Source organism: Shewanella abyssi (assembly GCF_023284025.1).
GTDB classification, from domain to species: Bacteria; Pseudomonadota; Gammaproteobacteria; order Enterobacterales; family Shewanellaceae; genus Shewanella; species Shewanella abyssi.
Genome location: NZ_JAKIKR010000033.1, coordinates 1 through 55,757, shown reverse-complemented (window position 1 = coordinate 55,757; position 55,757 = coordinate 1). Strand labels below are relative to the sequence as shown.

General features: G+C 43.6%; 45 protein-coding genes and 1 pseudogene. 15 read left to right on the top strand and 31 right to left on the bottom strand.

Going from position 1 to position 55,757, the window contains the following annotated elements; all coding sequences use genetic code 11:
• Positions 1-215: 215 nt before the first annotated feature.
• Positions 216-584 (top strand): hypothetical protein, encoded by a 369-nt coding sequence (locus L2755_RS14425; RefSeq protein WP_248981386.1) that lies wholly within the window; start codon positions 216-218, stop codon positions 582-584.
• A 279-nt stretch (positions 585-863) separates the two neighbouring features.
• Here the strand turns inward: L2755_RS14425 and L2755_RS14420 are convergent, their stop codons facing one another.
• A complete protein-coding gene (locus tag L2755_RS14420; protein WP_248981385.1) occupies positions 864-1,841 on the bottom strand; it encodes a transposase in 978 nt (325 codons plus the stop codon).
• A 328-nt stretch (positions 1,842-2,169) separates the two neighbouring features.
• Between L2755_RS14420 and L2755_RS14415 the strand changes: the two genes are divergently transcribed.
• Complete coding sequence (locus tag L2755_RS14415) at positions 2,170-2,676, top strand: GNAT family N-acetyltransferase (RefSeq protein WP_248981384.1); 507 nt, start codon at positions 2,170-2,172, stop codon at positions 2,674-2,676.
• Positions 2,677-2,852: 176 nt separating this feature from the next.
• On the opposite strand, the pseudogene L2755_RS14410 reads toward L2755_RS14415, so the two are convergent.
• Positions 2,853-3,140 (bottom strand): annotated as a pseudogene (locus L2755_RS14410) (IS110 family transposase); the annotation flags it as partial.
• Between the two features lie 139 nt (positions 3,141-3,279).
• On the opposite strand from L2755_RS14410, the gene L2755_RS14405 reads away from it, so the two are divergent.
• From L2755_RS14405 to xthA, 5 genes are all read left to right on the top strand, one after another.
• Positions 3,280-3,792, top strand: coding sequence for a thioredoxin family protein (locus L2755_RS14405; protein ID WP_248981383.1), 513 nt, complete (start codon positions 3,280-3,282; stop codon positions 3,790-3,792).
• Positions 3,793-3,897: 105 nt separating this feature from the next.
• Positions 3,898-4,278 carry a hypothetical protein gene (locus L2755_RS14400; protein ID WP_248981382.1) on the top strand — a complete coding sequence of 127 codons (381 nt, stop codon included), beginning with the start codon at positions 3,898-3,900 and terminating at the stop codon, positions 4,276-4,278.
• A gap of 347 nt (positions 4,279-4,625) precedes the next feature.
• On the top strand, positions 4,626-5,171 hold the full coding sequence (locus L2755_RS14395; protein ID WP_248981381.1) for a septation protein A: 546 nt from the start codon (positions 4,626-4,628) through the stop codon (positions 5,169-5,171).
• The gene (locus L2755_RS14390; RefSeq protein WP_020912037.1) at positions 5,171-5,470 is read left to right on the top strand and encodes a YciI family protein; all 300 of its coding nucleotides are present in this window, start codon (positions 5,171-5,173) and stop codon (positions 5,468-5,470) included. The genes L2755_RS14395 and L2755_RS14390 overlap by 1 nt, the downstream gene beginning before the upstream one ends.
• 17 nt (positions 5,471-5,487) lie before the next feature.
• A complete protein-coding gene (gene xthA, locus L2755_RS14385) occupies positions 5,488-6,294 on the top strand; it encodes an exodeoxyribonuclease III (RefSeq protein ID WP_248981380.1) in 807 nt (268 codons plus the stop codon).
• Between the two features lie 142 nt (positions 6,295-6,436).
• Here xthA and L2755_RS14380 read toward each other — a convergent pair whose 3' ends face one another.
• From L2755_RS14380 to L2755_RS14365, 4 genes are all read right to left on the bottom strand, one after another.
• Positions 6,437-7,897: a methyl-accepting chemotaxis protein gene (locus tag L2755_RS14380; RefSeq protein WP_248981379.1), complete on the bottom strand. Its 1,461-nt coding sequence runs from the start codon at positions 7,895-7,897 to the stop codon at positions 6,437-6,439.
• A 130-nt stretch (positions 7,898-8,027) separates the two neighbouring features.
• Entirely contained in the window at positions 8,028-8,519 is a 492-nt protein-coding gene (locus tag L2755_RS14375; protein ID WP_248981378.1) for a DUF1097 domain-containing protein, read from the bottom strand.
• A gap of 359 nt (positions 8,520-8,878) precedes the next feature.
• Positions 8,879-9,925, bottom strand: a complete 1,047-nt coding sequence (gene rsgA, locus L2755_RS14370) for a ribosome small subunit-dependent GTPase A (protein ID WP_248981377.1) — start codon at positions 9,923-9,925, stop codon at positions 8,879-8,881.
• 354 nt (positions 9,926-10,279) lie between these two features.
• Positions 10,280-10,924, bottom strand: a complete 645-nt coding sequence (locus L2755_RS14365; protein WP_248981376.1) for an MBL fold metallo-hydrolase — start codon at positions 10,922-10,924, stop codon at positions 10,280-10,282.
• Positions 10,925-11,236: 312 nt separating this feature from the next.
• On the opposite strand from L2755_RS14365, the gene L2755_RS14360 reads away from it, so the two are divergent.
• The gene (locus L2755_RS14360) at positions 11,237-12,526 is read left to right on the top strand and encodes an alpha/beta fold hydrolase (protein ID WP_248981375.1); all 1,290 of its coding nucleotides are present in this window, start codon (positions 11,237-11,239) and stop codon (positions 12,524-12,526) included.
• A gap of 140 nt (positions 12,527-12,666) precedes the next feature.
• Entirely contained in the window at positions 12,667-12,864 is a 198-nt protein-coding gene (locus L2755_RS14355; RefSeq protein WP_248981374.1) for a DUF4250 domain-containing protein, read from the top strand.
• A gap of 117 nt (positions 12,865-12,981) precedes the next feature.
• Here L2755_RS14355 and L2755_RS14350 read toward each other — a convergent pair whose 3' ends face one another.
• From L2755_RS14350 to L2755_RS14330, 5 genes are all read right to left on the bottom strand, one after another.
• Complete coding sequence (locus L2755_RS14350; protein ID WP_248981373.1) at positions 12,982-16,122, bottom strand: efflux RND transporter permease subunit; 3,141 nt, start codon at positions 16,120-16,122, stop codon at positions 12,982-12,984.
• Positions 16,123-16,134: 12 nt separating this feature from the next.
• The gene (locus L2755_RS14345; RefSeq protein WP_248981372.1) at positions 16,135-17,427 is read right to left on the bottom strand and encodes an efflux RND transporter periplasmic adaptor subunit; all 1,293 of its coding nucleotides are present in this window, start codon (positions 17,425-17,427) and stop codon (positions 16,135-16,137) included.
• Positions 17,427-18,782, bottom strand: coding sequence for a TolC family protein (locus L2755_RS14340; protein ID WP_248981371.1), 1,356 nt, complete (start codon positions 18,780-18,782; stop codon positions 17,427-17,429). The genes L2755_RS14345 and L2755_RS14340 overlap by 1 nt, the downstream gene beginning before the upstream one ends.
• A gap of 191 nt (positions 18,783-18,973) precedes the next feature.
• Complete coding sequence (locus L2755_RS14335; protein ID WP_248981370.1) at positions 18,974-19,306, bottom strand: hypothetical protein; 333 nt, start codon at positions 19,304-19,306, stop codon at positions 18,974-18,976.
• A gap of 238 nt (positions 19,307-19,544) precedes the next feature.
• Positions 19,545-21,572 (bottom strand): DNA topoisomerase III, encoded by a 2,028-nt coding sequence (locus L2755_RS14330; RefSeq protein WP_248981369.1) that lies wholly within the window; start codon positions 21,570-21,572, stop codon positions 19,545-19,547.
• Positions 21,573-21,815: 243 nt separating this feature from the next.
• Between L2755_RS14330 and L2755_RS14325 the strand changes: the two genes are divergently transcribed.
• Positions 21,816-21,995, top strand: a complete 180-nt coding sequence (locus tag L2755_RS14325) for a hypothetical protein (RefSeq protein WP_248981368.1) — start codon at positions 21,816-21,818, stop codon at positions 21,993-21,995.
• A 106-nt stretch (positions 21,996-22,101) separates the two neighbouring features.
• Here L2755_RS14325 and purF read toward each other — a convergent pair whose 3' ends face one another.
• The 9 genes from purF to fabB all read right to left on the bottom strand — a co-directional run bounded on the left by purF (position 22,102) and on the right by fabB (position 33,501).
• Positions 22,102-23,616, bottom strand: coding sequence for an amidophosphoribosyltransferase (purF, locus tag L2755_RS14320; protein WP_248981367.1), 1,515 nt, complete (start codon positions 23,614-23,616; stop codon positions 22,102-22,104).
• Between the two features lie 98 nt (positions 23,617-23,714).
• On the bottom strand, positions 23,715-24,203 hold the full coding sequence (locus L2755_RS14315) for a CvpA family protein (protein WP_248981366.1): 489 nt from the start codon (positions 24,201-24,203) through the stop codon (positions 23,715-23,717).
• Positions 24,204-24,318: 115 nt separating this feature from the next.
• On the bottom strand, positions 24,319-24,924 hold the full coding sequence (locus L2755_RS14310; protein WP_248981365.1) for an SPOR domain-containing protein: 606 nt from the start codon (positions 24,922-24,924) through the stop codon (positions 24,319-24,321).
• A 29-nt stretch (positions 24,925-24,953) separates the two neighbouring features.
• The gene (gene folC / locus L2755_RS14305; RefSeq protein WP_248981388.1) at positions 24,954-26,219 is read right to left on the bottom strand and encodes a bifunctional tetrahydrofolate synthase/dihydrofolate synthase; all 1,266 of its coding nucleotides are present in this window, start codon (positions 26,217-26,219) and stop codon (positions 24,954-24,956) included.
• Positions 26,220-26,235: 16 nt separating this feature from the next.
• Positions 26,236-27,021, bottom strand: coding sequence for a tRNA pseudouridine(38-40) synthase TruA (gene truA, locus L2755_RS14300; protein WP_248981364.1), 786 nt, complete (start codon positions 27,019-27,021; stop codon positions 26,236-26,238).
• 164 nt (positions 27,022-27,185) lie between these two features.
• The gene (locus L2755_RS14295; RefSeq protein ID WP_248981363.1) at positions 27,186-29,834 is read right to left on the bottom strand and encodes a FimV/HubP family polar landmark protein; all 2,649 of its coding nucleotides are present in this window, start codon (positions 29,832-29,834) and stop codon (positions 27,186-27,188) included.
• A 177-nt stretch (positions 29,835-30,011) separates the two neighbouring features.
• On the bottom strand, positions 30,012-31,028 hold the full coding sequence (locus L2755_RS14290; RefSeq protein WP_248981362.1) for an aspartate-semialdehyde dehydrogenase: 1,017 nt from the start codon (positions 31,026-31,028) through the stop codon (positions 30,012-30,014).
• A gap of 2 nt (positions 31,029-31,030) precedes the next feature.
• Positions 31,031-32,161: a 4-phosphoerythronate dehydrogenase gene (locus L2755_RS14285; protein WP_248981361.1), complete on the bottom strand. Its 1,131-nt coding sequence runs from the start codon at positions 32,159-32,161 to the stop codon at positions 31,031-31,033.
• 128 nt (positions 32,162-32,289) lie between these two features.
• Complete coding sequence (gene fabB / locus L2755_RS14280; RefSeq protein WP_248981360.1) at positions 32,290-33,501, bottom strand: beta-ketoacyl-ACP synthase I; 1,212 nt, start codon at positions 33,499-33,501, stop codon at positions 32,290-32,292.
• A gap of 231 nt (positions 33,502-33,732) precedes the next feature.
• On the opposite strand from fabB, the gene mnmC1 reads away from it, so the two are divergent.
• Positions 33,733-35,613, top strand: coding sequence for an FAD-dependent 5-carboxymethylaminomethyl-2-thiouridine(34) oxidoreductase MnmC1 (gene mnmC1 / locus L2755_RS14275; RefSeq protein ID WP_248981359.1), 1,881 nt, complete (start codon positions 33,733-33,735; stop codon positions 35,611-35,613).
• Between the two features lie 649 nt (positions 35,614-36,262).
• Here the strand turns inward: mnmC1 and L2755_RS14270 are convergent.
• The 10 genes from L2755_RS14270 to prmB form a co-directional block, all read right to left on the bottom strand.
• Entirely contained in the window at positions 36,263-36,862 is a 600-nt protein-coding gene (locus L2755_RS14270; RefSeq protein WP_248981358.1) for a hypothetical protein, read from the bottom strand.
• Positions 36,863-37,221: 359 nt separating this feature from the next.
• Positions 37,222-38,199 (bottom strand): transposase, encoded by a 978-nt coding sequence (locus L2755_RS14265; RefSeq protein ID WP_248981357.1) that lies wholly within the window; start codon positions 38,197-38,199, stop codon positions 37,222-37,224.
• A 509-nt stretch (positions 38,200-38,708) separates the two neighbouring features.
• Complete coding sequence (locus L2755_RS14260; protein ID WP_248981356.1) at positions 38,709-39,884, bottom strand: hypothetical protein; 1,176 nt, start codon at positions 39,882-39,884, stop codon at positions 38,709-38,711.
• A 259-nt stretch (positions 39,885-40,143) separates the two neighbouring features.
• Positions 40,144-40,842 carry a DUF3313 family protein gene (locus L2755_RS14255; RefSeq protein ID WP_248981355.1) on the bottom strand — a complete coding sequence of 233 codons (699 nt, stop codon included), beginning with the start codon at positions 40,840-40,842 and terminating at the stop codon, positions 40,144-40,146.
• 166 nt (positions 40,843-41,008) lie between these two features.
• Positions 41,009-41,536 (bottom strand): RNA methyltransferase, encoded by a 528-nt coding sequence (locus L2755_RS14250; RefSeq protein WP_248981354.1) that lies wholly within the window; start codon positions 41,534-41,536, stop codon positions 41,009-41,011.
• Positions 41,537-41,600: 64 nt separating this feature from the next.
• The gene (locus L2755_RS14245) at positions 41,601-41,870 is read right to left on the bottom strand and encodes a YfcL family protein (protein WP_248981353.1); all 270 of its coding nucleotides are present in this window, start codon (positions 41,868-41,870) and stop codon (positions 41,601-41,603) included.
• Positions 41,871-41,954: 84 nt separating this feature from the next.
• Positions 41,955-43,079, bottom strand: a complete 1,125-nt coding sequence (locus L2755_RS14240) for an ATP-NAD kinase family protein (RefSeq protein ID WP_248981352.1) — start codon at positions 43,077-43,079, stop codon at positions 41,955-41,957.
• 47 nt (positions 43,080-43,126) lie between these two features.
• Entirely contained in the window at positions 43,127-44,308 is a 1,182-nt protein-coding gene (locus tag L2755_RS14235; protein ID WP_248981351.1) for an MFS transporter, read from the bottom strand.
• Entirely contained in the window at positions 44,308-45,402 is a 1,095-nt protein-coding gene (gene aroC, locus L2755_RS14230) for a chorismate synthase (protein ID WP_248981350.1), read from the bottom strand. The genes L2755_RS14235 and aroC overlap by 1 nt, the downstream gene beginning before the upstream one ends.
• 110 nt (positions 45,403-45,512) lie before the next feature.
• The gene (gene prmB, locus L2755_RS14225) at positions 45,513-46,457 is read right to left on the bottom strand and encodes a 50S ribosomal protein L3 N(5)-glutamine methyltransferase (protein WP_248981349.1); all 945 of its coding nucleotides are present in this window, start codon (positions 46,455-46,457) and stop codon (positions 45,513-45,515) included.
• Positions 46,458-46,536: 79 nt separating this feature from the next.
• On the opposite strand from prmB, the gene smrB reads away from it, so the two are divergent.
• On the top strand, positions 46,537-47,067 hold the full coding sequence (gene smrB / locus L2755_RS14220; RefSeq protein ID WP_248981348.1) for an endonuclease SmrB: 531 nt from the start codon (positions 46,537-46,539) through the stop codon (positions 47,065-47,067).
• A 96-nt stretch (positions 47,068-47,163) separates the two neighbouring features.
• On the opposite strand, the gene sixA is transcribed toward smrB, so the two are convergent.
• Positions 47,164-47,634: a phosphohistidine phosphatase SixA gene (gene sixA / locus L2755_RS14215; protein ID WP_248981347.1), complete on the bottom strand. Its 471-nt coding sequence runs from the start codon at positions 47,632-47,634 to the stop codon at positions 47,164-47,166.
• A gap of 394 nt (positions 47,635-48,028) precedes the next feature.
• On the opposite strand from sixA, the gene L2755_RS14210 reads away from it, so the two are divergent.
• The 3 genes from L2755_RS14210 to L2755_RS14200 form a co-directional block, all read left to right on the top strand.
• Complete coding sequence (locus tag L2755_RS14210) at positions 48,029-50,818, top strand: insulinase family protein (protein WP_248981346.1); 2,790 nt, start codon at positions 48,029-48,031, stop codon at positions 50,816-50,818.
• 245 nt (positions 50,819-51,063) lie between these two features.
• A complete protein-coding gene (locus L2755_RS14205) occupies positions 51,064-55,341 on the top strand; it encodes an EAL domain-containing protein (protein ID WP_248981387.1) in 4,278 nt (1,425 codons plus the stop codon).
• Positions 55,342-55,439: 98 nt separating this feature from the next.
• Positions 55,440-55,757 (top strand): hypothetical protein (locus tag L2755_RS14200; RefSeq protein WP_248981345.1); only part of this gene is annotated, 318 nt, incomplete at its 3' end.

Here is a 55,757-nt window from a genome sequence, read left to right as displayed (position 1 = left end):
ATAATACTCCTAGTAATAAAGACCTAACTGGGTCGGTACTAGTAAGTATTTAGGATGGGAGATAGAGATGGCTTTTATCTTTTCTGCCGCAGAGCGGCTTCGTTCAACAAGTCATTTAAAAGGACAAAAAACAGTTGGTTTTTGCTCCTTCGTCGCTTATTTTAACCAACTATTTTTAGCCTCTTAATGAGGCGTTATAAGGCAATGGATATTTCGTGAAAGCATCACTTATAGACTTTCCTTGCTATACAGGGAATCAAACATATATAGAGTCGTTATCTTATAATCTCGATGAACTGAAAATTATTGTAGTTGCAGATTCTGCGATACGCATTGAAGTTATATTTTATCAGCCTATTGGTTTCCGCTGTCTCGACGAAGGGGATATGCTTGAATACTGGGAGAACCCAGAAGTAACCAAAAACTGGATTCTTCAAATACATGATTCTGGTTGGCTGTCGCAAGAAAGTATGCGAAATGGTTTTCTTTCTAAAAGCTCAGAAGTAAAAGAATATCTTATAAAAGGTTTAAACGATTGCGTGAGTGTTCTAGACTCTGATTGTCCAAGTGTAAAGTTGTTGTAAAGCCTTATAATCGGGTAGCCAAGGGTATCTAACCCTCAGCCCCCATAAATAACCGTGCCATCCATAATATAACTATCAACAAATCCTTATTCAAAGTCGCAGCCGCACAATTTCTCCTGGTTGACCATTTTTTTAATGGCTATTGCAGCTTTGAGTCAAAACTATTGAATTTTAGAAGGTATATTGTGGATAAAACAACATTTCAAGCACAACGAATAGCTCAGAGTTGAGCACGAAACGTTAGCTGTATGATAGGGGCTTGTCGGCTATCCCTACGCTCTAGCAATCATCAAAGTGTCGGCACGACTGACTGTAGTGTCGTCGCCTTTTGTCTAAATGTTCACTATAAATAGTCACCTCTTGCAAGGTCCCTACTGGCCCCTTAAAGAGTTTACCAAATTCATTGGTGATTTTAAGCCAGTTTTCCACTGAGATATTTAGCCTAGTCAGAATCTGTTGGCTTTGCGCGCTGATGGCACCTCGCTTATCGTGCCTAATGATTCGTCCCGTTTCATCGACTAAGGTAAGGTAGTCTTTAACGTTGAACATCAAGCCTTTAGGCATATTGTTACGTTCATTACCCACAAACGGCAGCAAGCTATTAGGCTGCTCACCTTTTATCGCAGATTTTACACGCCTTTTAATACTGGTGTGTGCTGAACCTTCTGGCGTTTCTGCCATTTTTGCGCGAATGGGGTTTAAATCAACATAAGCCATACACGCTAGAATGGCCGCCTCATCAAGCAAGGCCTGTGATTTGAACCTGCCCTCCCAGAAACGGCCAGTACACTTATCTTCTTTGTTTGCCATGCGGGCGATAGGCTCATTGAGACAACGCATAAACCAAGATATATCACTCAGTCGACTTCGATACTCTGCAATTGAGTTTTTCAGCTGGCTGACCTCATGGCCTAAAATAACTTCACCACTAGCAAACTTCTGTGTGATGTCAGTACCTTTAAACAGTTGATGCCAGCGGATCACCACATCCATATCAGTCCAGCTATTTGCTTGATAGATATCGACCAGAAGTACGACATGTAAGTGATTAGACATCACAGCATAAGCTGCGATGTCTATTGCAAAAATACCACCAAGCTTAAGTAACTGTGACTCTACCCAACCTCGCCTGTGGTCATAGTTTTTGCCAGTGTACTTATCATCTCCAAAGAGGAAAGCACGTCTGGAAACTCTGCTGCAGCAATGGTATGCGGGCGTGTCTTCGATACTAACTTGAGTTCTTCTCGGACGCGGCATAACAACTCACCTATTACAAAATTCAACTGATAAAGTAAGCTTAGTCACCCTTGGCAATACCACAAATTATTATGGATGGCACCGTTAATTGTAGCACCGTTAATTTGTAGCACCGTTAATTTGTAGTAAACACCCAGGCATTGTTTCTCCGACTAAAAAAGACCCTATTTTTAACTGCAACGTGAGAAATAAACGATTTACAACAATAGTTTAGTAGTGCTACGTTTAACAAAATCAACACAGTTGCTAAGAACGTTATCGAGCGACTAATCAATAAGCTGTTAGCAGCTAGGGTACAGTGTCCTTAAAATATGTAGGAGTTATAATATTGGAAATATGTCAAACAGAAAGACTTAAAATTAGACGGGTCGAAGAAAGTGATTCAGCTTTTATTTTGAAACTTCTAAATGAAGAAGCATTTATTAAAAACATTACTGATAAGAATGTAAGAAGTCATCAAGATGCCATTCATTATTTGCGTGATGGCCCTATTTCTGATTATACAGAATTTGGATTCGGTCAATATATTGTGTCATTAAAAGACTCTGATATTCCCATTGGTATGTGTGGTTTTCTGAAAAGAGATGTATTGGAATATCATGACTTAGGCTATGCCTTTTTACATGAATTTTGGTCTAAAGGTTACGCGAGGGAGGCATCGGTAGCGGTGCTTAATGACGGGCATAAAAATCATGGCTTAAATATTGTGGTCGCGTTAACCTCGCTCGATAATAGAGGTTCTAACAATCTACTTAAAAAATTGGGGTTTTCATTAAAAGGCCGTAATGAAATGAATGGGAAGACATGTAATTTATACGAATATAGCTTTATGTGATAAGTATCTGCTAATCAGGTAGCCAGAGGTGTCTAGCCTCCAGCCCCATGCGGCTCCGCACAGGGCGGTTCAGCCGAATTCAAGATCTAAGTGCACCACATCAAATCATCTAAATACTTCTGCTGGTGTTTGGTAATTTAGTATCTTTCTTGGCCTGTTATTTATTAAGTTTACAATGGTTTCTTAGGAATGAGGGATGGTGCTACGACATAACAACAGTGGCCTAAGCTGGTTAAAAATCGATACACCTAGTAGCCACAAGGTCCCGCTTCATAAACAAAATGTAGTGTTGCTTGAGGATATTTAGACTCGAACTTTCTGGCAAGTTTCCGCAGTTGAACCTTGGTACTGGGCACTCGGCCAAGGTGTACAGGACTATTTTCTCGACCGTCTTCAGCATAGGCGACTTCAATAAATTCTTTATGAGTGTCTAAACCTATGAAAATTATGCTATGTTTTCTCATGCTAGCCTCCGGTGCAGTATTGTATGGTTACAGATACAGTATGGCTCTGGTGCACAATTTAACTATTTTGGACTAACCCTCGAACTTGGAGGCTAGCACCTCGTGGGAGTCATTATGTCTAGCACTATTGGAGCATCAATTGAGTTTAGGAAATCACATAACAGGCAAATTAAATAGCATAGAGGATTTTATCGAGAAATCTTCTATTTACTTATTTCCAGTGAAAGCTTTAGGTTGGATAGTATTACTTGTAGCTTTGATTGTTACTAATATTATCGCGATAGGTAAATGGCCTATATCCGCTATTTCCAAAAGACTCAATAAAAAAGACTCTGTTTTAGGGGAGCCAATGGATGTAACTTCCGATATTGAACTTAAAAAAATAGTTACAGAGCAAAGTATCGTTTTAGTCGACTTTTGGGCCGAGTGGTGTGGACCTTGCCTGTTAATGGATAAAACAATCAGTAACATTGCAAAAGAATACTGTGAAAATGTGGCAGTTGTTAAGATAGATGTATCATTAAACTCAACGCTAAGTAAATTATACGGTGTAAGAGGTTTACCAACAGTTATAGTGTTTAAAAATGGCGACGAAGTCATTAGAAAGAGTGGTTCACTAACAAAAAGTCAGTTGGTTAAACTAATAGAATAAAATAGTACAACGAATAAGGATAAAAACAGTTGGCTGTACTTACTCTGTTCAAAAAACTTAATCTGTTAACTAAGCGTTATATTTTTTCAGTGCTGGAGTAACCGAATGGCTCAAGGAAACAATAAGAAATTACTGACCAAAAAGATTCGAAAAGGTGACAAAGGTTACCCAATAGCAACGATAGCTTTCTATGGTCCCAACAATAATATTGCAACAAAAGTTGTTTGCGCAATCATAAGTGATGACGGCGCACAAGCTGAACCGATGAAAAAATGGTTTTCTTCATCTGACCTAAGAAAATCAGAAGAGATTTTGAGTGAGGTACTATGCTTCATTGATGAAAACGGGGCGAAGTCTGTGAGTATGGTCGAAGAGATCATAGGCTGTCCTCACGAAGAAGGAATTGATTACCCCGAAGGCGATTTTTGTCCGCAATGTCATTATTGGAAAGGCCGAGATAGATTCAGCGCCAAAATGGCGGATTAAAAATATAGCATGGCGTAATGAAGCAAAGCATGGATCGAGCTGATGCCTTAAAGCAAATTGTCACATATGGCTCAGAAAAAAAGGAAAGCGTACTCTGAACAGGTAAAGTTTGGATATGCTCCAAACGTTGAGTCCTTCGAAGTTACTAATAACACTCACTCCGTCAACATATTGCAACAACTAGCGGCAGCAAAATGTACAAGATTACGGCAATTTAGTCACCCTAATGTAGCCATGCTGAACCTAGGTTTACCGAACTGCTCAAGTAAGCCTGTTACTCTTTTTCCTTCATGGCTTGCATGCTAAACTCAAGCACACATTTATGCATTTTGAACTGACACTATCCTATGAAACAGTTGCTCGACTTTCTGCCTCTGGTTATCTTTTTTGCCGTCTACAAATTTTTTGATATTTACGTCGCCAGTGGCGCCTTGATTGCCGCTACCGCATTGCAGCTGATCATTAGCTACATGCTGTATAAAAAACTGGAGAAGATGCACCTCATTACCTTTGCAATGGTCACCGTATTTGGCTCGCTAACCTTAATTTTCCATGATGACTCATTCATTAAGTGGAAGGTCACCATAGTATACGCACTGTTTGCAATCGCGTTAGTGGTTAGCCAGTTTATGAATAAACCCATTTTGAAAAGCATGCTGGGCAAAGAGCTCGTTGTTGCAGATAAGATATGGGCTCATGTGACTTGGTATTGGGTACTGTTTTTTGTGGCATGTGCCATCGTCAACATCTACGTTGCTTTTAGCCTATCCCAAGAGACCTGGGTCAACTTTAAAGTGTTTGGCCTAACCGCTTTAACCTTGATTAATACCGTTCTCACTGTACTTTATCTATTTAAAAACATGTCTGAAGAAGATCGTAAGGAACTCAAATAATGTGGTACATGATTTCATCACAAGATATTGAAAATAGCTTAGAAAAACGTTTATCGGTTCGCGCAGACCATTTAGCTCGGCTGCAGCTTTTAGCTGATGAAGGTAAGCTACTCATCGCTGGCCCTCACCCTGCTATCGATAGTGAAAATCCAGGCGAAGCGGGTTTTACGGGCTCATTAGTGGTTGCTGACTTTCCATCACTTGAAGATGCACAGCGCTGGGCCGATGCCGACCCTTATATTGCCGCTGGCGTATATGAAAGTGTTATTGTAAAACCTTATAAGCTAGTATTGCCGTAAATAAAAGGAACTCAAAATTGAAGATAGTTTCATTTAATATCAATGGATTGCGAGCAAGACTGCATCAACTGCAAGCCTTAATCGATAGCCACCAGCCAGACGTCATCGGTTTACAAGAAACCAAGGTACATGACGAAGCCTTCCCACTTGCTGATGTTGAAGCTATGGGATACAAGGTGCATTTCCATGGTGGTAAAGCCCATTATGGTGTGGCTATGCTGTCAAAGGCTGAGCCAATAAAGCTTCAAAAAGGCTTCCCAACCGATGAAGACGACGCTCAGCGCCGTATGATTATGGGGACTTTTATGCAGGAAAATGGCCGTCCGCTTACCGTGCTAAATGGCTATTTCCCTCAAGGCGACAATGTTAGCCATGAGACTAAGTATCCCGCTAAGCGTAAGTTTTATAAAGACTTAATGGTATATTTAAATAAGTATCACACTGCAGATGAAGATATCGCTATCATTGGTGATATCAATATCTCTCCGGTCGATTTAGATATCGGTATTGGCGAGCCTAATGCTAAGCGCTGGTTACGAACAGGCAAGTGTAGTTTTCAACTTGAAGAGCGTGAGTGGCTTAAGACCCTGATGGACTGGGGCTTAGTTGATACTTTCCGTGAACTGCATCCAACGCGCACTGAGCGATACTCTTGGTTTGACTATCGCAGCAAGGGGTTTGTCGATAACCGCGGTCTGCGCATTGATGTCGTCTTAGCGAGCAAATCACTTGCTGAGCGTCTGCTTGAATCTGATATTGATTATGAGCTACGCGGTATTGAAAAGCCTTCAGATCACGCGCCGATTTGGAGCACTTTTAGTTAATCTAAACGGTGGTTTCATAAAATCAAAAATGCCAGCAATAGATGCTGGCATTTTTATGGGTTTATTTTGTGACTCAAAGCTACATGATTAGCGGCCTTGGTCTAACCGCAGTCTAGCGCCTCAATTCAATTAAGCTTAGTTATTAGTGAGTATCCTTTGCCAAAGTATATTGCTCTAATAGCTGATCTAATCCCTTTGAGGCGCTATTTAAGTCGGTTGCCAGACTAATTGAGTGTTCAGTGGTTTGCTTAATCGTTTCGGCTTGGCCTCGAATATCATGCAACTGCGATGCGATCTCGCGAGAGGCAACACTCTGCTCTTCAGATGATGCGGCTATTTGCGCGCTCATATCGAATACGGTACTGATAGATAACGCCATCTTATCAACGTCATTATTCACTGACACGATAGCTTCTCGACCCTTACTTGCTTGGGATACTATATCGCCAGTAATATTACTCAGATTATGGGTGCCCGATTGCAGGCCTTCAATCATGGATTGAATTTCAACCGTCGCCTGCTGTGTTCGGCTCGCTAAGGTTCTGACTTCATCAGCAACCACAGCAAAGCCTCTGCCCTGCTCGCCCGCCCTCGCAGCTTCAATCGCCGCGTTAAGTGCTAACAAATTAGTCTGCTCTGAAATACCATTAATGGTAGTCACCACATCACCGATTTGTGTCGCTGCGTGGGAGAGATCTTCAACCGAAGCGGACGCTTCTGCAATTTTCTCTGTTAATATGCCAATACTTGCCACTGCTGCAGTCAGTTGTACTTTGCTATTCGCTGCCTGCGATGAGTTAATTTCAGTTTGCTCTGATGTACTAGAGGCATTTTGCGCAACCTCTTCAACAGCTGCGGTCATCTGTGACATCGCTACCGCGACGGTATCCAGGAACTGATGCTGTGCTTGGGTTAACTGCTCATTTTGGCTTGCTTGTTGATGAAACTCTCCAGCAGCCTCTGCAAGCGTTTGAGCATTTCGTGCAATCGCTGACACCATTTCACTCATGTTATCCGCGCTACGGTCAATTTCACGGGCAATCAAACTGAAATCATCTTTACCAAAAAAGTTGAGTCTCAAACTAAGATCGCCATCAGCGAGTCTTTTTATCGCTTGATACATATCCCATAAGCCGCCACCAAGAGATGTTGACGTCCAATAACTGACTAGATATAGCGGCAATAACGATAAAAGAGCCAACCAAAACATGTTACTCGAATCAGATAACGCGACCTGTTCCCAGCGGCTGACATTTACGGTGTAATTAATGTACTCACCATCAATTGGAGTACTCACGCTAAGGCTATCGTTGCTGCGTGTCGACTCGCGAACAAAACCGATATTCAGTCCATTTTCGTTAGCAAAATCAGCTAAAGATGGCCCAGTCAGAGATAGGTTGGTGGCCACATTGGCATAAGCATCCACTGTCGCTTGAGCGCGCGCCATTGAAGCGGCTTCAATCTGCTGCTTACTAGTGATATAGCTGCCACCAGCTGCTGCTATGGTGAGCAACGTGACCATAGTACAGATGGCCCAGAACTTGCCATTGAGGCTAAGCTTGATGAGTACCGCATCGACGGTTCGAAAATTAATTTGTTTCATCGTGAAACTCCCTTGGCCTAGAGCCTTGACCATTTATAAACTTTTATCGACTCAACGGCAGTACAAACTAGGTTGAGTAGCGTTAACTTTTTGCATTTAAATTGCTGGTGACATTAGGCCCTAATTCTAATTAGGATTCTTTAGCGGTATTTGCTGCAATGATCGTTTGTAATTTTTGAGTCAAGCTGATGAGTTGAGTCGTCAATAGACTCATACTGTAACCAAGCACCGCGCCCAGCAGTAAAGGAGGTAATATTGCCGCGACATCGCCACCCATGGCAAAAGTGATACAGCAACCGATAAAAGCGCCTGGTATAAAGGCAAGTTTTTGATAGCTTGCTTGTAAACACATGGCAGCGGTTGCTATTCCGGTGAAGATATAGCCCATTATTGGAGAGACAAAAAAACTGCTTGCAGAAATAATTAGCCACCCCCAGAAGACACCAGAGACATTTGTTGTCATCGCCATCAGCATGCCCTTCACACCGGATTCGGTTTGTGCAAAAAAGGTGCTACAACCAAGAAAACCTATCCAGGTAACAAGTTGAAATACATCAGCAAAGCCAGCCCATACGGCTGCCAATAATCCTGCTGATATAGCGATTTGCCAACGATGCTCCATAAAGCCCTCTCTATTACGCGATATACACTTTTACAATGTCGATACACAACATTTAATATCAAGGTCGCTAAATTACCATCTTTTGTAGCCTAAAAAACACGATCTATGACAAAAAAGCGCTAATAAAGTGGACGATAGCGCACAAAACAAACGAAAACGTAACAAATATACAATATTCTAACTCTAGAATAACTAAATTGGAGTATTCAATAAGTGGTAATAATCGCCTCTGTCATGAAAATGACCTCAAACTGAGACGGCTCTGGCTAATTGAGCTAACCCCCTGACACAAAAAAAGCACCTCAAAACGAGATGCTCTTGTTAAACAGGGCTCACTCACAGACAAGCTCGCTAAGAAATCAATAACTCTTCTTGTTTCTGCGGGATGCGGTTTGCACCCCTTGGATCATTTTACCTAAGGCTTTATCTTTAGCTCTTCTCTCGGCCAGTGTCGCACCGTTCAGTGCCTGTTCACGCATCAATTTTCGATAACTGCTTAATCGACGCTCTGTCACGATGCCAGCATTTAGCGCTGCTTTAACCGCGCAACCGGGTTCGCTTTCATGACTACAATCTCCAAATCGGCACTGCTGGGCTAGTTCGGTGATTTCACTAAACGTGTCGCTGACACCCTGTTCGCAGTGGCTAAGCTGCAGCTCCCGCATTCCGGGAGTGTCCATCAGTAATCCGCCATGGGGTAACCACTTCAGCGCTCTTGAGGTGGTGGTGTGACGTCCTTTGCTATCATCTTCACGCACAGCGCTAGTGACTTGCGCCTCAACGCCCATTAAACCATTCACCAGTGTCGACTTGCCCACACCTGATGAGCCTAAGAACGCAATCGTTTTACCTGTTTGGCAATAGCCAGATAACGCTTTAAGCTGCTCACTATCGAGTGCATTAACCGAATGAACCATCATCATTGGATCGAGTTGTTGTACTTGTTGGCGCTTATCATCCACATCACTGCACTGATCGGCCTTAGTCAATACCACCACAGGCTCTACCTGCGCTTCTTTCGCTAGCGCGAGGTAACGCTCTATTCGGCTAAGGTTAAAATCGTGATTAAGCGAGCTGATAATCATGACGCTATCAATATTGGCAGCAATTAACTGCGTCGCCACTTTCGAGCCTGGCGCTTTTCGTTGGAACAAAGACTGACGTTCTAAATGACGATGCACCCTTTGTGACCCATCAAATAAAGCCCAATCACCAACGCATAAACGCTCAGCTTGCGCGGAGAAGGTTAATCTCACAGATCCTTGCTCACTCATCACCACCACGTGGCTTCTGTGCTGCTCGACTACACGGCCAATACTGAACAGGGTTAACTCTTCTAGGCTAAGTTGTTGCTGAAAAAAAGGGCGCCAGCCTAGTTGTGTTAACGTCGTCGTTGGGTTTTCCATGGTCTTTCTCCGTGCACGATGTGATGGCATCGTCCAGTCATTGATATTTTTAGTAGGCGAGTGTATTCAACTTCTTAGCTAGGGGAGCAATAGTAGCGACTTACTCAACGGGTTAATTGAATAAAAACGACAGATTGCTATGATTTTATACCTACGACATTAAATAGTGGTTTATTCAGGCGTGTTTCGCGCTACCTTCTACATCCTCCCTATATAGAGGGAGGAGATATCATATTTTGTATAGAATAAATTTGGCGTATATCGAAAGCCGCATGCGCTGCATTTCCATAGCCGAATTGAGGCTAGAGGTTATTACACCCTCAGTTGAATGGGGATTCTAATTCGATATAACCACTATTCAAACAGTTGATCGGCGACAAATGGGTTTTGTACTCGCTCTTCCCCAAATGTTGAGAGCGGACCGTGGCCTGGAATAAATTGCACCTCATTGCCCAAAGGCCAGAGCTTTTTAGTAATAGATTCAATTAAGTCTTGATGATTAGACTGGGGGAAATCAGTTCGGCCAATCGAGCCTCTAAACAACACATCACCAACCCATGCAATGTCTGCCGCCTTGGCAAAAAACACCACATGCCCCGGAGTGTGTCCAGGACAATGCAGTACCGACAAAAGCTGATCACCGACCTTAACTTCATCACCCTCTTGCAAGTAACGGCTTGGGGTAAATGGATCGCAATGGAGAAAACCAAAGTGCTGGCTCTGTTTTGGTAAACTTTCTAGCCAAAAACTATCGGCCACATGTGGACCAACAATGGGGATATTTAACTGTTCAGCAAGTGCTTTGGCAGCGCCCACATGATCGATATGACCATGGGTCAGCAATACCTGCTCAACCACTACATTGTTTTTATTTGCTTCTTCTACAATCCGTTCAAGATTCCCGCCCGGATCGACCACCGCTCCCTTTAAGGTTTGCTCACACCAAATTAAACTGCAATTTTGCTGAAATGGCGTGACTGGTATTAACTGATACTTCATCAAAACTCACCTAAGGATTCTTTAGCTGTGGAATGGTTAAAGATTACGCCAACTTGGGCGTTTCCTCTATTAATAATTGGTAGAACATGAACTAACGCTCACAAAAACGTCACATTTATCGTTTGCAAGATCCAAGTCACTAACGATAAGTTAATTAGCGATAAGCTGATAACGTTCACCTGCTCACTATTTGGTCTATACCCATCCTACTTGAATATGCCACTGAATCCTGCACCTTCAGGTAAGATGGGTATATAATCTCCAGCTCTGTTGCCCATAAAAATACTCAAAAAATCAGATAAGGTTTATCACATGACAACACAACTCACCTTTGCAGGCATGGTTGCTCGTAAACACACTTTCACATTACCGCTTGATTACCAGCAACCGAACGGTGAAACAATAGAGGTTTTTGCCCGCGAACTTGTCAGCCCTGATAACCAACATAAAGAACTGCCCTTTATTGTATTCTTTCAAGGTGGCCCCGGATTTGGTGCGGTAAGGCCTGCTGCTAATGGCGGTTGGATAAAACGTGCTTTACAGGAGTTTAGAGTGCTGTTACTTGACCAGCGAGGAACTGGACTGTCGACCCCTGTCAGTTCCGCTAGCCTGACACACCTAAATGCGACCCAGCAAAGTGAGTATCTGAGCCATTTTCGCGCTGACAACATCATTCGCGACGCTGAAGCCATTCGCAAACAACTTGTGGGTGAACAGACATGGTCTATTCTGGGGCAGAGCTTTGGCGGGTTTTGTGTTTTAAAATATCTTAATGATGCACCTGAGGGGCTTAAAGAAGCTTATATCACTGGTGGGATCCCCTCTCTGACTCGCAGCGCAGATGAAGTGTATCAAGCCACTTACCAGCGCGTTATCGCTAAGAACAATGACTTTTTCAAGCGCTTTAGTGATGCTCAAGAGTTGGTGCAAGCCTTAGCCCTGCACATCAGCGAACATGATGTAAAGCTGGCGACAGGCGAGCGACTCACCGTTGAGATGTTACAGCTGCTTGGGATCAACATCGGCATGGAACAAGGTCCTGAAAGCGTTTATTATTTACTCGAGCAAGCATTGATTAAAACCGACGGTAACACCATAGTTAACCCGCTATTTTTGGCCCATTTTTGTCAGATGTTAGATTACAATAGCAACCCTATTTTTGCGCTACTGCATGAGTCTATCTATTGTCAAAACAATGCGTCCAATTGGTCAGCTCATCGCGTTAGAGCGCAATACCCTCAGTTCAACTACACGTCTGACAAGCCCTTCCTCTTTACCGGAGAGATGGTCTACCCGTGGATGTTTGATCAGTTCAGCAATCTAAAACCGTTGCAAGAAGCAGCGACCGCTCTGGCGCAAAAAGATGATTGGCCTGCATTGTATCAAGAAGCTGTATTAGCACAGAACAGAGTACCCGTCGCTGCTGCTATCTACAGTGAAGACATGTTTGTAGAGATGCGTTACAGCCTAGAAACTGCTGCCAAAGTGGGTAACTTAAAGTACTGGCTAACGTCGGAATATGAGCACAATGGTATTCGGATGGATGGCGAGCATATTTTAGATAGATTAATTACAATTAATCGGGGGGAAAACTTGCGTTAATTAAGAAACAGTTAAGATTACCACGACATAATGTAATCTGTTCCTCACCCAATATCACCTTTTGCAAGCCTTTTAAGGCTTGCTTTTTTTTGCCTGCAAAACCATATTTAATAGCTACTCCCACTACTCGGTCATCGCTGATGGACATCACTCATCTTGAACAACTTAGTGCAGAGACATTGCTTGGGATCGTCAACGAAAAGTTGCGCTTAACCTGCGCAGATCAAGCCGCACTCTTTTATGAGCTGGATATCGATAAACAGTTGCTTGAATCTAAGCTTGCCAATATCGGCTTTCATTATAGTGCGCTAAGTAATCAGTATCGAAACCTAAAATAGACGATAGGGCGCGAGTCCCTATCGTCATATCATCTGCTATTGAATCGCACTGTGTTAGCAGTGCGACTTCATCTTTTATAAGCAGACTGTTTAAGCAGTCTATTTAAAAAGACTGTTTTAAGCAGAATCGGCACTGTCCTTTCGAGTATAGCGATACACCAATGCGTAAAGCACAGGTAAAATCACTAAGGTCAGCAGCGTCGACGAGATAATACCGCCAATCACTACGGTGGCTAAAGGTCGTTGCACCTCAGCGCCAGTACCAACATTCAATGCCATCGGCACAAAACCGAGACTTGCCACCAAGGCCGTCATCATCACCGGACGTAGACGTTGACTTGCACCTTGCTTAATCGCCTCAATCAGTTCAAGGCCTTGTTGTTTAAGCTCCTTAATAAAGCTCAACATCACCACCCCATTGAGAACCGCAATCCCCGATAGTGCAATAAAGCCAACGGCTGCCGATATTGATAATGGCATATCGCGCACCACCAATGCCAACACGCCGCCCGTCAGTGCTAAGGGTACGCCACTGAAGATAATCATCGAATCACGAACAGAACCAAAGGCACTGTATAATAAGCCGAAAATTAGCAGCAATGTCAGTGGTACCAAGATCATCAAGCGGTTTGATGCTGATTCTAACTGCTCAAAGGTGCCACCGTATTCACTCCAATAACCACTTGGCAGTGCGAGTTGCTTGGACATCACTTGCTTAGTGTCTTCAATAAACGAGCCTAAATCGCGGCCATCCACGTTAGCCGTCACCACCACATGACGTTTGCCGCTTTGGCGATTGATTTGGTTGGGGCCTATTTTGAAATTAAGTTCGGCCACCTCTCCCAGCGGCACATAACTTAAATCGGGATTGAGCTCCGCCGGCAGCGCTATCGGGATATTGGCGAGCTTGTCGAGATCTTGGCTGATGTTGTCAGCCATTCTAACGACCAGTTTAAAGCGCCTATCACCTTCATAGATAAGACCCACGGGCACACCAGCCACGGCGACTTGCAATGCCTGCTGCACATCCACAATCGTCAAACCTAGCAGCGCTAAATGGTCGCGGTTGGGCTCGACCGATAATGTGGGCAAACCAGACATCTGCTCAACGCGCACATCAGTTGCACCATCAATACCTTGGAATAATCCCACGGCGCGATCGCCGGCATCTTTTAAGGTATCGAGATCATCACCATAGATCCTCAATGCCACATCCGCTCGCACACCGGCGATGAGCTCATTGAAACGCATCTCAATGGGCTGGGTAAACTCATAATTATTACCCGGCACTTGCTCAACTTGCAAACGGAGCTCTTCAATAAACTGCGCCTTGGTTTTGCTTGGGTCGAGCCATTCAGATCTCGGTTTGATGATCAAGATAGTATCAGCAACACTCGGCGGCATAGGATCGGTCGCCACCTCGGGAGTACCGACTTTAGAGAACACTCGCTGCACTTCATCTAACTCGCCGATGATAATTTCCAGCTTTTTCTGCATCTCAATCGATTGCTCAAGCCCAGTGCCAGTGATCCGCATTGCATGCATTGCGATATCACCTTCATCGAGTTTAGGTAAGAACTCTGTACCTAAGCGACTAAGCTGAACTATGGTCACTATGATAAGGACAATAGCGCCTGCAAGAATAATGAAAGGACGTTTGAGTGAGAAAAACAGTACCGGCTCGTAGGCTTTACGCGCACCCGCCATCAACCAGTTTTCTTTCTCGTTCACTTTACCTTTAACGAATATTGCAATTGCTGCGGGGACAAAAGTCACTGAAAACAGTAATGCACCTATTAACGCCGCAACCACAGTAAAGGCCATTGGGTGGAACATCTTACCCTCTACGCCATTGAGCGCGAAAATAGGTAAGTACACCAACATAATGATCAATACACCGAATACCGCGGGGCGAAATACCTCTTTAGTGGCTTCAAAAACCACTTTAACACGCTCTTCGAGGACTAATAATCGACCGTGCTGATGCTGTGCCATACCGAGCCTGCGCAGCGCATTTTCAACAATGATCACTGCACCATCGACAATAATACCGAAATCGATCGCGCCCAGACTCATCAAGTTGCCTGAGACTCGGTTGGCAGTCATGCCGGTAATGGCAAACAACATACTGAGAGGAATAACCAGTGCCGCAATCAAGGCCGCGCGGAAATTACCTAACAGTGCAAACAGCACGACTATGACTAATACAGCGCCTTCAAATAGGTTTTTCTGCACTGTTTTTATCGCTTTATCCACTAAGGTGGTGCGATCGTAAACCGCTTCAGCAACAATACCTGGTGGCAGACTCGCATTAACCAGTTTAAGCTTCTCACCGACCTCTTTAGCGACGACGCGGCTGTTCTCGCCAAGTAACATAAACGCCGTACCGAGCACGGTCTCTTCACCGTCTTGACTGGCGGCTCCCGTTCGCAGCTGCTTACCGTAAAACACCTCTGCCACATCACCGATGCGCACCGGGGCATCATCACGCTTAGTCACCACCACTTGGCGAATTTCTTCCAAGTCTTTAAGTTGACCAGGGGATCTCACTAACCATTGCTCGCCGCTGCGCTCAATATAACCTGCGCCAGCATTGCGATTATTAAGATCTAACGCCTTGATGACATCATTAACAGTGACCTTAAAGGCCAGCAACTTTGCCGGATCTGGTGCAACTTGGTACTCGCGCTCATAACCGCCGAGGCTATTGATCTCAGTCACACCCTTAACTTTGACCAGTTGTGGACGAATGATCCAGTCTTGAATGGTGCGTAAGTCTTCGGCGTTATACTGGCTGCCGTCCTCTTTTAGCGCCCCATCGAGTGCACGAATAGAGTAAGTAAATACTTCCCCTAAACCACTACTCACAGGCCCAAGCGCAGGCTCGGCCTCGACAGGCAGTTCACTTCGCACCCCTTGCAGACGTTCGGTGATCTGCTGACGAGCCCAATAGATATCGGTGCCCTCTTCAAAAATCACCGTGACTTGCGATAAGCCATAGCGAGAGATAGAGCGGGTGTATGACAGGCTTGGGATCCCAGCCATGGCATTTTCAATCACATAGGTCAGCCGTTGCTCAGATTCGAGCGGTGAATATCCAGAGATTGCGGTATTGATTTGTACTTGTACGTTGGTAATGTCAGGCACTGCATCGATTGGCAGCTTAAGGGTGTTATAAACACCCAGCGCTGCAATGAGCAGTGTCATTGCTAATACCAGTAATCGCCGTTTAAGGGCGAAAGAGATAATAGTATCCATATCAGTGCGTCCTTAGTGTACGTGCTTTGCAGCGTTTTTCATGATGTCAGCTTTCAACAAATAGCTATTCTCGGTGACGTACTCGGCATTAGCCTCAAGCCCCGCTAGCACTTCAACAAACTGTCCATCGGTTTCACCGAGTGTCAGTAAACGCACCTCAAAGGTGTTGCCGTACTTAACAAAAACGGCGGGTTTGTCCATGAAGGTTTGCAATGCATCGGCACGTACAGCCAAAGGCACTTGCTTGGTGCGTGTCTCAACGTTAGCTTGAATATGCATCCCTGGACGCCAATGGCCCTCAGGGTTGGCAATCACAGCGCGCACTCTGGCGATATGCCCGCCTGTCATCACAGGTGCAATATAACTAATGGTACTGCTGGCACGGCCGTCACGGTGTTCTTCACTATTATCATGGTCATCATCACCAATAGTGACGGCTTGACCTAGCGCGATTCTACTCAAGTTTTTTGGAAACGCCGACATATCTATCCACACACTTGATAGATCGCTGATCAGCAGCAGTGCTTGATTAAAGGTACTGTCGCCTACAGAGAGCATCAGCTCGGTAACTTGACCATTTGCAGGGCTCTTTACGCTGTAGCGCTGCAATGTCGTGGAGTTACGAACTGTGGCAATCACTTGCCCTTTAACCACGTTATCGCCAATGGTGACATTGAGCTGTTCAACCACACCGGTGTAGGGTGCTGAAACACTAAACTGTTTATCGGTAATCGCCGCAACGACGCCAAAAAGATGGTCTACAAACCTAAGCTCCGCCGGGGTACTGAAACCGGTTTTGACACCTGATAGTGCCAGTAAGCGGTCATTGATGGTGACTCGGCCCATATGATTTTCATAATGAAAGTCATAATCTTTGCCTTTATAAGTCGCGTCTATTTCAACATCAAAAGAGTGCGGCTCAGCCACACTGTGCTGACTGACAAGATATCCCTCTTCAGCGATAAAACTCACACTGTCAATAACGCCGCCCAAACGGGTTAACGACAAGGTTAATTCAACCTCACTAGGGGCAACAGCCTCGCCCTTATAAAAAGCATAAACGCGCATCTCGGGTGGGATCCCCGACTCTGCCATGGTCATCTCTAACGCAAAATCATCATGTTTGAGCAAGCGACCACCGTGTGGCCCTTCTTCATCATCATGGTGCTCTTCCTCTTCGGCATGACCGTGGTCACTGCTAGCTTGAGCAACATTTACTGGGATAAAAATACCTGCAGCCAATATCGATAGAGACATTACAGTAGCGGCAAGTTTTGCTTGTAATGAGTTAACATTAATATTCATTATTGATTTTCCATTGCCACAACAGGCTTAATATTGGAGTTTGCAACCGTCATCGATTGCCCTGTGATCCGCTCTATTGCTAGCAGCTGCAGATAAACGGCTGTTTTAGCTTCAACCAACTCTCGTTCAATGCTAAAGAGTTCCGATTGAGCATCAGCGAGCTGCAGCACATTGGCTTGTCCTGTTTGGTAGGCGGTTTGAGTGTGGGAAAGTAACTGTTTGGCCAGTGGCAACACCTGCACATTGAGCTGTTGCACTTGTTTAGCGTTATTGACCATCGACTGATGCAACTCCAACAAGGTGAGTCTTAGCTGATCTCGCGCTAATCGTTGCTGCTCGTTGGCTTTATCTTCTTCGGCCTTGGCCGCCAGAATATTGCCTTGGTTAGGATTAGAGAATTGCAGCGGCATTGAAAAGTTCACCATCAAGGCCCCATCATCAAAACCGTCGTAGCTTTTTAGGCCTACGCCAACCGTAATATCGGCACGGGCTTTCGACTCTTCCATACGGCGCTTTGCAATTAGCATGCGTTCAACACTGAGTAACTCTAGGTATTGCGGCGCGGTTTCGATGGCATTGAGCACACTCGCAGCGGTAGGCAGTATGTGCAGCGCTTTAAGCTCATCATTCGCCATCGAGAACTGAACATCACTCGACCACATTGCCGCCAGCCTTTGCTTGGCAACGTTAAAATCGCCTTCAATACGCTGCTTTATCACCTTAGAACGCGATAATCGCAGCTGCATCTTACTGACATCAGCTTGAATAACAGCGCCCGCTTTAGCCCGTGTTTGGATCGCTTGCAGTGACTGCTGTTCCAGCTGAATTCGACGTTCAATCCATTGCTGTAATGCTTGTAGTCGTAATAGCTGATAATACCTTTCGGTGGTTTGTGCTAGCACCTCTAACCGCAGCATTTCATACTGGGTTAACGTCTGCCTTTGATTCGCATTGGCAAAATCAATGCGACGTTGGCGCTTGTCACCTAACTCGATAAGCTGGCTCAACGCCAAGGTGATCTCCGCGTTATCGACCCCCTGCTTATCACCTGTGCCGAGGATGTTTTCTACATTAACCGATAGCTCAGGGTTAGGCGTGATCCCTGCTTGTAAGGTTAATGCTTCACTTGCTCGAAGCGAGTATGGGTAGGCTTTTAATGCAATATTATGCAATAGGGCTTGCTCTAATGCCCACGGCAGCTTGATGCCACTGTCAACAGTAGATGTATGAGCATCTTGTTGCTGCGTTGCTGGCGCGGCCATAATTTGAGCGCAATAAAGCCCCAATATACAGATAGCCAAAGTGACCAATGCCCGCTGACATGCCACATAGAAGATATTTTTATCTCTAATCACGAGATTAAACTCCTGTTAATTCAGTCATTACTTATTGTCACTGCAATAACATGCAGTGCCCAACAGCGTATAGACTCATTGACTTGAGCTCAGGCTAACCGAGGTGACGAGTATGAACGCTATGGCACATAGATCTCGACACACTAAATAACCTAATGACTCAAAAACGATTTAATTAAACGGAACAGGAATTAACAATACGGGGGAGGAATAGGCGGCGCGTAGCTTCTGTCTTGATAGCTGATAATAAACTGGCTCTTATCTTCTACGCCACTCGATTGTGCAATAAAGCTCAACTGGGCGGGTGGATGGCAGGCAGTGTGGAAGTCGTTATCATGTTCAGCTTGGTCATTGACTTCGACCATATGGCTACAGCTAGTCGTGGCGGTGTGACAACAGTCTTGCTGCAGTTCTTGCGATAAACTGTTTTCTAAGTGATAAGGCTCACTTAGGCTCTGCTCAGCATAGTGAATCTCAGTGCTGTGGAGATCAGCAGCGACACAGGTGGGAAATAATTGCGACACAAATACCACCAGTAATAAAACTAGTGTCAATTTAGACTGAAACATCTGCATTGATAAATGTGAGTTAAACAACAATATTCCTAAACAACTAAAACAGATTAAGTAACGGCTTACCGATTAGCGGCTGATGATAACCGCTTTTATCTCAGGTAAATAGTACTCAGGACAAAAGTTTTTAAAAACTTGACCGTGATCGAAAGGATTTATGACTGCTAATGCCATCAAACTCACTTTAGGGTTAAGCTTTGCTCTTTGTTGTGCGTGGCTTTTTTGCCGTTTTTTTAGCTGTAGATGCTGTTTTAGTGCCTTTGCGCGCGTAGGATTTTTTCTTAAATGGCGTCGGACTCTTTACCCCCTGCAAGGCGGTAGGCAACACCGAACCCGCTTGGATAATCAACTCATCTAGTTTGCTTATTAGTGGCTGCATAAAGGCTTGATATTGGGTTTCCTTGCGACTCATGGAATCTAGGGTATTTTCCCATAGTGCGGTCATGTCGGGGGTCGTAGCGCTAAGAGGTAAGCTATTAATCAAGCCTTTGCCCACATCTGTCGCAATAATGGTTTTACCCTGCCTCACTAAAAAACTGCGTTTGAATAACAGTTCGATAATGCCGGCGCGAGTCGCTTCCGTCCCTAGTCCATCGGTATCTTTTAGTATTTTTCGAATATCAGGGTCGGTAACAAAGCGGTTTATTCCCGTCATAGCCCCAAGTAAGGTGGCATCGGTAAAGTGCTTCGGTGGTTGTGTTTGTTTTTCTAATAACTCGCCGCGCTGACAAAGTAAAGATTGCCCCTTGGTTAACGGCGGTATGGTGGCTAACGCCTCGTCATCGTTTTTGTCTGCGTCATTGCCAGCGCTACTCTTCGAATGAGTATTTGAACTAGTACTTAAATTAGATCGGCTCTGTTTTAGCAGCTGCTTCCAACCGAGCGCATTCTCTTGCTTGGCTTTGGTCTTAAACAAGCCACCAGCGATAACAATTTCTACCAGCGTCTCTTTATAGAGATAGGCGGGATAAAACTGCATTAAATATTGCCGAGCGACTTGCAGATAGATCTGCTTTTCTGCAGGACTTAAACTCGCTAGGTTAGCGACTTTCTCTGTGGGAATAATCGCATGGTGGGCATCGACCTTTTTGTCATTCCAAGCTTTTGACTTAAGTTTAGCGTTTGGTGCATCGATACCTTGCGTCAGCTCTGCTGCGCCTTTATTAACTGTCGCAATGACGCTGGGCGCCATCCCATGTTGCTCTACCGGTAGATAGCGACTGTCTGAACGCGGATAGGTGATCAGTTTATGGCGCTCATATAGCGACTGACAGGTATCGAGTACCGTTTTAGCGCTCATACCAAAGCGCTTGGCGGCATCTATTTGTAATGAGGATAGATTGTAAGGCAGCGGTGCATTTAGTTTTTTATCTTGCGCGGTGACTTTTTCAACTATTGCTTCTTTGCCCGTGATCCGCCCAACCACATTCTGCGCTAACCCTCTAGAGAGTACTCGACCATCTTCATCCATATAAGGCTGACACGCCTCGCTGGGTTGCCATTTGGCTGTGAACGTCTGTTGAGCATCGGTACTTAAATGCGCGACAACCTCATAGAATGGTTTTGAGACAAAGTTGCCGATCTCTTCATCACGCCTGACCACTAAGCCCAATAATGGCGTTTGTACTCGTCCGACAGACAGCACACCCTGATAACCCACCTTACGCCCTTGAATGGTGTAAGCCCGCGTCATGTTCATGCCATAGAGCCAGTCAGCGCGAGAGCGAGCTAAGGCCGATGTCGACAACGGGATGAATTCACGATTAAGCCGCAATTGCCCTAGGGCCCGAGTGACCGCTTGCGGATTTAAATCACTGATTAACAATCGTTTTGCTTGCTGTAATTTGGCACCTTTGACGCCTAAGTGAGCAATGATTTCGTCGACTAGCAACTGCCCTTCTCTATCAGGATCGCCCGCATTGACCAGTTGAGTCGCTTCTTTCACTAACCCTCTAAGCACGGCTATTTGACCGCGCATCTTATATTTTGGCTTCATCTTCCAAACATCTGGCACTATCGGAAGATGTTCAAACTTCCACGACTTATATTCTGGCGAATATGCATCCGGCTCAGCTTGCTCTAATAAATGGCCGACGCACCATGAAACACAGTCACCATTGGCTGCGCGTATAAAACCGTCACCTTTTTTTAAAGGTTTGGGTAATACGTCAGCGATGGCTCTACCAAGACTGGGTTTTTCTGCAATATATAAGATCATCAGTGCACATTTACTATTACTGTATAAATTAACAGTAACTGTAACCTGAGGTGAGCATAGGTGCAATCAAAAGCCGGTAACTGCTCAAAGATTGTAAACTTTATTGAGAATGATTCTCATCTGGGTTTTAATCTCTACTCTACTCGGAGGAATGATAATGTTGACGACGCTAAGCGCACCAGAAATTAGGCTAGACAGGTTACTACTATTTCATTTTCTACTGATCACTGCTTGGGTGATATTGTGCGCCCCATTATTGGCGCAAAGCCCCAGCGTAGAGCCGTTAGTATTGAGCAGTTTGGTCATTGTGCTGACGAGCGTGAGCACGATTTTGGGCCTGAAAGTTGGCCACAATCTTGGCAAAACAGCTTGTACGTTGCTTTTTGTCAGTTGGATGGCTGTGTGGGTATCACAACTGTTTAGCCTATGAGTTGTTAAAACACAAAAAAAGCCGAGCATTAGCTCGGCTGTTTTGTTTGCACTGTTCGTGCTGATATTTGTTTTCACATTCCTAAGGGCTGAGCCTTACTTATGGATGACAAACATTATGCATCTCTAAGTTAGTACCAATATCTTTGCTACGATTTGCTTTTGCATCATCGTTACGCAGTTGCGTTAGGTAATCTAAATATTCTTGGTCTACGTCATTAGTGACATATTTACCGTCAAATACCGAGGTTTCAAAACGCTTAATTGAAGGATTTTCTTTACGAACCGCTTCTATCAAATCAGGCAATGACTGGAATATCATCCCATCAGCGCCAATCAACTTTGTGATCTCTTCTACGTCACGGCCGTGAGCAATAAGCTCATTGGTCGTTGGCATATCAATACCATAGACGTTAGGGAAACGAATTTCCGGTGCCGCCGAAGCGAAGTATACTTTCTTAGCGCCTGCATCACGTGCCATCTGGATGATCTGCTCTGAGGTGGTACCACGTACGATTGAATCATCAACCAAGAGTACATTCTTGTCTTTAAATTCAGCCTTAATCGCATTCAGTTTACGACGCACAGATTTTTTACGCTCTTGCTGGCCTGGCATAATAAATGTGCGGCCGATATAACGGTTTTTAACGAAACCTTGGCGATATGGCAGATCCATATTGCGAGCGATTTCTAACGCTATATCACAAGATGTTTCAGGAATAGGGATCACCACGTCAATATCATGATCTTCCCACTCTTTCTTTATCTTTTCACCCAACATGGTGCCCATATTAACCCGGCTACCGTAAACAGATACCTTATCTATGGTTGAGTCTGGACGAGCAAAATAAACAAACTCAAAAATACAGGGTGCATAGCTTGGCGAGTGCGCACATTGACGGGTATAAAGCTCACCTTTAAGAGTGATATATACCGCTTCGCCAGGAGCGACGTCGCGCATAAATTCAAAACCAACCGCATCCAGTGCAACACTTTCAGAAGCCACCATGTACTCGGTGCCCGTTGGCGTTTCATGCTTACCTAACACCAATGGACGGATACCAAATGGGTCTCTAAAAGCGACCAGGCCTTGACCCAGAATCATCGCAACAACAGCGTAAGCACCGCGAGTGAGTTCATGCACCTTGGCGACACTATTGAATACATCGTCTGCAGTCAACTCATGGCTAGTCGTATGCTGCAGTTCATCGGCGAGCAAGTTAAGTAACACTTCTGAGTCAGAGGTGGTATTAACGTGACGACGCTGCTTAAGTAAGCGTTCATGCAACTCAACCGTATTGGTTAAGTTACCGTTGTGCGCTAATGAAATACCAAAAGGAGAGTTAACATAAAACGGCTGAGCTTCAGATGCACTAGAGCTCCCTGCCGTTGGATAACGCACATGACCAATACCTGCGTTGCCTTGTAGGCGTTGCATATGCTTTGGTTCAAAAACGTCTTTAACTAAGCCATTGGCTTTACGTAATCTAAACGCATATCCGTCTACGGTCACAATGCCAGCAGCATCCTGTCCACGATGCTGAAGCACGGTCAATGCATCATAAATGGTTTGATTAACCGATGACTGACCAACTATTCCGACAATACCACACATGGGTAAGCTTCCTCATTGTAAGATGTTCTATTATTTAAATATTTTTGCTTTAGCTAAGCTGTTACCTAGCTAAAGACCAAATAATGCTTTAGTGCATTTTATATTTTGGGTACAAAGCTTGAGGTATTTTCCAAGTAGTCAAAGAACCACTGGATCACAACTCCAAATTCGGGCACGAGCGTTGAACTCTGCCACCAATCTGTATTGGGCGCTCCGGTAAAAGCATCCAAGAAAAAAAGTATTGCGCTGACGATGAGTGCGCCTCGAAGCGCACCAAAGCACAAGCCGAGCACTCTATCGGTGCCAGACAAACCGGTCTTTGAGACCAATTGACCTACTAAATAGTTGACTAGCGCGCCAAGAATGAGAGTTGAGACGAATAGAATAGCGACCGCGACGCCATTGCGAACCAGTTCATCTTGCATCTGAGTAAGATGAGTGGCGAGTTTGAGGTAAAACTGACTGGCGATGAAAAATGCGGCAAACCACACTACCAGTGACATCGCTTCTTTTACAAAGCCACGTACTAAACTGATCAGCGTTGACAGTCCAATAACGATTAATATGGCGTAATCAATCCAAACCATTGAAGAGTATATCCGGCATAGGGTTTAAGACGGCGCGATTCTAACAGAGACAGAGTTATTTCACACGCTTTAGCCACGAAATAACGATTTCTCGGATAAGGACAATCACACCTTGTTATTTTTCGACAGGCTTGTATGCCACAATGCGGCCTTGCAACTTTGTCAGTTTTTCAATATCAGACTGCATTGCCACTAATTTGTCTTTGGCAATATTTGGCCCGACAAACACTTTGGTCAACTGGCCGTCAACGGGCTTGGTCGGCAAGGTGTATGCTGAAAAACCTTTACTGCGTAATCGTTTGACTAACGCTCTCACATTAGCTGCATTGTTAAAGCTACCGAGTTGAATCGTCCATGCTTTGGCGTTAGACACAACCTTCTTATTGCTGCTTGTGTCGAGAGTACTTTCCACTTTAACCATGGCTTTGTTAACGTTAGCTTTAGGCTCAACATTAGCCGTTGTTTGCTCTTGTTGCTTTGCTGGCTCAATTTTCCAACTATCATCACCATTTGAAGGCGCAGACTCTTCACTGCTGATCTCTAATGTTTCAATACTCTGTGGCGGTAATGCTGCGTCCTCGACCTCTGGTCTTAACGGGATCTCAGCAAACTGCTCCTCTTGACGCTGCTTTTTACCGTCAAGCACATCGGGTAAAAAAATCACTCCTAGCGCAACAATAACAATCACACCCACTAGACGATTTTGAAAATGACTAGACAAAACTCTCTCCCTTTAATCGCTCTTTAAAACTAGCAACTCTTTAAAGCTAATAGTTCTTTAAAACCAGCCACGGTATAAAATGAACCAAACACAATAACAACATCGTCTGCTTTGGCATCTTGTTTAACGGCATCCCAGGCAGCAGCTATGTTAGTAAAGCAACTCGCTTGGCTATCGGGCGGCAATAACGCTTTTAATGCTAACGCCGTAGCGCCGCGCGGAACATTTAAATCACTAAGATACCAATGTGTTATGTCTAATGATAACTCTGAAAGCACCGCAGTAGCATCTTTATCTTTTAACATGCCACAAATAGCAAATAAGCGCTGCTTACTGACTTTCCTTAAGCGAGAACGTAAATAGCGCGCCGCATGGGGGTTATGCGCCACATCCACCATCACTAGCGGTTTATCACATACCAGCTCTAAACGTCCTGCGAGCTGAGTATTACCGACGGCATCAGCAATAAAAGCTTTATCTATAGCCGGACATAAATGCTCTAGCACCGCAATTGCGGTTGCTGCATTGGGTTGCGGTAACTTTGGTAATGGTAGTGAGTTCAATTCGACATGCTGACCGCTATAATGCCAATCGGATTTGTCACACGCATAGCTAAACTCATGACCGACTCGATACAGGTTGGCTGAAATGCTTTGCGCATAGTCAATCAGAGTTTGTGGGCAATCTGGCTCACCGATAATAGCAGGGCGTCCAGCCCTGAATATTCCCGCTTTTTCAGCGGCGACTAACTCCCGTGTATCACCCAAATACTCTTGATGATCGAGATCTATCGAGGTCACCACACTGATATCGGCATCAATAATATTAGTGGCGTCGAGTCGTCCACCTAAGCCCACTTCGAGTAAAATAACATCGAGGTTTTCCCGTTTAAACAGGACTAGCCCTGCAAGGGTTGCGTACTCAAAAAAGCTTAATGATATCTCTGCACGGGCTGATTCGATAGCCTCAAAGGCACTAACAAGCGCCTCATCCGTAGCATCGACACCCTTGATCCGCACACGCTCATTGTAATGGAGCAGATGAGGCGAGCTGTATACTCCCACCGTTTTGCCCGTCAGTTGCAACGCTGCTTCAATCATGGCGCAGGTCGTTCCCTTGCCATTGGTCCCCGCAACAGTGACAACTTTAGTAATCCCAAGCTCAGTGAGCCCTAGACGCGAAGCAACCTCTGATACGCGCACAAGGCCCATATCAATCTCTGTTGGATGAATAGCCAACAGGTAATCGAGCCAAGTGTTCAATGCTGCTTGCGCTTTGGGGGCGACCTGTTTCATCGATTCAGTCACTGGGTTAGTCCAACATAAATAGCGGGCCTAGGGCCAACTTAGGCAATTCGAATTGTTCAGGGTAAGTCACATCAACTAAATACAAACCATTTGGCTTGGCGGTAGCAGCCGCTTTTGATCTGTCTTTTAATGCCAATAATGTATTAACCCATTCCTGGGGCTGATTACCTTTGCCAATTTCAAGCAAGGTGCCAACAATGTTGCGTACCATGTGATGTAAAAAAGCATTGGCTTTAATATCAACGCACAGATACATGCCTTGGCGAGTGACATTGACTTCATGAACTTTACGATATGGCGTTTTAGACTGGCATTGCAGCGCTCTAAAGCTGGTAAAATCATGTTCACCAACAAATAGCTGCGCCGCTGCATGCATCTTATTTTCATCAATCTCACCGCGGTAATGGCTTACACCACGCCTTAAAATACCGGGGCGGAGTTGATGGTTATAGATCATATAACGGTAGCGTCTAGCGGTGGCCGAAAAACGCGCATGAAACTCATCATCCACCACTTTAACCCAACGCACAGCAATATCATCTGGCAAATTGACATTGACGCCGAGTGTCCAGGCCGTCTCTTTTCGAATAGCATTGGTATCGAAGTGAACCACCTGCCCAGTACCATGTACGCCAGTGTCGGTTCTGCCGGCACATTGAACCGTAATCGGTTCGTTGGCCACTTTAGAGAGGGCTTTTTCTAACTGGGCTTGCACAGAGTCTACATCGAGTTGCCGTTGCCATCCGAAATATTGACTACCATCATACTCTATACCTAACGCAACCCGCATCACACACCTCTTAACTCGGTTCAACTATGTTTAAGCGACAATGCCAAAATATTGCTCGGCGGTGTCGATAAACGAAATCATTTAATAGGCGGCGATTCTAGCATAACCACTGCAAACGATAAGCATAAAAAAGGCGCCTTAGGCGCCGTTTTTAACTGATTATTTTACACTAACTCTTTTATCAATCCCGCCGCTTCCTCTTGCTGCCTATCATTGCCATCGAGCTCAACCTCTTTAAGCAGGGCGCGAGCGCTGTCATTGTCGTCAATTTCAATATAGGCGCGAGCTAGATCAAGTTTGGCATTTATCGAGTTTTCCGCGTCATCAACGTCAACCATTGAGGCATTGCCCATCAATGCATCAAGCTCACCCATATCGACGTCTAGCTCTTGATAAAGATCGGTTTCAACACTGTCTTCATCTGCTTCGTTGAGTAATAGGTCGATATCAATAAAGCCGTTATCTTTTTGGAAAGACGTTAAGTCATGCTCAGGAATATCACTCTCTGAAGCCTTCACTTCGTTAGCATCGAGTGCGGCTAATGCCTGATCGACAGTGAGTTTGTTATCATCATCGATAATAAACGAATTAATGTCATCTTCGTCATCAGCCTCAGCGCCTGATGACCCAGTAGCAGCAAGTGCACTGAGCAGTTCATCATCGGTTAGTGTTGAATCTGTCAATACAGTCGCTGCTGCGTCCCAATCAAGTGCTTCTGGCTCAATCTTTTTGGGGCCTTTTAGATCATCAAACAAACCACTGTCTTTTTCCGATGGTTCACTTGGCACTATTGGCGTCGAGCTAAACTCCAGCATGTTGTCATGCTCTTGCTTCGAGTCTTGTAGAGGCTCCTCATTAATATCACTATCAACGCCTAATTTGACATCCGATTCAACATGGTTTTTGAGCTCAGGAAACTCAGTCGTCTTTAGCTCAGTAGCATCAAAGTCCAAACTAAAATCGAGATCGGCTGCCTCATCGACGGCACTCATGCTGTTTTTGTCACTATCGAGTTCATTAAGCACGTCACCTGCTGATGACTCTGACAAATTAAACTCTGCTAATAAGTTATCGAGTTCATTCTCTTTTGCGGGTTGCTCTGGAACTTCTGTTTCTAACTCTGCTGCAATATCATCAATTAATGCGATTGACTCTTGCGGAAAATCAAGTGCATTTTCATCGACTGGAGCTTCCAGATCGGCAAGCAACGAATCCAATTCGTTATCTAACTCCGCGTCATTAGTACTGATGTCATCGACACTAAGATCAAGCTCTGCAGCAATTTCTAAAGGTAGTTCAAGTTCAGCTGCGACTTCGTCTGACAATGTATCTATATCAGCATCATTGACCAGCTCCTCTTGCTCATCAGCTTTAATATCAAACTCTGCAAGTAGTGAATCTAGGTCATCGTTGTTAGTAACTTGCTCCTCAACTTTAACCGCTGGGCTATTAGCGGCTATAAGCGCATCTAAGTCATCAAGTTCTGGCTCGCTGTTAACCACTTCATCTATAGACTGTTGATCTGTTGTGTCTTCATCAAAGCCCGCTAATAAAGCGTCAAGATCGTCTTCGTCAGCATCAGCCTCTTCGCCAAAGCCTGCTAATAATGCATCAAGGTCATCTTCTGCTGCGATGGCATCAGTCTTAGGCTCTTCGCCATCTTGCTCACCCATAGCTTCAGCCCATAGATCATCTAACGATTGACCTTCATCTGCCGCTTCTTCAACCACAAATTCAGCTGAGTCATTCGTCTTTGGCTGTTCAATCTCATTCATTGACTCAACAGGATCATTAGCCTGCTCAGTATCTAAATGTATTGCTAGGCTTTCATCTGCATCAGACTCCTCCAATGCTGCTATATCTTTTTCAGTCAATGCATCTGTTTGGCTGGCATCAGTAGTGTTATCAGTCTCAACAGATCCGTCATTGTCATTGCGGCGACGTATAAACATCCAGAAGAGGCCGAGTATAAGGAGCGCTGGAACCACAGCGCCTAAGATAAGCCACAGTGGGTTATCCATCAATGTTCGCCAAATCGTCGATGTCGGTTGCTCTTTGGGTTCAATCTGTACATCAATCTTTTCTTGCTTGGCAACAACATCACTCTTAAGCGCTGCAATCTCAGCATTTTTATCTTGCAGTGCTTGCTTTAACAGCGAATTTTCCGCTTGTAGTTCTGAGATCTCCTCTTGAAAAGATTCAGTATCTGTTGAGCCAATGGTAATTTCGTCGGTAGCACGAGCCAATTCGTCAGTCAGTGCTAAATTAAGCGTTTGTGCTTGTTCAAGCTCTTCAGTGAGTGATTTAATTTCAGCGGTGGTTTCGCTTGGCTTAGTAGTCGTTTTGACTGTGGACTCAACGGCAGGCTTAACAATATTTTTTGAGATGGTTTCACTAGGTTTGACATCTGTTTGCGCCGTAGACGACCAACCACGATCATTATTTTCAGCACGTTTTTTGGCAACAGATTTAGAGACCTGCTCCATGACGTCTTTTGACGGCACCAGCAAAATCATTCCGCGCTCTAGGCTATTGTAATTCTTACCACTAAAGGCATGAGGGTTGGCGTCAAATAACGCCGACATCACTTGATAAACAGTGACGCTATTATCCGGTTTTACCGTTTGTGCGATACTCCAGAAAGTATCTGATGATGTTGTAGGACCATATTGTCGCTTAACTAATTTAGTTTGGCCTTCAGGACCGGTGATCTTTAATGATTCTGCGGCTGCAGTATTAATCGAGGGTCCAACAGTGAAGCCCATTAAAACGACGGCAAAAATGCCAACAAGATGCGAAGTGCGAAAGTTCATCAATCCTTCCCTTTGAAGCGTAGGAGTCACTGTTTCAGTGACAAGCTTTAGGCAATTGTATTTATTGAGATTACTATAAACTAGATTAAGATGCCCTGCTACTGTTCACAACTCTAAAACATAAAAAGCCCACGTAATGCGGGCTTTTTAGACGATTATGCTCAATGCAAAATCTAATTAATAATAATCTCGGATCAAGACTTCAGCTATTTGAACACTGTTTAAGGCCGCACCTTTACGAATATTATCAGAGACAACCCAAAGGTTTATGCCATTGTCGTGAGAAATATCTTTTCTAACTCGACCAACATAGACAAGATCAGTCCCCGTGCCGTCAGTGATTGCCGTCGGGTAATCTTCATCAGACTCGAACAACTCAACGCCAGCAGCACCTCTCAACACAGCTTTAACATCTTCAGCATCAACAGGTTGTAATGTTTCTAGATGAATCGCTTCTGAGTGACCATAAAATACCGGTACACGTACAGCAGTTGGGTTTACTAAAATATTTTCGTCACCGAAGATTTTTTGTGTTTCCCACACCATCTTCATCTCTTCTTTGGTGTAACCATTATCCATAAACTTATCAATTTGCGGCAATACGTTAAACGCAATTTGCTTTGAATAGGTTTTGGGTTCAATAGGTAGACCTTGAAGCAATTTAGAACACTGCGTTGCTAACTCTTCGACTGACTTTTTACCTGAACCTGAAACAGACTGGTATGTGGCGACATTAATGCGCGAGATCCCAAAAGCATCATGAATGGGTTTAAGTGCGACCAACATTTGAATGGTCGAACAGTTAGGATTGGCAATAATATTGCGATTTCTAAAGTCGGCTATGGCTTCTGGATTCACTTCTGGGATAACCAGTGGCACATCGATGTCATATCTAAAATGAGAGGTGTTGTCGATAACAACGCAGCCCTGCTCTGCAGCAATGGGCGCCCATTTTTCAGATACATCACCACCAGCGGAGAAGAAGCCAATTTGAGCTTGCGACCAGTCAAAGGTATCCACGTCTAAAATCTCAACCTGTTTACCACGGAAGCTGACCGTATTACCGGCACTACGACTGCTGGCTAGAGGGTAAAAATTTGCGATCGGAAAATTGCGCTCTTCGAGGATCTCAATCATTGCTTGACCCACTGCGCCCGATGCACCTAATACGACAACATTAAATTCCTGCGACATAATTACAACTCGATTCCTGAAAAGCCTAATTTGGATAACCAATTTACATTAGTTTGGCCTATATTGCCTACCTTTAATGCGCTAAATTCACGTCTATGCTTGTGATTTTTTCTCATATGATCAAACCCATGGTTATTAAGAAAGTTTTTTCTGAATAACGCATCATCATCGCGCAAATCATATACAAATCTGGCCAACTGTAATAACGCTCTTTCGCTGGCGATTTCAGTCACAGAAACTTGCTCACTCCACAATACGGGTAACAAGCTATCCATTTTATTGGTAGCTTCGATGTTTAACACGTTAGCCAACTGCTGATAAAGCATGTAGGTTCCACGCGCTTTACCCTCTAATGAGTAGCCTGCAATGTGCGGTGTACAAAACTCTATATAAGGCACTAACTCTGGCATGGGGTTAGGTTCCCCCTCCCATACATCGAGGACAATTTTGATGTCTTCTCGTTGCTGTTTAAACTTAATCAAAGCACGATTATCAATGACCTCGCCGCGGCAACAGTTAACTAGCCAGGTGTTCTCACGTAGACTCTTTAAGCGGCTTTCATCGAAAAGGTACCATGTCTTATGCTGACCCGTTTTGGTAATAGGCACATGCAAACTAATCACATCGCATTTATCGATTAAGGTGTTTAACGAAACGAAATTACGAGGGTCGCCTTTGGCTTCTAGTACAGGATCGCAAAGCAGCACCTCAATCCCATAGGCTGCTAGGCATTTTGCCACTGCAGTACCGGTATTGCCTGCGCCAACGATACCGACCACTTTTCCTTTTAAAGGACTATTAAAGCGTTGAGCGAGTTCAAGCATGGCAATAAAGGCGAACTCCCCAACAGCAGTCGCATTGCAGCCTGGAGCATTAGAGAATGGAATATTACGGCGGGCTAAATAGTCTAAATCAATATGGTCAGTGCCAATGGTTGCGCTACCCACAAACTTAAGCTGGTTATTGCCTTGCAGTAATGCTTGATTCACTTGGGTCACTGAACGCACGAGTAGCACGTCTGCACTGCTAACTTGCTCTGCTGTTAACTCTCGGCCATTCACGGTTTCTATGGAGCCTAAATCGCCAAACAATTGTTGAACATAAGGCATGTTTTCATCGGCAATAATCTTCATAATGGTCCCTAAAACGTGTACAGAATCCGTAAACTAGCTATTCTAGCAAGATGCTCAGACCTTAGTACATAAAATACAGACACAAAAAAAGGAAGCCTAAGCTTCCTTTTTCGATGACAACACTTGGCTTACTTATACTTGCGCATAACCAAGGTGGCATTAGTGCCACCAAAACCAAAGCTATTGCTCATTACAGTGTTGAGCACTTGCTCTGTCATTTTAGTGACAATCGGCATACCCGCTGCTTTTTCATCTACCGTATCGATATTGATACTTGGTGCGATGAAGCTGTTTTCCATCATAATCAAGCTGTAGATCGCTTCATGAGCGCCAGCGGCACCTAAAGCATGACCAGTTAGCGATTTAGTGGATGCGATTGGCGGTAAGTCATCACCAAAGGTTTCACGTAACGCTTCAAGCTCACGCATATCACCTACTGGCGTTGAAGTGCCGTGTGTGTTGATATAATCAATTGGAGTATCAACATCGGCTAAAGCCATCTGCATACAACGTACAGCGCCCTCACCTGATGGAGCAACCATGTCATAGCCATCTGACGATGCGCCATAACCAACAATTTCAGCGTAGATTTTTGCACCACGTGCAAGTGCATGCTCTAGCTCTTCAACGACAACGATTCCGCCGCCACCAGAGATAACAAAACCATCTCGGTCAGCATCATAGGTGCGTGACGCTTTCTCTGGATTGTCATTGTACTTAGTAGACAATGCACCCATCGCGTCGAAGCCCATAGTCAACGTCCAGTCGACCTCTTCAGAACCACCCGCAAACACCATATCTTGCTTACCCATTTGGATAAGCTCAGCCGCATGGCCAATACAGTGTGCGCTAGTGGCACAAGCGGAACTAATTGAGTAGTTCATGCCTTTAATTTTGAATGGTGTTGCAAGGCAAGCACTTGCTGTGCTCGACATGATACGCGGCACAATATACGGCCCAACGCGCCTCACGCCTTTTTCTCGCAAAATATCGGCAGCCTGTACTTGGTTGGCTGAAGATGCTCCACCCGTACCCGCTATAATACCGACCCGAGGATCTGAATATTGTTCTTCAGTTAAACCCGCATCCTCAATCGCTTCTGCCATAGCGATATAAGCGTATGCTGCGGCATTGCCCATAAAGCGAAGTGCTTTACGATCAATGTGATCTTTAGGATCTAACTTGATATCGCCCCAAACATGGCTACGCAGCTTCATTTCTTCAAACTCGTCGGAGTGAGTAATACCACTACGACCAGCTTTCAATGATTCAGTGACTTCTTGCTTGTTGTTACCGATGCTTGAGACAATGCCAAGTCCGGTGATCACGACTCTTTTCATTATTAACTATCCATTCTGTACAGGTAGTACCCACTTTGCTATGCCAATGGTATCGCTTTTATTCCGTTAAAGTGGTCAGCTTTCCATGAAGAACGCAAAAATAATGTCTAATATGGGACATTGAGTAAAATCCTTGCCTACATTACATGATTAAAATGTACAATTTAATCCAAGCTCTGCAAACTCTACCCTGTTTTTATGAGGGTTTAATTTAACATTAAAGACGTAACCATGACAGTGAGTAAAATTATTCAATCCAACGTAACCGCTAAAAACACTCATGACATCACTATTGCTATGCTCGGACTAGATGCTGTAAACGGCATCATTGAGCTTGTTGAACAACAATCAGCATCGAACTCCCAGCTAACAGTCAAAATATTTAGCATGATAGATGAGCGGATTGAACAACTATTTGCATCACAATTGTTTAAAGACGTCTTGCAGATCCCGCCTGAAACTCATCTCGTTGCTATTGAAGGCTGTCAACGTGTCAAATTAAACCAGGGTGGCTTAATCATTGACTTTCATCTTGGGGATTATGAGCAGCAGTTACGGCAGATCCCCCTAGGCAACACCAACTTAATTATGCAGTGGATTTGTACTGCTGAGGTTGATCCGCGCTACATTAGCCAAGCATTATTCTGGCAAATGGCCAAACACAGCGAAGATAGCTGTGATTGTGTGATCTCAGCTAAGCTGACAGCAGACGTTCAGCAGCAACTGCTGCAACTTAGCCAGTCGGTTGGTTTTGCTCAGTTAGCATCAGCGATTGCAGATGCTGTGCCTTTGATGGAACGCCATGCCCTAAGAGCGCAGCAATTAACTCAACAAGCCCCCTACCCGATCCATGCAGCGGTAAACTCTGGCGAAATAGCTGTTATTGGTGGCGGTATTGCCAGTGCAAGTTTAGTGTTATCGCTGGCCGAACGTAAACAGAAAGTCACTGTATTTTGCGAAGATGGTGATCTTGCCCAAGCAGCATCCGGCAATCGACAAGGGGCGATATATCCGCTGCTGACACCTGATAATAATACCCTCAGCCAATATTTTCAGCAGGCCTATCTGTTTAGTCTGCATCGTTTAACTTCGCTTGCAAGTCAAAAGCATGTAATCGATTTTGACCTTTGCGGGGTGCTACATACCGGTCATGATGAGCGCAGTCGAAAACGAGTACAGAAGATCATTAACGGCCACCATTGGCATGCCGACATTGCACACGCAGTGACTGCCAAGCAATCCAGTCAACTGGCAAGCATCGAGATTGATGAAGCTGGGATATTCTATCCATTGGGCGGTTGGCTGGCGCCGCAAGATCTCACCAAAGCATCATTTGAGCAGGCACGTCAGTTATCAGACGTAATGATTCAGTTAAACACCCAGATAACCGCGCTTGAAAATAGCCAAGAAGGCTGGTTCCTAGTCAGCAATGGACAACGTTTAGGCCCTTACAAAACAGTCGTCGTCGCCAACGGTAAATCACTTACCCGATTCGAGCAAACGAAGCACCTACAAGTGACTGGGTTTCGAGGCCAAGTCAGCCATGCGCCAACAAGAGCGAAATTATCAAAGCTCAGTACGGTTTTGTGTGCTCATGGCTATATGACCCCGATGAACAATGCCTTACATTGCTTAGGCGCAAGTTATGTCAAAGATGCCGCCAACTTAGACTATAGCCCGCAAGAACAGCTGGATAACCTGCACAAAATTCAAGATAGTTATTTAAATAAAGATTGGAATCATGATATCGACATTTCCAAGCACAGTGCCCGAGTGGGCGTTCGAATGGTAACCCGTGACCACGCACCTATGATGGGGCCGGCTCCCGATCTAGAGGCAATGCTGTCACGTTATGAAGCACATCAACTCACTCCCGCCAGCAGAAAGTACTGGCAAAATACCCCAGCACCCGTGCATAAGGGGTTATATATACTAGGTGGGTTAGGCTCACGAGGCTTAAGTTCAGGTCCGTTAGCCGCTGAAGCACTTGCAGCGCAGATCTGTGGTGAAATAATGCCACTCAGCACTGACTTTATCGCACTTTTAAATCCAAACAGAATGTGGCTGCGAAAGCTGCTTAAGGGCAAAGCCATAGAGAGTGGCTCAGAGTAAAATAGCGCTAGCCGCAATGCAGGTTCAACATTTTCGAATGGTTTTTATATCTAGGATTGGTAAAGGTGTGGATGCTGTATTGATGCTAGCGAGGACTATCGTCTCCTTACTGCATTCTAGGACCTCACCGGTAACAAGCGATATATAACTCGTTTCTGGACGTAAACGAGAGTTAAAGCTTTAGATTTTACGGTGCACATTACAATTAGTATGGTTAGGATCTGTAGCAGTAAGGGAAACTGTAGTGCAAGACCTCTTATTAAATGACTAAACTCTGAGTACCACTACAGGGATAAGGACGCGGCTTCGCGCGGTCTATCCTTATCTGTTATACATAATTACTTAGACATGAAGCGTTTAATATAACTATTAAGAGAGTCTGTTCCTGTTACGCCATACAAAATAAAAACAATACCAAGTAATATCTGAGACACAATGCTTAATTTCTCTGTAAACGTATCGTATACGGGTACCACCAACATTAAAGTCCCCATAGCTATAAATGCAATACCAATTATTACACCCAGAGTTCGCAATATGATTTTTTTTGTACTCACTGGCTAGGCTAACTCCATTTATGTATAACATCTTGAACGGCGGCGAAAGCGCACAGTGCTTTTGACGTCCGACGGTTTCAACTGGTTAGGTGTCAAAATGTCTCTACCCGATGTGCACTGAAAGCAACCATTACATCATTTTCAAAATGTCCTACAACACCCATGGTTACATCAGTAGTTGAAAGGCCCTCTGACCAAGGTTTACCCGTGATTTGAGTAAGCTCTGCGGGCGTCAGCTTACGCACTGAAGAGAAAATACGACTGACAGTTTTTTTAGTGTTGGTTTGTAACGACATACCCATAACTCGCAAAAATTCATTTCTTCTCATGTCTAGGCTAATTCCAGCAAGGGATAAATTTCTTTCACTTGTGGGCAAAACTGCACAAGGAAAATCATTTGGGTTCCCTGAATTTATGGAAAAACCTAGTAACTCCCGTTCAGGACCACCGAACTCATGTCCTGAATTAAAAGTGATGGTTGTGTCACCATCTATCAAATAACAAATCGCAAACTCATGATGCCCATCCGGCACCTCAAACTGAATGGCGCTACCTAACTTTGCTTCGACCAAGCCCAAATCGGAGCGGTTAAGCTGAAACCCCAAAAGAGTGTCGAATTGTGCACCAGAATCAGCGTCGGCCTTAGCAGCCAACGCCAGCAGAAAGAACACAAGAAACCAGCTACGTTTCATTGACACCTAACCTTTGTATAGTGCGCATGCGCGTTTTCCAACTCTATAGTCTAAACCAGTACAACTCTAAACATCTAAAATGCACGATATTATATTAGGTCACAAGTGAAAAATGCGGACAGTTTATTATAAACAAAGCCACCCACAATAAATCAACAATATAGCGCTACAAACCAAAGCTTTCAACTCTCGCGGCTTCAATAGGCTCGACTCATCAGGCAAGGGCTTAGACTAAGGACTGAAAGCAGTGAATTTCAGCTATTCGATAAGAAAATGGGGATTTTCAGGCAAGGCTTGTGAACTCAAGTTTTTCATGAGGAAAAAGTAGTCGGAGGAAGTGCGAGTACAGCTAATGACTATCAGCCATCTTCTAGATACTTACAGCACCTAGCAAAATGACGACGCCGTTTCTGTAGATGTTCGCAGTAATTTGTAAGCTCTTGGGTTGTGCCTACAGGGCCATGGAATATCTTGCCGAATTCGGAGGTCAACTTAATCCAGTTTTCCGTTGATATATTCAATCGGTTTAATATCTTAGCTGAATTGCCTGAGATACTGCCCCGTTTGTCTTCACGCATTATTCTGCCCGTTTCGTCTACTAGCTGTAGGTAATCTCGTAGTTCGAAGTTTATCCCTTTTGCTTGATTCAACCGTTCATTACCGATAAAGGGCAGCAAGGACTTGGGCTGCTCACCATTAAGCGCCGCCTTTATACGGGCTTGAATACTGGTGTAATCTGATTGTTCGGCTGTTTGTGCCACTTTGGCTCGTATAGGGTTTAAGTCAACGTAAGCCATACAAGTCAGAACCGCGGCCTCATCCAGTAGCGCTTGGGACTTAAACCGCCCCTCCCAAAACCGGCCTGTACACTTATCTTCTTTGTTGGCCATGCGAGCGATAGGTTCATTTAAGCACCTCATAAACCAAGATATATCGCTTAATCGACTTCTGTACTGTGCAATTGAATGTCTTAATTGTGATAGATTTCGCTCTTCAACCAGCTCTCCTTTGGCAAACCTTTGTGTTAGCTCAGTTCCCTTAAACAGTTGATGCCACTGCTCAACGACCTCTCTATCTGTCCAGTTATTCGCTAACTCAATATCAATCCTCAGCACTAAGTGAAGGTGGTTACTCATTACCGCATAAGTTGCTATATCAATTGCAAAAATGCCACCGAGTAGAAGCAACTGAGACTCAACCCAATCACGTCGATGTTCGTAGGATTGCCCTGTATTGGGGTCGACTCCGGTCAACCATGCTTTACGTACGCACCTCGAGACGGCATGGTACCAAGGCGTATCTTCAATGCTAATTTGAGTTCTTCTGGGACGGGGCATAACAACCTCCTACTTCAGCAATACCTAAAGTTTAGTAAGAGGGTGTAAAATTTGCAATTAACTATGGATGGCTCGATTTCTTGCTTTACGTACACACCTTGAGACCGCATGGTACCAAGGCGTATCTTCAATACTAATTTGAGTTCTTCTGGGACGGGGCATAACAACCTCCTACTTCAGCAATACCTAAAGCTTAGTAAGAGCGGGCAAAATGTGCAATTAACTATGGATGGCTCGATTTACCCTCGTCTGGTGCGAATACGCCAAATTTCTTCAAGCCGAAAAGGTTTTTTGACGCCACTTCGTTTCCCACGGATTAGCTTGACCATGATGACCTCCTTTTTGGTTACTTGGTCATCACGATTGTAGTTAGTAAGATTTGGACAAATGTTGTTTAGTCCCGAAGTCCTAAATCACCAATGGCTCATAAGGAAAAATATTAATAGCCAAACCAGTTAAGCATGAACTGCATTAGATCTATTTCTGTGGTTTGGCACATAGCATCCTAATTATTGTTCCCTTCTTTCTGAAACAGGCCTGTCAAATAAAACTCGGCAAGGCTCAAATCGGTCACTCTGAACTAGTTGTTCGACATCTACATTGAGTCGTTTACCGGCCTCATACTCGCCGAGTGTTTCCATGTTACTTAACCAACCTTTGGCTAACTTTTCATTAGTAAACAAGAATAGATCTGTATAGGGAGGTCTACTAGAACGGGCATTTTGCATCATTTCATCGCTTTGCTGTTGCAGTGCAACCGCTGCTTTAACGTTGTTTTCATCCTCATGAACACGACTTTGTAATCCATAGCCAAGCATCTGATTCCAAAGGGTACTAGGCCTTTTTATCAAGTTCCGCCCAAGTGTAAGGCAAGCGCTGGACTTTTTTGCATCATTCACTTCATTCTTGCACCAAGTTACTATAAATGAGACAGGAAAAGAGATCGCTGCTTCAATACCAATGGCGTTGACTAAATTGGTGCCAAATTGACCGAATTGATTGTTCTCCGTTACCTGCATAAAAAGCTTGATACGTTTGGCATAGTTGTTAGCAAAGTAAGCACTTTCATCTAATTTTGTAATGGCGTCATATACTCGATCATCATCATTTTTAGCGGCGAAATAGGCCGTTGCGGCTAACCAGAAAGAACCATCACTTCTAACGGTCAGAGCCGCACGATCAATCAACTCTGCATTACATATTGGATTCTCTATATCGCTTGCGCACTCAGTTACAAGCGCTATCAGAGGTAGTGGTGCATCAGGATTGTTCAGGCTAAATTGATACAGATTATCTAACTTGGAACCATCTGCTGGGTCTGAAAATAATGCGTAAACCAGTTGTTCTTCAGCCAAACTAGACTCTACTAACCCGTCTACTATTGATTGAGGACTCTCATCTTGACTACTATTCAATACTTCAGCATCGATACCGCACTTCGCCAACAAACCTTTAACTTCCGATTCTGATAGCTGCTTATGCTCAGTTCTCTTTTTGGCAGCTTCTTTGGTTTCCTTTATGCCCTGCTTTGTTAACCTTTTTTTAGGCTGTTCGGCATGATGTTGGGTAGTAATTTCGGTTATATCAACCTTGTTCTCTACTGGATGAGATTGATGGTCAAAATGGTTGAACAGCATAATTGCTCCAGTAAGTATGATGACGATTACTGGTATTAAAGTTTTCATTTCGCAGCGAAGCTCCATTCGACTATAAAATAGGATTTAAATAGGAGACCCCAGCTTTGAAATCAAAGGATACAGAGGCATTCAATTCGAATCCTTTCACTTTGCTTCATTACAAAAACTTGGTCAAGCCAGAGGAACCTGAAACACGCATTGGGGCATAAACGCTTTAGCATTAGACCGAAGTGGTTCCCATAACCTGCGGTCGGTCTTATGGCAGAGGCTCTTGTTATGTCATCTAGCCTCTGCAAATATCACCATGCTATTTAGCTCCTGCTGCCATCAAAGCATTTTTAAAGTCATTTATCCAATGACGGTAAACCGTTTTAACGTCACCCCAGTTAAAGACGTCGACATTTTGTCGCCACTGATCAAAACTTTCTCCGCGATCAACAGCTTTTGCTAACACCTCTCCGCTCTGACCATCTTTGATCATTGCAAACAACATCATAGAGCCTGAATTTTGGGTATAGGTTCTGCCCATTGAATTATAGTTTCGTCTTGATGAACTAACGGGGGCGCTCAGACGAATATCGGTTATGGCAACTTCAATAACCAAGGTATCAGGCCCTGCTTTATCGACCAGTTCAAACGGTTGTTCCTCGTTGAATACACTTGCGACTATGGTGGCAAATTCAGTCGACATTCTTTTGAGTGCTTCATCCGGAAGCTCATAGGTGGCATTATAGCCATCCGTTCTTCGATCAATACGTGGTGGTTTATAATCAGCAGGATGATCGTTGGTCACTGTTGCCGCTTCAAAATACAACTTTCGATATTTCGACCAGTCTACATTAGGTCTGGCATATGATAGATCTAACACCGAGTTATCGATTTTGACCAAGCCCTCCTTGGTCACCTTTGCTTCTGGTCCTATTTGCAATGTAGGTGCTTGTGTCGCACACCCAATCGAGAGAATCAAAATGAGAAAGATCGAAAAACGCCTAATCAATAGCTCCATTTTATCAGTCCTTTAGTAAAATTAGTCTTGTTTAATATGCGTAGTGTTTGTGCATAGGTCAATGTTGTACTTAAAACAAACCCGAGCAGCTCGGTGTTGAAAGCTTAGTACATAAAAAAGCCACTGACTTAGCAGTGGCTTGATTGAATTTAAAATACTCTTTTGGCTAACGTTTTACTTTAACTCGGTTATTGTTATCTCTACTGTTCCGAATAAGATCATCGCCAGCAATAGATAAATCGGATTTAGCCAAACGGTCATAAAGCAGCACATTAACAGATGCCGCTAGGTTCATGCAGCCCACCGTGGGCACATAAACAACAGCATCGGCTCGATTGATAACTTGCTGGCTAATAGTGCCGTCTTCGGGGCCAAAAATGTACAATACTTTTTGTGGATGCTGAAAATCTGGCAGTGGTATTGCACCTTCCACTAGATCAACACAAACAATACTGACATCTACTTCAACCGAGTCAATTAAAGACTCTACGCCTGTTAACGCTATTGTTTCGCTAGCGGCTTGAGTATCGGTATTATATTGTGAATTGCCGTTGCTGGCTGCCAATGGATAGCGTCTGCCGGTATAAAATACATCATCGGCTTCGTAACAACCTGCTGCGCGCATTACGCCACCCACATTGGTTGGACTTTTAGGATTAACTAATCCAATTGCGCTATATCGTTCGCTACTCATACACTAAATCACTCAATCGAAAAACTAATCGCCGCATTAAGAACACGGCACAACACCAAACACTTTAAGCAGCTAACTGACGGCTTAACTGTAACCAAGCATCGTTGACCAATGCATAATCGTTATCATCAAGCTCTTCTCTTGCAAGCGCCAGACATTCAACCATTTTAGATTCTAGTGCTTGAGCACCTTGTTCATGTTCAACTTCTAACTTTGATAAAACAACGGCAAAATGGCCTTGCAGGTATCCGCTTGCAAATAAGGCGTCATCATCACCTTCAGCAACAATACTTTCAATCCAATCTTGAAGTGTTTGCTCATACTTCTCTATCATTGAGGGCTCCACATACTCAAACTATTGGAATCATTCCAACATACAATTAATAACGGTCAATCGACTCAGTGGTTGCAGTCGTGATTACTCGACTAGATCTGGGTTCGCGACCTGGTACATCACATAATCGTGATAACCCGTGACCACTTTATAGTAGCCAGTAAGTTCTTTATCTAATTCTGGGTCGCCACTATCCACAATTAAGGGACGACCTTCAAGTGCTTTCAACTTTGTTTTTGTCGCTAAAATAACAATATTGTGTTTACCCACTCGCCTTACGAGCTCGGGGGATAACTGTTGGTTCCCCCGGCCTAAGATGTGCCCTTGACCACCGATTAGCGTGATAAATAATTTAACAGATTGATTTTCAGTTAAATTTAGCAACTCATCTGCCGACAGATCACTGGCGACTAATTGTTGATGTTGCACCAGATCAACACCTAACAAGGTATTATCGAGTCCAAGCTCCTCCATCACTGCAGCAACAGTGCTGCCAGAACCAATGATAATCAGCTCATCTTCCATCAGTTCAACCGCTTCTGCAGCAATATCAGCAAGCACCAGTTCGTCGGTCTCTTTGCCACCCATTTTAACGGCTTGAATATAACGTGGCTCAGCGGGGACCAGCATTTCACCAAACCGCTTGGCTTTGACAACGCCGGCTCTAAAGGCGGCTTCATCAATATCCATCACATCAGCAGTCATTAGGCTAACCAACTCACCCTCTAGCAACATCTTGACCACAACCCCTGATGCATGTGGTGTTATGCCATAAACCCCGGAATGAATTTTTACCCCCGCTGGCACACCTAATACCGGAATATTGTCATCGGCAATGGCGAAGATATCCCTTGCGGTGCCATCTCCACCGGCAAATAACAGCAGGTCGAGCGTTTCATTCAACAGCTCTGCAACCACTTGTTGCGTGTCTTGCGCAGCAGTATCGGCTGGCGCGTGGTAAACAACGCGCACTTTAAAGCCCATTTCTCGTGCTAACGACTCGCCCATGTCACCCGAGGCGGTAATCACCTCAATCCTATCTTTATAAGGCAATATAACTTGCAACGTTTGTTGCATACGCAAATGTGATTTAGGCACAGCGCCTTTGGCCAGTGCTAATTCAGCAACACCATCGCTACCTTTTAAAGCAACGCTGCCCCCCAATCCCGCAAGAGGATTAATAATTAAACCAAGACGAAACCTGCTCACTTTATTTGCTCCATATTCAAGCGATTATTTACCTATGAGTTGGCCGTTCAAGCCACAGTGACCAAGGGTGTCGGTTCGCGCTTTGATGACGGAATAAATAACACTGCGATCATTGATAACACAGCGCAGAATGCGGCAAATATCCAAGTTGTAACGGCGCCAGAGCCATCGCCCCAGATCATCCCGCATAACCAAGTCCCCAATGCACCACCAACACCAAAACTTAAGCTGGCATAGAGCGCTTGTCCTTGGCTACGACGACTGATATCAAAGTGCTTGTGTACAAACTGAATTGAAGCGGCATGGGTTAAACCGAAAGTGAAAGCATGCAATATTTGACTTAAACTGAGCCACAATAAACTGTCGACCCCAAATGCGAGTAATAACCAACGTACAGCTGTTAACGCAATACTGATAAAGAGTAAAAACTTTATCCCAAAGCGTCCAAGCAGGCGAGGTGCATACATAAACATGATGATCTCTGCGACCACACCCAATGCAACAAAAATACCCGCTACCGCTTCGGTGTACCCGGCTTGTTTTAGGTATAAGACAAAAAAGCCATAGAATGGTCCAGCGCTCATTTGCAATAACATCGCTGAAATAAGAAACCAAACAACGGCCTTATTAAACGCTAACGGTGGACGCTTAACATCACGCTGCACTTTAGCTCGGTTAGCAGGCAGTGGCAGTGCGCTGGCCAACATACCGATAAACAATCCCATTCCTATATAAGGGAGGATCTGCGGCCCCCAATGCTCAATGGCAAAACCACCGCCGACCACCAGTACGATATACCCGACACTGCCCCAGCTGCGTATCGAACCATAGCGAGTCACATTATCACCCAGTGTTTCGAGCGTTATTACCTCCAACTGGGCTAAAATAGCATTCCAAAAAAAGGTATATACCGCGAGGCTGACAGCAAGATACGTCAAGCTACCATCATAGAAAAAGCTGAGGTAAGAAATGGCAGCGGCGCCAGCGCCTATCTTGATTAACTCTGCGCGCATTCCGGTTCTGTCTGCCACTATCGCCCACAAATTAGGAGCGATAATTCGAGTCCCCATGAGGATGGCTAATAAGAAGCCAATCTCTTGGGCATTAAAACCGCGACTATCAAAAAAGACGCCTAAATAAGGCACCATGACGCCAAGAATAGAGAAGAAAAAGAAATAACAAGCACAGAGCCAGCGCAGTTGCTGCTCTGTGTTTTTAGGTTGAAACATTAACGCATTCCGATGACAGGTGTACTGCTATTCACATCCATATTTTGAGCACGGTGACGAAGTAAATGATCCATCAATACTATGGCTAACATTGCTTCAGCAATGGGTACGGCACGAATACCTACACAAGGATCATGCCGGCCTTTAGTGATAACTTCAGCAGAGTCTCCCTGCGCTGTCATACTTTCGCCAGGCACACTAATGCTAGATGTTGGCTTCATTGCGATATGGGCAACGATAGGTTGACCTGAAGAGATCCCGCCTAAAATGCCACCAGCATGGTTAGAGGCAAAGCCTTCTGGCGACATTAAATCGCGATGCTCTGAGCCTTTTTGATTAACCACTTCAAAACCATCACCGATCTCAACACCTTTAACGGCATTGATCCCCATTAAGGCATGGGCAACTTCAGCGTCGAGTCGATCAAAAACTGGCTCACCTAATCCGACAGGCACGCCTGTAGCGACCACAGTGACTTTGGCGCCAATTGAATCACCACTTTTTATAAGGTCGCGCATATATTCATCTAAAGCATCTAGCTTTGATGCATCTGGGAAGAAAAAGGCGTTTTTTTCAATTTGACCGAAATCAACCGTTTCAGCCTTAATAGGACCGAGTTGCGACAAATATGCATTAATCTCTACACCGTGAACCTGTTTTAGATATTTCTTTGCCACAGCACCGGCAGCGACTCTCATTGCAGTTTCACGAGCAGACGCGCGTCCACCACCGCGATAATCTCTTACACCATATTTTTGCTGATAGGTATAGTCGGCATGCCCTGGGCGGAATAAGTCTTTAATATTCGAGTAATCTTTACTGCGCTGATCGGTGTTTTCAATCAAAAGACCGATTGAAGTACCCGTGGTTTGACCTTCAAACACACCAGATAAGATCCGCACTTCATCAGGCTCGCGGCGAGCAGTAGTATATCGAGAAGTCCCAGGGCGACGGCGGTCAAGATCATGCTGCATATCCGCTTCATTTAAATCAATCCCTGGAGGACAACCATCAATAATACAACCTAATGCGACTCCGTGACTCTCACCAAAGGTAGTGACTACAAAATTTTGCCCAATACTGTTTCCCGACATCCGCTTTCTACACCTCAATTACGCAAATTAGACGAGTACCTACGCATCAATGCAAAGTAGGTACACAAATTAAATTGCCACAACACCATAAGCATTGTGGCTAGTTGCTATTATTCACTATCTTTATAGATCGCGAATAGTGATTCATTTTCAACTATTTGATCACGAGTCAGAATAAATACACCATCACCGCCGTTCTCAAAACTAGCCCATGTAAATGGCACATCAGGGAACTGCTCGATTAAATGCACCATCGAATTACCCACTTCAACAACCAGTAAGCCGTCTTCAGTTAGATAATCCGCCGCATTGGCAAGAATACGCTTAGTGAGATCTAAACCGTCGCGGCCAGACGCTAGCCCTATTTCAGGTTCATGATGAAATTCATCTGGCATATCACCAATATCTTCGGCATCAACATAAGGTGGGTTTGATACGATCAAATCGTAGTGCGCCCCTTTAGGGATGGCAGAAAACATGTCTGATTCCATCGGAAAGACTCTGTCCATGACGCCAAGCGTCTCAATATTTATCTGCGCCACTTCTAATGCATCAACACTGATATCCAATGCATCGACTTCAGCGTTGTCAAATTCATAAGCACAGGCGATGGCAATACAACCACTACCGGTGCACAAGTCCATTACCCGATTGACTTGCTTGTTATATAACCATGGGCTGAAACGGTTAGCGATTAATTCAGCGATTGGCGAACGAGGCACTAATACCCGTTCATCAACATAAAACTCAAGACCGGCAAACATGGCTTTGTTAGTTAGATATGGGACGGGTAAACGCTCTCTTACACGGCGGATAATTAGCTCAACAATTTTGTGCTTTTCGCTAATAGTCAGATTAGAGTGAATGACTTGTTGACCCAGCTCTTCTGGTAAATGCAACGCATGAAAGACCAAAGCAATTGCTTCGTCCCACGCATTATCGGTACCGTGTCCGTAATATATATTCGCATCATTAAAACGACTGACACCCCAGCGCAACATATCACCGATAGTTCGTAGTTCAGTAACGGCTTCATCAACAAAAATCTTATCCAAAATTCACTCCAACGTTTTAATTCCGACTCATTGTAACTTAACTCTATTCATATGGCATCGGATTCAATAAAATACCCTTATGAATAAAAGAACCGATAAAGATGATTTGGCGCTATTTGCGGAGCTTACAAAGGGAATGAAACCTTTTGAGCAAAACAAACGCCACTTTAAATCAACGGCTAAAGACCGCAAAGTGATTGAAGAGAAAGAGCAACAGCTACATGCTGATAGCTACTTCTCTGATACCTATCAGCCACTGCTACCTGAAAATGGCCCAATGAAGTGGGCTAGAGACGACGTTGATAGCTTTGAGGTAAAGCGTTTACGCCGCGGTGACTACGTACCTGATCTTTTATTAGATCTACATGGTTTACGTCAATCAGAGGCGAAACTTGAACTCGCGGCATTAATCCAAGCCTGTATTAAGCAACAGAGCCATTGCTGCTGCATTATGCACGGCCATGGAACGGGAATTTTAAAGCAGAATATACCGATGTGGTTAGCGCAGCACCCTCACATAAAAGCCTTTCATCGAGCCACGAAAGAATGGGGTGGTGACGCGGCATTATTGGTACTCATTGACATCGGTGACCAACCCTATCGCCGTTAAGTGTTGCAACGGTATTGGTATTTTCATTCGTTTCGAACACAAAAAAAGTGAGTTTTAAAAAACTCACTTTTCATTATTCAACAAATCCAAATGCTGCTAACTAATCATATGTGGAGCATATTGCCATTCTATGCATGATTCTGTCGCTTGCTTATTAATAAGCGTTACACCCGAGGTAGAAAATAGCGGTGGCTCAACACCCGATACCAGTTCACTCACCAAGTAACCCAACAGTGGCATATGCGCCAAAACCAGTACATTTTCAGCTTCAAAATGTTCAGCGTAAGCAACAACCGCTTCCGCTGCTTTAGCAGGATCACCTGCCGGTACAAGATCATCTAACGTTAACCAATGACGAGGTTCTGGAAAATGCTTATGCATCTCTTGCCAACTTTGCTGGGCGCGTAGATACGGACTAACGAGCACCAAATCAAACTCGGTAATGCTCTGCCCTAACCAATTGCTCATTAGCAATGTGTGCTGGCGACCAATATCAGTTAATGTGCGTTCGCGATCTGAGTGGGCGTTAAAGCCTGCTTCGCCGTGGCGCATTAAAAATAGCTGCATACTACTTTGCTACTCCCAACCTTTTATTCTTATTAATTAATTGTAGTCTGAATCCTGATAGCAACATACCGTTTTTTTGTTATTAATTAGTCGAATACAACTTGTCAGAGTTTTCAGTTAAAGCATGTATCAGCAAAAACAGTTCAGCAAGCACCCAAATTGAGACAAAATTAGCCAAACGATAGAATATTTCTCTGTTTAGAGATCTTGTGTTTGAAGATAAGTAGAAATGATGGCAAGTTAAGTTATTACAGCAACCTAGAATCATTTTATACGCTAGTTTATCCACTCAAGTAAAAGATGTTAATTTGAGTGTTTTACGTGCTTTATCGGCAAGTGATTACTAAAGTTAAGTGTCTAGGTTAGATGCTGTTGATCAATTGGAGCCATGCTTTTGCTAAAAAACATAAAAGTTCTCACCAGTCCCAATGACCATCGCAAGTACCGTCATATCACCTTAGAAAATGGGTTATCGGTCCTATTGGTTGAAGATCTGCAATCAACAGAAGCAGCTGCATCTATGGCGGTGGCGGTAGGTCACTTTGACGATCCTGTTGCTCGTCCTGGTATGGCGCATTTTCTTGAGCATATGCTTTTTCTTGGTACTGAAAAATTCCCTGATTCAGGTGAATATTCTGCTTTTATCAACCAGCATGGTGGAACCAATAACGCCTGGACAGGCACTGAGCACACTAACTTTTTTTACAGTATCAATGCCGCGCAGTTTGAAGAATCTCTCGACCGTTTCAGCCAATTTTTCATCGCCCCATTATTTGATGTCGCGCTGGTTGATCGCGAGCGTCACGCCATCGAATCAGAATTTAGCATGAAGTTAAAAGATGATATTCGACGCGTCTATCAAGTACAAAAAGAAACGGTTAACCCCGCCCATCCCTTTTCCAAATTTTCCGTGGGTAATCTAGAAACATTAGCGGGCGAACAACAAATATTAAGGGAGGAGTTAGTTAGCTTCTATAAAGAGAAGTACTGCGCAAACATAATGACACTATGTATTGTAGCGCCCTCCTCTTTGGACGTTCTAGCCAAGCTTGCTCACAATTATTTTGCTGCAATTAGCCATCAGCAAGCCCACAGCCAGTACCCAGATACACCGATTTACCTATCAGAGCAAATACAAGCAAAAATAAACATCGTTCCTCTTAAAGAGCAACGCCGCGTGGCGATAACATTTGCCTTGCCGACGCTTGAACGCTTTTATAAGCGTAAGCCTTTAACCTTCATCAGCCATCTTCTCGGCTATGAGGGTAAAGGCAGCTTGCTGTCCTATTTAAAAGAGCGAGGCTTGGCCAATAACTTGTCGGCTGGCGGTGGCGTCAATGGCTACAATTTCAAAGATTATAATATTAGTATTCAACTAACAGACCGAGGTTTGAATAACCTTAAAGACGTTATTGATTGTGCTTTTGAGTACATAGCCTTAATCAAAGAGGCGGGGTTAAGCGACTGGCGATACAATGAAAGAGCCGCTTTACTCAAAGTCGCTTTTCAATACCAAGAACAAGTTAAGGCACTGGATTTAGCGAGTCATTTGAGCATTAATATGCATCATTATGACATTGAAGACGTGGTTTTTGGTGATTACCGCATGGATGGGCTTGACGTTATCGAGACTCAGCAGTTATTAGCAATGATGACTCCAACGAATATGCGCTTGCAGCTTATTGCTCCAGAGTTAGATACCGACAAACAGGCGGCTTGGTACCACTCTCCTTATCAGATCCGTAAAATTTCAGCGGAAGATATTAGTCGCTGGTCAACTCCGAAAGTGCGCAGCGAGCTCAGCTTACCCTCGCCTAATCCGTTTATTATCGACCATTGTGTCGCAAGAGCTGATAAAAGTAAGGGGCCAGTACCACAAGTGGTATCCCAGGAACCTGGCTATCGTATTTGGCATAGAAAAGATGATGAATTTAACGTACCTAAAGGGCACCTCTATCTTTCTTTGGACTCAGCTCAAGCTGCAGCATCAGCAAAACATGCTGCATTAACCCGACTTTACGTTGAAATGCTGCTTGATTACCTCACCGAATATACCTATCAAGCAGAAGTCGCAGGGCTGAGTTACAACATATATCCTCACCAAGGTGGCATCACCTTACATTTAACCGGTTTTACCGGTAAGCAACAAGCACTACTCTCACTTGTGATAGATAAAGCACGGGAGCGCAACTTTACTCAAAACCGCTTTGAATTGATAAAAAAGCAGATATTACGTAGCTGGTATAATCATACCCAAGCTAAGCCCATATCTCAGTTGTTTACTAGTTTGACCGTGACGCTGCAAAAGCGCAGCTTTGAGCCTGCAAGGATGGCTGAGCTGCTTGAAGAGATAACCTTAGAAGACTTACATGCACATGTTAAAAGTTTCTATGAGAAAATACATTTAGAAGGTTTAGTTTATGGCGATTGGCTAGAGAGTGAAGCTTGTGCCCTAGGACACAAGCTTAATAGAATTTTATCCTTGGTCTCCTCGCCGAGCTCTGAATCGTCGAGAGAGCTTATCGACCTCTCCAACAAAGGCACATTATTAAGGGAGGTTTCAGCCTCTCATCAAGACAGTGGCATTATTGTTTACTACCAATCTGATATTGCCACTCCTGAGAATATGGCCTTGTTTAGCCTGTTAAACCACACCATGTCATCGACGTTCTTTCACGAGCTTAGAACGCAAAAACAACTAGGTTATATGGTCGGTACAGGTTATCTACCATTGAACCGATACCCTGGTATTATTTTTTATATTCAATCGCCTAACTCTGGACCACAAACTCTACTAGAAGCGATAGATGAGTTCATTGCAGATTTTACCTACGCGATACTGCAAATCACCAATGAACAATGGGAATCGACTAAAATGGGCCTTATTAATCAAGTCATGGAGCATGATTCTAACCTTAAAACCCGCAGTCAACGTTACTGGTCAAGTATTGGCAACAAAGACTATGCCTTCGACCAAAGGGAAAGTGTTGTAGAACAAATAAAGACCTTAACTCGCTCTGATTTAATAAAATTCATAATGATGAAGATGCGGACTAAGCACTGTGACCGACTTGTCCTGTTTAGCACTGGTGAGTCCCATCAGGATCAAGCACCGCTAAAGTCCAATAATATGATCTTAGATCTACGAGCCTTCAAACTCAAAGCGGAACAATTTGATTACTAATCATCTATCATTGAGGTATAAATGATAATGCGCTGATGGCTACTGTATTGAAACAGATACGCATTATGTTTGAACAGTTTAGGGAAGTCATTTGTTCAACGAACACATATCGTACAGAAAAGGATGCCGACGATGATAATTAGCGACAAAAGACACGAAGGTTTTTGACAATGACTTCACTTTCTGAAAAGGTGAACATTACATACTGCTGCCTTAAGACATTGGTTAAAAATAAAATTATAAATATGCCTAAGACACTACTAAAACTTACACTATTTTTATTGTTGATCTGCTCGTCTATGCAGCCTGTTTTTGCATTCACGTTAAACTCTGTATCTCTAGGTGTTCCTGAAGGCCTATCCCAAAGCAATGTTACATCGATCGTCGAAGATGCTGATGGATTCGTGTGGGTTGGAACGGTCAATGGACTCAATCGATATGACGGAAAAGAGTTCCGCCATTATTTTCCCTCAAAGAGAAACGAGTTAGACAGTGCTTTTATCCGCAGCCTGTACATCAGCAAGTCAGGCTCAATGTTCGTTGGTACCGATAAAGGCTTGTCTGTATATGACCCGATACAAGATAAAATAGTATCTTCTAAAAAATTGGGTTTTGATATAAACGACGCCATATGGACCATATCAGAATATAAGAATAACATTTTCATTGGCACTGAGAATGCAATATATATCCTACGAGAGTTAGACAATAAGAAATTGTCTATAAAAAATAAATATACTGGAGATTTCGGAACGGTAAAGAACATACTATTCTTTCAGAATGAAATGTTCATTAGGAATTACTCAGGACAGATATATTCAATATCTAACGGAGTTAATTTAGTCACAGAAAATGCAACGTCAATAAAAGTTATTGATAATAAACTGTTAATATTTAAAGGCAATGGAACGTATAGATACACTGATGATGTATTGCTTCAGGTTAATAAGAGCCCTTACATTAGTGTAGCCGAAAATTCCCATTCGAACTTTGCTTTAAAAAACAACCACATCTTTAATGTAAACAATATAAACGAGCCAATACTCCTGGGTGTTCTACAAATATCAGAAAAAAACTTAGAACACCCACAAATTATTAGAGGACATACGAAAACCTTTATACTTAACCAGAATAAAGGCTTTATTATTATTGATGACAACAATAATTTAGTCAAAACTAAAATAATAACTGGTGGTAATGTTTGGTCAATTTCATCAAGTAGCACATCTGAATCAATAGTAGCTTCCGATGATACATTTATTCGACTCTATGACCAAAACCTTCAAATTATCAATCAATATGATTCGAAAGTTAAAGGCCCAAAATCAGCAGTGAAAATTGGTAAATATATATATATTGCAAGTTCCAAAGGATTTTTCTCTCTAAATATCGATAGTGGAGTTATAGAAAACATTCTAAATGGTACATTTTTTATTGCAAAAGCTAAAAAAGACGGCAGTAGTATCTTTGTTGGTTCAGCCTCGGGAATGGTTCAGCAATACTATATCGATACAGGTTTTGTTCAAGAATATGTTGTAGACGAAGGCAACCCTGTATTCGACATTAAGGAAAGTAGTAATACTTTATTAGTCGCTACTCAAGGTGGACTATTTAAGCTTGCAAATGATTTAGTCACCCCACTTTACACCAAACAGATGGTACTCAGCATTGATACTTTTGATGGTGACATATTATTCGGCACGGGTTCTAGCTTAGAATTGATTTCTAACAAAAGCGATGAAGCAAAAGTTATTTATAACAACAACAACCCTATATTTTCAATAATTCAAAATGAAGAAATGATTTTAGCATCCTCTGTTAATGAAATCATTATTAAATACAAAAAAAATGATGAACAATACATTTTAACGAAAGAACTAGGTATTCAAGATGAGTACAATACTCATGCTATATTAAAAAGAAATGACAGCGTATACATCGGTGGTATTTCTGGGGTTAGTGTTGTCTCACTAAAAAAACTAAAAAAGTATTTACCCGAGCGAAAACCTTTAAATGTAATATTAAATGAACTAATGATATTTAATGTCCCTGAACATCCAGGCGGAGGGGTGCTTAAAAACAAAATAGACAAAACAGACAAACTTCGTTTAAAGTACTCTGATTATCCATTTACATTGACATTCAATAGTCCAAAAAGCCCACTGCAAGATATAAATTATATCTACCAGATGCGAGGCCTTTCTGAGGCATTAATTAATTCAGAAGGTATAAACTCTGCGACTTACACAAATTTATCTCCTGGTGATTATGAATTTGCTGTTTATGCTATTGATCCCGTCTCCGGTAAACACGGTAAAGAAAAGACCTTAAGTATTGAGATAACTCCTCCCTGGTGGTCATCATTTCTCGCAAAAATAATTTACTTTATTCTAACCATACTTATCTCAATTATTATTATCAAAACATCACTAAAGCGACGTGAAATTCAAAGACAGATAGCAAAAAGCGAAGAACGCTTAAAGTTATCACTTTGGGGCAGCGGCGATGAAATGTGGGATTGGGATATCGAAACGGGTCAAATCTATCGATCTAACATTTGGGGTTCACTTGAATTCCCAAGAGATGGGCAGCGCTCTGGCCAGGAGGGTGAAGAGAGTAATATCCACCCAATGGACCAAATTCGCGTTCGTGATGCATTAAACAAACATTTTTACGGTGAAACCGATCACTTCGAAGCAGCATATCGAGTAAAAGGTAAATCTGACGACTGGGTATGGATCTTAGATCGAGCAAAAATTGTTGAGCGCGATGAGAATGATAATGCGCTACGTATGACGGGAACCATTAAGAATATTAGTAATTTCAAACAAGCAGAAGAACAACTACGCTTATTTGAGCGCGCAATTCAAAATATCTCTGAAGGTATGTTCATCTTAGATAATAATTTTAATTTCGTAGAGGTTAATGAAGCTTGCTGCGATCTATCTATGCTAAGCAAGAAGGACTTTATTGGTACTCTTTTCAATTTTGACCTATATCCCGATAGTTATTCAGATCAGATCCGCTCTATCTTGAAACAGCAAGGCCGCTGGAGTAACGAAGTTGAATCAGCAAGAGGTAACGGCACCAGTTTCTTGATGGAGTTGACCGTTGATGCAATATATGACGACCAAGGTGAGCTATCTCATTACGTCGGAGTATTCTCAGATATCAGCCGCCGAAAACAGCAAGAGGAAGAACTCAGAAAGCTGACCAATAACGACTTGCTAACTAATTTGCCAAACCGCTCAAACCTGATGGTCACCCTAGGTAACCTAGTGAAAAGAGATTCCCACCACACTTTGATGGTTTTAGATTTAGATAATTTTAAGAAGATTAATGACTCTTTAGGCCACCAAGTCGGTGATGAACTACTGATATTAGTGTCAGAGCGAATAAAAGCCGCAGTGCCAAACCATACCAGTATCTATCGTTTAGGCGGCGATGAGTTTGCTATCTTAATTGATAAAAATCCAGAGATTAGCGTCAGTGCCGTCATTGCAAAAAATGTCATACATGCCTTTGAAACAGCATTTCAATTATCAACGGAAAAAGTCGTGGTTGGCGTTAGTATTGGCATCGTTTTATATCCTGAAGATGATCAAAACGAACAGGCATTACTTCGAAAAGCCGATATTGCGATGTACCACGCAAAATCAGGTGGTGGCAATCGTTACCAGTTTTACTCAGAATCATTGAACAAAAATGCCATTAGGCAGCTGGAAGTTGAAAACCTGATCCGCGAAGGCATAAAAGATGATCTATTTGAGGTTTACTACCAGCCGAAGGTAAACTTAAAGTCTGGCCAGATGGCGGGCATGGAAGCGCTAGTTCGACTGAACCATCCTGAGCATGGACTCATACCCCCTAATAGCTTTATCCCACTAGCGGAAGAGAATGGTCTGATTGTTGAAATTGGTGATATTGTATTGAAGAAAGCCTGCTTTGCTGCGCAGAAATGGCGCTCATTAGGGCTGTTCGACGGACGAGTGGCCGTAAATTTATCCTCAAAACAGTTCGCATTACCCGATCTGCAACAGCGAATTGAGTCAATTTTACGTCTTACTCAGCTGCCCGCAGCAAATTTGGAACTTGAAATAACCGAAGGTACTGTTATCAGAGAACCCGAAAAAGCCATTAAAGTGATGCAGCAATTATCAAAAATGGGGGTGAGTTTAGCCTTAGATGATTTTGGTACCGGCTACTCCTCATTATCATATTTAAAACGTTTCCCTATTCATACGCTTAAAATCGATAAAGCATTTGTTGATGATATCGATAAGTCTGATCGCGACTTAAAGATGGTCGATTCGATCATCACTATTGCCCATAATATGGGGCTTTCAGTGGTTGGTGAAGGCGTTGAAGATGTATCTCAATTGAGTATTCTTCGAGCCTTAAATTGTGAAGAGATCCAAGGATATATATTTAGTAAAGCAGTAACAGAAGCAGAGTTTACAACACTGCTACACAACGATACTAATTCAAAACCATTAAAAGCTATTTCAATAAAAAATGGTTAGAAAAAAACACACTTAAAACATTGGCACAACACCTGCATATACCTTCTCAATAGTCAAAAATATAACTTTATATTTAATACTCAATGAGAAGGTTCAAGATGAAAAAGATAATTAAAGGATTAGTTACTACAGCAGCAATTGCATGTTCAATACCAGCGATGGCATCTGAGAATTCGGACCAACCTTACTTGAATCTTTATATCTCTAATACCGCAGAACAAGTTATCAGTTTAGCTGGCATTCCGCATATCAAGGTGAAGCCGCTACAAACTGCTGGTATCCCGCATATCAAGGTAAAGCCGCTACAAACCGCTGGTATCCCGCATATCAAGGTGAAGCCACTGCAAACCGCTGGTATCCCGCATATCAAGGTGAAGCCACTGCAAACCGCTGGTATCCCGCATATCAAGGTGAAG

Coding starts and splice junctions, on each gene's coding strand:
- L2755_RS14420 (WP_248981385.1), bottom strand. CDS start 1,841: ATGCCGCGTCCGAGAAGAACTCAAGTTAGTATCGAAGACACGCCCGCA.
- L2755_RS14400 (WP_248981382.1), top strand. CDS start 3,898: ATGGCTCAAGGAAACAATAAGAAATTACTGACCAAAAAGATTCGAAAA.
- L2755_RS14395 (WP_248981381.1), top strand. CDS start 4,626: ATGAAACAGTTGCTCGACTTTCTGCCTCTGGTTATCTTTTTTGCCGTC.
- L2755_RS14390 (WP_020912037.1), top strand. CDS start 5,171: ATGTGGTACATGATTTCATCACAAGATATTGAAAATAGCTTAGAAAAA.
- L2755_RS14380 (WP_248981379.1), bottom strand. CDS start 7,897: ATGAAACAAATTAATTTTCGAACCGTCGATGCGGTACTCATCAAGCTT.
- L2755_RS14375 (WP_248981378.1), bottom strand. CDS start 8,519: ATGGAGCATCGTTGGCAAATCGCTATATCAGCAGGATTATTGGCAGCC.
- rsgA (WP_248981377.1), bottom strand. CDS start 9,925: ATGGAAAACCCAACGACGACGTTAACACAACTAGGCTGGCGCCCTTTT.
- L2755_RS14365 (WP_248981376.1), bottom strand. CDS start 10,924: ATGAAGTATCAGTTAATACCAGTCACGCCATTTCAGCAAAATTGCAGT.
- L2755_RS14360 (WP_248981375.1), top strand. CDS start 11,237: ATGACAACACAACTCACCTTTGCAGGCATGGTTGCTCGTAAACACACT.
- L2755_RS14355 (WP_248981374.1), top strand. CDS start 12,667: ATGGACATCACTCATCTTGAACAACTTAGTGCAGAGACATTGCTTGGG.
- L2755_RS14350 (WP_248981373.1), bottom strand. CDS start 16,122: ATGGATACTATTATCTCTTTCGCCCTTAAACGGCGATTACTGGTATTA.
- L2755_RS14345 (WP_248981372.1), bottom strand. CDS start 17,427: ATGAATATTAATGTTAACTCATTACAAGCAAAACTTGCCGCTACTGTA.
- L2755_RS14330 (WP_248981369.1), bottom strand. CDS start 21,572: ATGATCTTATATATTGCAGAAAAACCCAGTCTTGGTAGAGCCATCGCT.
- purF (WP_248981367.1), bottom strand. CDS start 23,616: ATGTGTGGTATTGTCGGAATAGTTGGTCAGTCATCGGTTAATCAAACC.
- L2755_RS14315 (WP_248981366.1), bottom strand. CDS start 24,203: ATGGTTTGGATTGATTACGCCATATTAATCGTTATTGGACTGTCAACG.
- folC (WP_248981388.1), bottom strand. CDS start 26,219: ATGAAACAGGTCGCCCCCAAAGCGCAAGCAGCATTGAACACTTGGCTC.
- truA (WP_248981364.1), bottom strand. CDS start 27,021: ATGCGGGTTGCGTTAGGTATAGAGTATGATGGTAGTCAATATTTCGGA.
- L2755_RS14295 (WP_248981363.1), bottom strand. CDS start 29,834: ATGAACTTTCGCACTTCGCATCTTGTTGGCATTTTTGCCGTCGTTTTA.
- L2755_RS14290 (WP_248981362.1), bottom strand. CDS start 31,028: ATGTCGCAGGAATTTAATGTTGTCGTATTAGGTGCATCGGGCGCAGTG.
- L2755_RS14285 (WP_248981361.1), bottom strand. CDS start 32,161: ATGAAGATTATTGCCGATGAAAACATGCCTTATGTTCAACAATTGTTT.
- fabB (WP_248981360.1), bottom strand. CDS start 33,501: ATGAAAAGAGTCGTGATCACCGGACTTGGCATTGTCTCAAGCATCGGT.
- mnmC1 (WP_248981359.1), top strand. CDS start 33,733: ATGACAGTGAGTAAAATTATTCAATCCAACGTAACCGCTAAAAACACT.
- L2755_RS14270 (WP_248981358.1), bottom strand. CDS start 36,862: ATGAAACGTAGCTGGTTTCTTGTGTTCTTTCTGCTGGCGTTGGCTGCT.
- L2755_RS14265 (WP_248981357.1), bottom strand. CDS start 38,199: ATGCCCCGTCCCAGAAGAACTCAAATTAGCATTGAAGATACGCCTTGG.
- L2755_RS14260 (WP_248981356.1), bottom strand. CDS start 39,884: ATGAAAACTTTAATACCAGTAATCGTCATCATACTTACTGGAGCAATT.
- L2755_RS14255 (WP_248981355.1), bottom strand. CDS start 40,842: ATGGAGCTATTGATTAGGCGTTTTTCGATCTTTCTCATTTTGATTCTC.
- L2755_RS14250 (WP_248981354.1), bottom strand. CDS start 41,536: ATGAGTAGCGAACGATATAGCGCAATTGGATTAGTTAATCCTAAAAGT.
- L2755_RS14245 (WP_248981353.1), bottom strand. CDS start 41,870: ATGATAGAGAAGTATGAGCAAACACTTCAAGATTGGATTGAAAGTATT.
- L2755_RS14235 (WP_248981351.1), bottom strand. CDS start 44,308: ATGTTTCAACCTAAAAACACAGAGCAGCAACTGCGCTGGCTCTGTGCT.
- aroC (WP_248981350.1), bottom strand. CDS start 45,402: ATGTCGGGAAACAGTATTGGGCAAAATTTTGTAGTCACTACCTTTGGT.
- smrB (WP_248981348.1), top strand. CDS start 46,537: ATGAATAAAAGAACCGATAAAGATGATTTGGCGCTATTTGCGGAGCTT.
- sixA (WP_248981347.1), bottom strand. CDS start 47,634: ATGCAGCTATTTTTAATGCGCCACGGCGAAGCAGGCTTTAACGCCCAC.
- L2755_RS14205 (WP_248981387.1), top strand. CDS start 51,064: ATGCCTAAGACACTACTAAAACTTACACTATTTTTATTGTTGATCTGC.